The sequence below is a fragment of the Cupriavidus sp. FW305-27 genome (assembly GCF_058787995.1).
This window is the reverse complement of record NZ_JBYTAG010000007.1, coordinates 1-54,910: the sequence shown is the minus strand read 5'-3', so window position 1 is coordinate 54,910 and position 54,910 is coordinate 1. Positions and strand designations below refer to the sequence as shown.

At 66.2% G+C, this 54,910-nt stretch carries 56 protein-coding genes (1 of these 56 cut by a window edge); 18 read left to right on the top strand and 38 right to left on the bottom strand.

All coding sequences use genetic code 11. The annotated features are described in order from the left end of the window. From AC3WRI_RS04965 to AC3WRI_RS04945, 5 genes are all read left to right on the top strand, one after another. Positions 1 to 410, top strand: the 3' portion of a protein-coding gene (locus AC3WRI_RS04965; RefSeq protein WP_011614705.1) for a methionine ABC transporter permease. Its footprint begins 244 nt before the window's first position; only the last 410 of its 654 coding nucleotides appear in the window; its start codon lies off the left edge, out of view; its stop codon occupies positions 408 to 410. Positions 411 to 456: 46 nt separating this feature from the next. Further along, positions 457 to 1,254, top strand: coding sequence for a MetQ/NlpA family ABC transporter substrate-binding protein (locus tag AC3WRI_RS04960; protein WP_011614706.1), 798 nt, complete (start codon positions 457 to 459; stop codon positions 1,252 to 1,254). A gap of 218 nt (positions 1,255 to 1,472) precedes the next feature. Then, the gene (locus tag AC3WRI_RS04955; RefSeq protein ID WP_010812938.1) at positions 1,473 to 2,222 is read left to right on the top strand and encodes an electron transfer flavoprotein subunit beta/FixA family protein; all 750 of its coding nucleotides are present in this window, start codon (positions 1,473 to 1,475) and stop codon (positions 2,220 to 2,222) included. 18 nt (positions 2,223 to 2,240) lie between these two features. Next, the gene (locus tag AC3WRI_RS04950; protein ID WP_010812937.1) at positions 2,241 to 3,176 is read left to right on the top strand and encodes an electron transfer flavoprotein subunit alpha/FixB family protein; all 936 of its coding nucleotides are present in this window, start codon (positions 2,241 to 2,243) and stop codon (positions 3,174 to 3,176) included. A 98-nt stretch (positions 3,177 to 3,274) separates the two neighbouring features. After that, a complete protein-coding gene (locus tag AC3WRI_RS04945) occupies positions 3,275 to 5,059 on the top strand; it encodes an acyl-CoA dehydrogenase (protein ID WP_454750226.1) in 1,785 nt (594 codons plus the stop codon). 75 nt (positions 5,060 to 5,134) lie between these two features. On the opposite strand, the gene AC3WRI_RS04940 is transcribed toward AC3WRI_RS04945, so the two are convergent. Further along, complete coding sequence (locus AC3WRI_RS04940) at positions 5,135 to 6,439, bottom strand: D-amino acid dehydrogenase (protein ID WP_010812935.1); 1,305 nt, start codon at positions 6,437 to 6,439, stop codon at positions 5,135 to 5,137. A 108-nt stretch (positions 6,440 to 6,547) separates the two neighbouring features. Between AC3WRI_RS04940 and AC3WRI_RS04935 the strand changes: the two genes are divergently transcribed. Then, entirely contained in the window at positions 6,548 to 7,051 is a 504-nt protein-coding gene (locus tag AC3WRI_RS04935; RefSeq protein WP_010812934.1) for an Lrp/AsnC ligand binding domain-containing protein, read from the top strand. An 11-nt stretch (positions 7,052 to 7,062) separates the two neighbouring features. Continuing rightward, entirely contained in the window at positions 7,063 to 8,283 is a 1,221-nt protein-coding gene (locus tag AC3WRI_RS04930; RefSeq protein ID WP_371258345.1) for a PA0069 family radical SAM protein, read from the top strand. 296 nt (positions 8,284 to 8,579) lie between these two features. Here AC3WRI_RS04930 and AC3WRI_RS04925 read toward each other — a convergent pair whose 3' ends face one another. The 5 genes from AC3WRI_RS04925 to AC3WRI_RS04905 all read right to left on the bottom strand — a co-directional run bounded on the left by AC3WRI_RS04925 (position 8,580) and on the right by AC3WRI_RS04905 (position 12,275). Then, positions 8,580 to 9,488 (bottom strand): LysR family transcriptional regulator, encoded by a 909-nt coding sequence (locus tag AC3WRI_RS04925; protein ID WP_492292685.1) that lies wholly within the window; start codon positions 9,486 to 9,488, stop codon positions 8,580 to 8,582. A gap of 22 nt (positions 9,489 to 9,510) precedes the next feature. After that, complete coding sequence (locus tag AC3WRI_RS04920; RefSeq protein ID WP_010812931.1) at positions 9,511 to 10,002, bottom strand: TM2 domain-containing protein; 492 nt, start codon at positions 10,000 to 10,002, stop codon at positions 9,511 to 9,513. A gap of 136 nt (positions 10,003 to 10,138) precedes the next feature. Next, entirely contained in the window at positions 10,139 to 10,294 is a 156-nt protein-coding gene (locus AC3WRI_RS04915; RefSeq protein ID WP_010812930.1) for a hypothetical protein, read from the bottom strand. Between the two features lie 298 nt (positions 10,295 to 10,592). Continuing rightward, complete coding sequence (locus AC3WRI_RS04910; RefSeq protein WP_010812929.1) at positions 10,593 to 10,994, bottom strand: hypothetical protein; 402 nt, start codon at positions 10,992 to 10,994, stop codon at positions 10,593 to 10,595. Positions 10,995 to 11,147: 153 nt separating this feature from the next. Beyond that, a complete protein-coding gene (locus tag AC3WRI_RS04905) occupies positions 11,148 to 12,275 on the bottom strand; it encodes a PQQ-dependent sugar dehydrogenase (protein ID WP_439671422.1) in 1,128 nt (375 codons plus the stop codon). 152 nt (positions 12,276 to 12,427) lie between these two features. On the opposite strand from AC3WRI_RS04905, the gene rpsP reads away from it, so the two are divergent. From rpsP to AC3WRI_RS04880, 5 genes are all read left to right on the top strand, one after another. Then, the gene (rpsP, locus tag AC3WRI_RS04900; RefSeq protein ID WP_010812927.1) at positions 12,428 to 12,682 is read left to right on the top strand and encodes a 30S ribosomal protein S16; all 255 of its coding nucleotides are present in this window, start codon (positions 12,428 to 12,430) and stop codon (positions 12,680 to 12,682) included. A gap of 111 nt (positions 12,683 to 12,793) precedes the next feature. Next, positions 12,794 to 13,417, top strand: a complete 624-nt coding sequence (gene rimM, locus AC3WRI_RS04895; protein ID WP_051398514.1) for a ribosome maturation factor RimM — start codon at positions 12,794 to 12,796, stop codon at positions 13,415 to 13,417. Positions 13,418 to 13,459: 42 nt separating this feature from the next. Next, complete coding sequence (trmD, locus tag AC3WRI_RS04890) at positions 13,460 to 14,242, top strand: tRNA (guanosine(37)-N1)-methyltransferase TrmD (RefSeq protein ID WP_011614780.1); 783 nt, start codon at positions 13,460 to 13,462, stop codon at positions 14,240 to 14,242. A 74-nt stretch (positions 14,243 to 14,316) separates the two neighbouring features. After that, the gene (gene rplS, locus AC3WRI_RS04885; RefSeq protein WP_010812924.1) at positions 14,317 to 14,709 is read left to right on the top strand and encodes a 50S ribosomal protein L19; all 393 of its coding nucleotides are present in this window, start codon (positions 14,317 to 14,319) and stop codon (positions 14,707 to 14,709) included. Positions 14,710 to 14,862: 153 nt separating this feature from the next. Then, the gene (locus tag AC3WRI_RS04880; protein ID WP_010812923.1) at positions 14,863 to 15,543 is read left to right on the top strand and encodes a CoA pyrophosphatase; all 681 of its coding nucleotides are present in this window, start codon (positions 14,863 to 14,865) and stop codon (positions 15,541 to 15,543) included. Between the two features lie 12 nt (positions 15,544 to 15,555). Here the strand turns inward: AC3WRI_RS04880 and AC3WRI_RS04875 are convergent, their stop codons facing one another. Then, a complete protein-coding gene (locus AC3WRI_RS04875; protein ID WP_058696978.1) occupies positions 15,556 to 16,404 on the bottom strand; it encodes a sulfurtransferase in 849 nt (282 codons plus the stop codon). A gap of 207 nt (positions 16,405 to 16,611) precedes the next feature. Here AC3WRI_RS04875 and dnaE point away from each other — a divergent pair, with 207 nt between their 5' ends. Beyond that, a complete protein-coding gene (gene dnaE / locus AC3WRI_RS04870) occupies positions 16,612 to 20,124 on the top strand; it encodes a DNA polymerase III subunit alpha (protein ID WP_041687221.1) in 3,513 nt (1,170 codons plus the stop codon). 19 nt (positions 20,125 to 20,143) lie between these two features. On the opposite strand, the gene AC3WRI_RS04865 is transcribed toward dnaE, so the two are convergent. Together AC3WRI_RS04865 and AC3WRI_RS04860 are read right to left on the bottom strand one after the other, a co-directional pair. Next, entirely contained in the window at positions 20,144 to 21,217 is a 1,074-nt protein-coding gene (locus AC3WRI_RS04865) for a glycosyltransferase family 4 protein (RefSeq protein WP_011614782.1), read from the bottom strand. 36 nt (positions 21,218 to 21,253) lie between these two features. Beyond that, the gene (locus tag AC3WRI_RS04860; protein WP_037023915.1) at positions 21,254 to 22,033 is read right to left on the bottom strand and encodes a glycosyltransferase family 2 protein; all 780 of its coding nucleotides are present in this window, start codon (positions 22,031 to 22,033) and stop codon (positions 21,254 to 21,256) included. A 299-nt stretch (positions 22,034 to 22,332) separates the two neighbouring features. On the opposite strand from AC3WRI_RS04860, the gene AC3WRI_RS04855 reads away from it, so the two are divergent. Together AC3WRI_RS04855 and msbA are read left to right on the top strand one after the other, a co-directional pair. Beyond that, positions 22,333 to 23,106 (top strand): glycosyltransferase family 25 protein, encoded by a 774-nt coding sequence (locus tag AC3WRI_RS04855; RefSeq protein WP_010812918.1) that lies wholly within the window; start codon positions 22,333 to 22,335, stop codon positions 23,104 to 23,106. Between the two features lie 91 nt (positions 23,107 to 23,197). Continuing rightward, entirely contained in the window at positions 23,198 to 24,928 is a 1,731-nt protein-coding gene (gene msbA, locus AC3WRI_RS04850; protein ID WP_492292718.1) for a lipid A export permease/ATP-binding protein MsbA, read from the top strand. A gap of 58 nt (positions 24,929 to 24,986) precedes the next feature. Here msbA and waaC read toward each other — a convergent pair whose 3' ends face one another. Further along, positions 24,987 to 25,973, bottom strand: a complete 987-nt coding sequence (waaC, locus tag AC3WRI_RS04845; protein WP_010812916.1) for a lipopolysaccharide heptosyltransferase I — start codon at positions 25,971 to 25,973, stop codon at positions 24,987 to 24,989. Positions 25,974 to 26,153: 180 nt separating this feature from the next. On the opposite strand from waaC, the gene AC3WRI_RS04840 reads away from it, so the two are divergent. After that, complete coding sequence (locus AC3WRI_RS04840; protein WP_492292683.1) at positions 26,154 to 26,744, top strand: peroxidase-related enzyme; 591 nt, start codon at positions 26,154 to 26,156, stop codon at positions 26,742 to 26,744. Between the two features lie 12 nt (positions 26,745 to 26,756). Here the strand turns inward: AC3WRI_RS04840 and AC3WRI_RS04835 are convergent, their stop codons facing one another. Next, on the bottom strand, positions 26,757 to 27,269 hold the full coding sequence (locus AC3WRI_RS04835; protein WP_010812914.1) for a hypothetical protein: 513 nt from the start codon (positions 27,267 to 27,269) through the stop codon (positions 26,757 to 26,759). A 269-nt stretch (positions 27,270 to 27,538) separates the two neighbouring features. Here AC3WRI_RS04835 and AC3WRI_RS04830 point away from each other — a divergent pair, with 269 nt between their 5' ends. Beyond that, on the top strand, positions 27,539 to 27,853 hold the full coding sequence (locus AC3WRI_RS04830; protein WP_058696970.1) for a hypothetical protein: 315 nt from the start codon (positions 27,539 to 27,541) through the stop codon (positions 27,851 to 27,853). 191 nt (positions 27,854 to 28,044) lie between these two features. On the opposite strand, the gene AC3WRI_RS04825 is transcribed toward AC3WRI_RS04830, so the two are convergent. The 22 genes from AC3WRI_RS04825 to AC3WRI_RS04720 form a co-directional block, all read right to left on the bottom strand. Next, complete coding sequence (locus AC3WRI_RS04825; RefSeq protein ID WP_492292681.1) at positions 28,045 to 28,326, bottom strand: head-tail connector protein; 282 nt, start codon at positions 28,324 to 28,326, stop codon at positions 28,045 to 28,047. Beyond that, on the bottom strand, positions 28,323 to 28,646 hold the full coding sequence (locus tag AC3WRI_RS04820) for a phage head closure protein (protein WP_492292680.1): 324 nt from the start codon (positions 28,644 to 28,646) through the stop codon (positions 28,323 to 28,325). Before AC3WRI_RS04820 ends, AC3WRI_RS04825 begins: the two co-directional genes overlap by 4 nt. 142 nt (positions 28,647 to 28,788) lie before the next feature. Next, entirely contained in the window at positions 28,789 to 30,294 is a 1,506-nt protein-coding gene (locus tag AC3WRI_RS04815) for a terminase large subunit (protein ID WP_492292678.1), read from the bottom strand. Continuing rightward, entirely contained in the window at positions 30,291 to 30,752 is a 462-nt protein-coding gene (locus AC3WRI_RS04810) for a TerS protein (RefSeq protein WP_492292676.1), read from the bottom strand. Before AC3WRI_RS04810 ends, AC3WRI_RS04815 begins: the two co-directional genes overlap by 4 nt. 79 nt (positions 30,753 to 30,831) lie before the next feature. Next, the gene (locus tag AC3WRI_RS04805) at positions 30,832 to 31,206 is read right to left on the bottom strand and encodes an HNH endonuclease (RefSeq protein WP_492292674.1); all 375 of its coding nucleotides are present in this window, start codon (positions 31,204 to 31,206) and stop codon (positions 30,832 to 30,834) included. Beyond that, the gene (locus tag AC3WRI_RS04800; protein ID WP_492292672.1) at positions 31,145 to 32,374 is read right to left on the bottom strand and encodes a phage portal protein; all 1,230 of its coding nucleotides are present in this window, start codon (positions 32,372 to 32,374) and stop codon (positions 31,145 to 31,147) included. Before AC3WRI_RS04800 ends, AC3WRI_RS04805 begins: the two co-directional genes overlap by 62 nt. Next, positions 32,371 to 32,913, bottom strand: coding sequence for an HK97 family phage prohead protease (locus tag AC3WRI_RS04795; protein WP_492292670.1), 543 nt, complete (start codon positions 32,911 to 32,913; stop codon positions 32,371 to 32,373). The genes AC3WRI_RS04800 and AC3WRI_RS04795 overlap by 4 nt, the downstream gene beginning before the upstream one ends. Beyond that, the gene (locus AC3WRI_RS04790; protein ID WP_492292668.1) at positions 32,913 to 34,151 is read right to left on the bottom strand and encodes a phage major capsid protein; all 1,239 of its coding nucleotides are present in this window, start codon (positions 34,149 to 34,151) and stop codon (positions 32,913 to 32,915) included. Before AC3WRI_RS04790 ends, AC3WRI_RS04795 begins: the two co-directional genes overlap by 1 nt. Positions 34,152 to 35,109: 958 nt before the next feature. Continuing rightward, a complete protein-coding gene (locus tag AC3WRI_RS04785; protein ID WP_492292667.1) occupies positions 35,110 to 35,565 on the bottom strand; it encodes a hypothetical protein in 456 nt (151 codons plus the stop codon). 115 nt (positions 35,566 to 35,680) lie between these two features. Then, positions 35,681 to 36,157 carry a hypothetical protein gene (locus AC3WRI_RS04780; RefSeq protein ID WP_492292665.1) on the bottom strand — a complete coding sequence of 159 codons (477 nt, stop codon included), beginning with the start codon at positions 36,155 to 36,157 and terminating at the stop codon, positions 35,681 to 35,683. A gap of 276 nt (positions 36,158 to 36,433) precedes the next feature. Beyond that, a complete protein-coding gene (locus AC3WRI_RS04775) occupies positions 36,434 to 36,706 on the bottom strand; it encodes a helix-turn-helix domain-containing protein (protein ID WP_492292664.1) in 273 nt (90 codons plus the stop codon). Positions 36,707 to 36,717: 11 nt separating this feature from the next. Next, positions 36,718 to 36,909: a helix-turn-helix transcriptional regulator gene (locus tag AC3WRI_RS04770; RefSeq protein WP_492292663.1), complete on the bottom strand. Its 192-nt coding sequence runs from the start codon at positions 36,907 to 36,909 to the stop codon at positions 36,718 to 36,720. Between the two features lie 138 nt (positions 36,910 to 37,047). Further along, on the bottom strand, positions 37,048 to 37,662 hold the full coding sequence (locus AC3WRI_RS04765; protein WP_492292661.1) for a hypothetical protein: 615 nt from the start codon (positions 37,660 to 37,662) through the stop codon (positions 37,048 to 37,050). Positions 37,663 to 37,664: 2 nt separating this feature from the next. After that, positions 37,665 to 38,900 carry a tyrosine-type recombinase/integrase gene (locus tag AC3WRI_RS04760; RefSeq protein WP_492292660.1) on the bottom strand — a complete coding sequence of 412 codons (1,236 nt, stop codon included), beginning with the start codon at positions 38,898 to 38,900 and terminating at the stop codon, positions 37,665 to 37,667. 163 nt (positions 38,901 to 39,063) lie between these two features. Further along, positions 39,064 to 40,530: a ribonuclease G gene (rng, locus tag AC3WRI_RS04755; protein ID WP_010812912.1), complete on the bottom strand. Its 1,467-nt coding sequence runs from the start codon at positions 40,528 to 40,530 to the stop codon at positions 39,064 to 39,066. A gap of 87 nt (positions 40,531 to 40,617) precedes the next feature. Then, positions 40,618 to 41,232, bottom strand: coding sequence for a Maf family protein (locus AC3WRI_RS04750; RefSeq protein ID WP_010812911.1), 615 nt, complete (start codon positions 41,230 to 41,232; stop codon positions 40,618 to 40,620). 33 nt (positions 41,233 to 41,265) lie between these two features. Continuing rightward, on the bottom strand, positions 41,266 to 41,745 hold the full coding sequence (gene rlmH / locus AC3WRI_RS04745) for a 23S rRNA (pseudouridine(1915)-N(3))-methyltransferase RlmH (RefSeq protein ID WP_011614787.1): 480 nt from the start codon (positions 41,743 to 41,745) through the stop codon (positions 41,266 to 41,268). A 53-nt stretch (positions 41,746 to 41,798) separates the two neighbouring features. Next, the gene (gene rsfS / locus AC3WRI_RS04740; RefSeq protein ID WP_010812909.1) at positions 41,799 to 42,536 is read right to left on the bottom strand and encodes a ribosome silencing factor; all 738 of its coding nucleotides are present in this window, start codon (positions 42,534 to 42,536) and stop codon (positions 41,799 to 41,801) included. Between the two features lie 61 nt (positions 42,537 to 42,597). Beyond that, complete coding sequence (locus AC3WRI_RS04735; protein WP_010812908.1) at positions 42,598 to 43,332, bottom strand: nicotinate-nucleotide adenylyltransferase; 735 nt, start codon at positions 43,330 to 43,332, stop codon at positions 42,598 to 42,600. Positions 43,333 to 43,342: 10 nt separating this feature from the next. Beyond that, complete coding sequence (gene hemF / locus AC3WRI_RS04730; protein WP_011614789.1) at positions 43,343 to 44,254, bottom strand: oxygen-dependent coproporphyrinogen oxidase; 912 nt, start codon at positions 44,252 to 44,254, stop codon at positions 43,343 to 43,345. 179 nt (positions 44,255 to 44,433) lie between these two features. Continuing rightward, entirely contained in the window at positions 44,434 to 45,702 is a 1,269-nt protein-coding gene (gene purD / locus AC3WRI_RS04725) for a phosphoribosylamine--glycine ligase (protein WP_010812906.1), read from the bottom strand. An 84-nt stretch (positions 45,703 to 45,786) separates the two neighbouring features. Further along, complete coding sequence (locus AC3WRI_RS04720; protein WP_010812905.1) at positions 45,787 to 46,512, bottom strand: YebC/PmpR family DNA-binding transcriptional regulator; 726 nt, start codon at positions 46,510 to 46,512, stop codon at positions 45,787 to 45,789. A gap of 220 nt (positions 46,513 to 46,732) precedes the next feature. Here AC3WRI_RS04720 and AC3WRI_RS04715 point away from each other — a divergent pair, with 220 nt between their 5' ends. Further along, complete coding sequence (locus tag AC3WRI_RS04715; protein WP_492292658.1) at positions 46,733 to 48,259, top strand: helicase HerA-like C-terminal domain-containing protein; 1,527 nt, start codon at positions 46,733 to 46,735, stop codon at positions 48,257 to 48,259. Between the two features lie 52 nt (positions 48,260 to 48,311). Here the strand turns inward: AC3WRI_RS04715 and AC3WRI_RS04710 are convergent, their stop codons facing one another. The 5 genes from AC3WRI_RS04710 to AC3WRI_RS04690 all read right to left on the bottom strand — a co-directional run bounded on the left by AC3WRI_RS04710 (position 48,312) and on the right by AC3WRI_RS04690 (position 54,902). Next, positions 48,312 to 48,476, bottom strand: coding sequence for a DUF3149 domain-containing protein (locus tag AC3WRI_RS04710; protein WP_010812903.1), 165 nt, complete (start codon positions 48,474 to 48,476; stop codon positions 48,312 to 48,314). 127 nt (positions 48,477 to 48,603) lie between these two features. Then, positions 48,604 to 49,254: a uracil phosphoribosyltransferase gene (upp, locus tag AC3WRI_RS04705; RefSeq protein WP_010812902.1), complete on the bottom strand. Its 651-nt coding sequence runs from the start codon at positions 49,252 to 49,254 to the stop codon at positions 48,604 to 48,606. A 202-nt stretch (positions 49,255 to 49,456) separates the two neighbouring features. Further along, the gene (locus AC3WRI_RS04700; protein ID WP_011614790.1) at positions 49,457 to 50,857 is read right to left on the bottom strand and encodes an MFS transporter; all 1,401 of its coding nucleotides are present in this window, start codon (positions 50,855 to 50,857) and stop codon (positions 49,457 to 49,459) included. A gap of 623 nt (positions 50,858 to 51,480) precedes the next feature. After that, positions 51,481 to 54,354, bottom strand: coding sequence for a c-type cytochrome (locus AC3WRI_RS04695; protein ID WP_492292716.1), 2,874 nt, complete (start codon positions 54,352 to 54,354; stop codon positions 51,481 to 51,483). Positions 54,355 to 54,404: 50 nt separating this feature from the next. After that, positions 54,405 to 54,902, bottom strand: a complete 498-nt coding sequence (locus AC3WRI_RS04690) for a (2Fe-2S)-binding protein (protein ID WP_010812899.1) — start codon at positions 54,900 to 54,902, stop codon at positions 54,405 to 54,407. Positions 54,903 to 54,910 lie beyond the last annotated feature (8 nt).

The window sequence follows — 54,910 nt, the reverse complement described above, 5'->3', positions numbered from 1 at the left end:
TCGTCGGGTCGTCGATCGGCACCACCGCGGCGATCGTGCCGCTGACCATCGCGGCGATCCCGTTTATCGCGCGCCTGGTGGAAAGCGCGCTGCGCGAGGTCGACAAGGGCCTGGTCGAGGCCGCTCAGTCGATGGGCGCCACCACCCGCCAGATCGTGTGGAAGGTGCTGCTGCCCGAGGCCATGCCCGGCATCGTCGCCGGCCTGACCATCACCTTTGTCAGCCTGGTCGGCTATTCGGCCATGGCCGGCGCGATCGGCGGCGGCGGTCTGGGCGACCTGGGCATCCGCTACGGCTACCAGCGCTATATCACCGAGGTCATGGTGGCGGTGGTGGTGATCCTGATCGTGTTCGTGCAGGCCGTGCAGAGCTTCGGCGACTGGCTTGTCCGCCGTATCAGCCACCGCTAATCCGTCAACGCCAAGTCAATTATTTTCTGAAACAGGAACGCATATCATGCAACGTCGCAACCTGCTGCAATGGATTCTCGGCGCCGCGATCGGCGCAACGCTGGCAACGGGCGCCGTCGCCCAGGAAAAGCCGATCAAGATCGGCGTGACCGGCGGCCCGCACGCCCAGATCATGGAACAGGTGAAGAAGGTCGCCGCCAAGGACGGCCTGAACATCCACGTGGTCGAGTTCAGCGACTACATCCAGCCCAACGCCGCGCTGGCCGCCGGCGACCTGGACGCCAACAGCTACCAGCACCTGCCGTACCTGGAAGCCCAGATCAAGGACCGCGGCTACAAGTTCACGCATATCGCCTATACGGTGACGTTCCCGATGGGCGTGTACTCGAAGAAGATCAAGTCGCTCGACCAGCTCAAGCAGGGTGCGCGCGTGGGCGTGCCCAACGATCCCACCAACGGCGGGCGCGGCCTGTTGCTGCTGCAGAGCAAGGGCGTGATCAAGCTCAAGCCTAACGCCGGCCTGAAGGCCACGCCGCTGGACATCGTCGAGAACCCGAAGAAGATCCGCATCGTCGAGCTGGACGCCGCGCAGCTGCCGCGCTCGCTGGATGACCTGGATGCCGCCGCCATCAACGGCAACTACGCGGAATCGGCCGGCCTGTCGCCCGTCAAGGATGCCATCGCCATCGAAGGCCCGAAGGGTCCGTACGCCAACCTGATCGCGATCCGCGAGGCTGACAAGAGCAAGCCCTGGGTGGCCAAGCTGGTGAAGGCTTATCACTCGCCGGAAATCAAGCAATACGTCACATCGACCTTCAAGGACTCGGTCATTACCGCCTGGTAATCCGACGTCACTTTGAGGGTTTCATCCAATCAGACTATGCCCGCAAGCCCCGGTTTGCGGCACAATCGTCGGACGGCTGGGATCTGCCGGGCTATGCCCGGCATCATTTTGCCGATAAAATAGTACGATCGTTCGAAAAACAGGAGAGCCGCCAACCCGGTGGTTATAATGACGAGCGAACAAAATTTCTGACTATCAGCTATCAGTGGAGTGAGCGCATGAAAGTACTCGTCGCAGTCAAGCGGGTGGTGGATTACAACGTCAAAGTCCGCGTCAAGGCGGACGGCAGCGGCGTCGATCTGGCCAACGTGAAGATGAGCATGAACCCCTTCGACGAAATCGCCGTGGAAGAGGCCGTGCGCCTGAAGGAAGCCGGTGTTGTCACCGAAGTGATCGCCGTCTCGTGCGGTGTCACGCAGTGCCAGGAAACCCTGCGCACCGCGATGGCCATCGGTGCCGACCGGGGCATCCTGGTGGAATCGAACGAAGACCTGCAACCGCTGGCCGTGGCCAAGCTGCTGAAGGCGCTGATCGACAAGGAACAGCCGCAACTGGTGATCCTGGGCAAGCAGGCCATCGACGACGACTCCAACCAGACCGGCCAGATGGTGGCCGCGCTGGCTGGCCTGCCGCAAGCCACGTTCGCCTCCAAGGTGGTGGTTGCCGACGGCAAGGCCTCGGTGACGCGTGAAGTCGATGGCGGCCTGGAAACGCTGTCGCTCAAGCTGCCGGCCGTGGTGACGACCGACCTGCGCCTGAACGAGCCGCGCTACGTGACGCTGCCGAACATCATGAAGGCCAAGAAGAAGCAGCTCGATATCGTCAAGCCGGAAGACCTCGGCGTCGACGTCAAGCCGCGCCTGTCGACCCTGAAGGTGGTCGAGCCTGCCAAGCGCAGCGCGGGTGTGATGGTGCCGGACGTTGCGACGCTGGTGCAGAAGCTGAAGAACGAAGCCAAGGTTATCTGAGCGCGGGGGAGAAATAACATGACTGCACTCGTCATTGCTGAACACGACAATCAATCCATCAAGGCCGCCACGCTGAACACCGTGACTGCCGCTGCCCAGTGCGGCGGCGACGTGCACGTGCTGGTGGCTGGTGCCAACGCCAAGGCCGCGGCCGATGCGGCCGCCAAGATCGCCGGCGTGACCAAGGTCCTGCTGGCCGACGCCCCGTACTTCGGTGACGGCCTGGCCGAGAACGTGGCCGAGCAGGCGCTGGCCATCGCCAACGACTACTCGCATATCCTGGCTCCGGCCACCCCGTACGGCAAGAACATCCTGCCGCGCGTGGCTGCCAAGCTGGACGTGGCCCAGATCTCGGAAATCTCCAAGGTCGACGCCCCGGACACGTTCGAGCGCCCGATCTACGCCGGCAACGCCATCGCCACGGTCAAGTCGGAAGACAAGATCAAGGTCATCACCGTGCGCGGCACCGCCTTTGACGCCGCCGCCGCCGAAGGTGGCTCGGCTGCCGTCGAGACCCTGCCGGCCGTGGCCGACGCAGGCGTTTCGCAGTTTGTTTCGCGCGAAGTGGCCAAGAGCGACCGTCCGGAACTGACCGCCGCCAAGATCATCGTCTCGGGTGGCCGTGGCGTGGGTTCGGGCGAGAACTACACCAAGGTGCTGACGCCGCTGGCCGACAAGCTGGGCGCCGCGCTGGGTGCCTCGCGCGCCGCGGTGGACGCGGGCTTCGTGCCGAACGACTACCAGGTCGGCCAGACCGGCAAGATCGTCGCGCCGCAGCTGTATATCGCCGTCGGTATCTCCGGCGCGATCCAACACCTGGCCGGCATGAAGGACTCCAAGGTGATCGTTGCGATCAACAAGGATGCCGAAGCCCCGATCTTCTCCGTGGCCGACTACGGCCTGGTAGGCGACCTGAACACCGTGGTGCCGGAGCTGGTGGCAGCACTGGGCTGATGCCTTGCCGGCCGCCAGGCGGCCGGCACTGGTAGCAAGTACGAGCCGTTCCGGGGGTGACCCGCGAACGGCTTTTTCATACATGTTGGGAGACATTGATGACTTACCGTGCGCCGATCAAGGACATGCTGTTCGTCATGAACGAGCTGGCCGGGCTAGAGGCCGTGAGCAAACTGCCGGGCTTCGAGGAAGCCACGCCGGAAACGGCCGAGGCAGTGCTGGACGAGGCCGCCAAGTTCAACGAGCAGGTCGTCGCGCCGCTGAACCGCGCCGGCGACCTGGACCCGAGCAGCTGGAAGGACGGCGTGGTCACCACCACGCCCGGGTTTAAGGAGGCCTTCCGCCAGTTCGGCGAGGGCGGCTGGCAGGGCGTGCTGCATCCGCAGGAGTTTGGCGGCCAGGGCCTGCCCAAGCTGGTCGCCACCGCCTGCAACGAGATGCTGAACACCGCGAACCTGTCGTTCGCGCTGTGCCCGCTGCTGACCGATGGTGCCATCGAAGCGCTGCTGACGGCCGGCACGGATGAGCAGAAGGCCACCTTCCTGCCCAAGCTGATCTCGGGCGAGTGGACCGGCACCATGAACCTGACCGAGCCGCAGGCCGGCTCGGACCTGGCCGCAGTGCGCACCCGTGCCGAGCCGCAGGGCGACGGCACCTACAAGGTGTACGGCACCAAGATCTTCATCACCTACGGCGAGCACGACATGGCGAAGAACATCGTCCATCTCGTGCTGGCCCGCACGCCCACCGCGCCCGAGGGCGTCAAGGGCATCTCGCTGTTCATCGTGCCGAAGTTCATGGTCAACGCCGACGGCAGCACCGGTGAGCGCAACGACGTGCATTGCGTCTCGATCGAGCACAAGCTGGGCATCAAGGCGAGCCCCACGGCCGTGCTGCAGTTCGGCGACCATGGCGGCGCCATCGGCACGCTGGTCGGCGAAGAGAACCGTGGCCTCGAGTACATGTTCATCATGATGAACTCGGCACGCTTCTCGGTCGGCATGCAGGGCATCGCCGTATCCGAACGCGCCTACCAGCAGGCGGTGGCCTTTGCGCGCGAGCGCGTGCAGAGCCGCCCGGTCGATGGTTCGGCGCGCGAGGCGGTGACCATCATCCACCACCCTGACGTCAAGCGCATGCTGATGACCATGCGCGCGCTGACCGAAGGCGCGCGCGCCGTGGCCTACGTGGCCGCGGCCGCCAGCGACGCGGCGCACCAGCATCCCGACGAAGCGGTGCGCCAGCAGAACCAGGCCTTCTACGAGTTCCTGGTGCCGGTGGTGAAAGGCTGGAGCACCGAGCTGTCGATCGACGTCACCAGCCTGGGTGTGCAGGTGCACGGCGGCATGGGCTTTATCGAGGAGACCGGTGCGGCGCAGCACTACCGCGACGCGCGCATCCTGCCGATCTACGAAGGCACCACGGCAATCCAGGCCAACGACCTGATCGGCCGCAAGACCGTGCGCGACGGCGGCGCCGTGGCGCGTGCGATCTGCGCGCAGATCGCCGAGACCGAGGCTGCGCTGGGCAATCACAGCTGCGCCGGGTTCACCGCGGTACAGGCGCAACTGGCCAAGGGTCGCGCGGCGCTGGAAGACGTGGTGGCGTTTGTCGTGGCCAATGCCAAGTCCGACCCGAACGCCGTCTTTGCCGGCAGCGTGCCTTACCTGAAGCTGTGCGGCATCGTGTTCTCTGGCTGGCAGTTCGGCCGTGCGATGCTGGCCGCCGATGCGAAGCGGGCCGAGGATCCGGGCTTTTATGACGCCAAGATCGCCACCGCGCATTTCTTTGCGGAGCACATCCTGTCGCAGGCGTCGGCTTTGCGCGATGCCATCGTCAGTGGTGCGGCACCGGTGAATGCGATGACGGCCGAGCAGTTCTGAGTGGCCTGACAGTCGCCGGAAAGAAAAAGGGCGGCCCCGCGGGGCCGCCCTTTTTGCTTATCGAGGCAGCCTGCTTCAGGCAGTGGCCGGCCTGGGCGCCAGGTGATGGCGCGCCGGCTTCAGGTAGCGGCCCACCGACAGGTCGTCGGCGCGGATCGCCGGCGACGTGCCAGAGACCAGGTCCGAGAGCAGCTTGCCCGAGCCGCAGGCCATGGTCCAGCCGAGCGTGCCGTGGCCCGTGTTCAGCCACAGGCCGCGCACCTGGGTCGGGCCGACGATCGGCGTACCGTCCGGCGTCATCGGGCGCAGGCCGGTCCAGAAGGTGGCCTGGCTGACATCGCCGGCGCCCGGGAACAGGTCGGTGACCACGTGTTCGAGCGTGCGGCGCTTGGCCGGATCCAGGCTGCGGTCATAGCCGACGATCTGCGCCATGCCGCCCACCCGGATGCGGTCGTCGAAGCGGGTGATGGCAACCTTGTAGGTTTCGTCCAGCACGGTGGACTCCGGGCTGCGCGACGGATCGCTCAGCGGCACCGTGATCGAGAAGCCCTTGAGCGGATACACGGGCAGGTTGGACATGCCACGCAGGAACGGCTTGACCAGCTGCGTCGACCAGCTGCCCAGCGCCACCACCACCAGGTCGGCATCCATCGGCTGGCCGTCGACCACGGCGCCGGTGACGGCATCGCCCTGGGTCATCAGTCTGTCGATCGAGCGGTTGTACAGGAATTTCACGCCCAGCAGCTCGGCCATGCCCGCGAGCCGTTGCGTAAACAGCGCGCAGTCGCCGGTTTCATCGTTGGGGAGGCGCAGGCCGCCGGCCAGCTTGTGGCGGACGGCGGCCAGCGCCGGTTCGCTCGCGGCGAGTTCCTCGCGCGAAAGCAACTGGTAAGGCACGCCGGCTTCTTCCAGCACGGCGATGTCCTTGGCCGCGCCTTGCAGCTGCTCGTCGGTGCGGAACACCTGCAGCGTGCCTTGCTGGCGGCCTTCATAAGCGATGCCCGTCTCCGCGCGCAGCGCGCGGATGCAGTCGCGGCTGTATTCGGCCAGCCGTACCATGCGCTCCTTGTTGACGGCGTAGCGTTCGGCGCTGCAGTTCTGCAGCATCTGCCACATCCATTGCAGCTGGAACAGCGTGCCGTCCGGACGGATGCTGAGCGGGGCATGTTGCTGGAACATCCACTTGATCGCCTTCAGCGGTACGCCCGGCGCCGCCCACGGCGACGCATAGCCGGGCGAGATCTGCCCCGCGTTGGCAAAGCTGGTGCCGAGCGCGGGCCCGGCCTCGCGGTCGACGACGGTCACTTCGTGACCGGCCTTGGCCAGATACCACGCACTGGTGACGCCAATAACGCCGCTGCCTAGTACGAGAACGCGCATGTCCGGGGGCTCCAACTGCGGTGACAAGTTGATAAAGGATTTATCTCTATACTATTGAAACCAACCCAGTCATTGTTATCGAATTTCTCAGGAAAACAGGAAAAACTCATGAGAACGAGTCGCCAGCCCATGCGCACCCTCGACCGGCTCGACCGCAAGATCCTGACGGCGCTGCAGAGCGACGGCCGGATGTCGATGAAGGACCTGGCCGAGGCGGTCGGGCTGACCATCACGCCCTGCATCGAGCGCGTCAAGCGCCTGGAGCGCGATGGTGTCATCATGGGCTACTACGCACGGCTGAACCCGGCGCTGCTGGGCAGCGCGCTGCTGGTGTTCGTCGAGATCTCGCTGGGCAACAAGTCGGGCAATATGTTCGAGCAGTTCCGGCGCGAGGTGTTGCGTATCCCGGAAGTGCTGGAATGTCACCTGGTATCGGGCGATTTCGACTACCTGATCAAGGCGCGCATCCGCGAGATCGGTGAATACCGCCGGCTGCTGGGCGACATCCTGCTGCAGCTGCCCGGCGCAGCGCAGTCGAAGAGCTATGTGGTGATGGAAGAGATCAAGGAGACGCTGGCGATTTCCGTCGAGGAGAAGAGCCAGGCAGTGTGACCAAGGCCAGCATGGAGCGCCCCCCGCCGAAACCCAAGCCTGTCGGCAGCCGCCCGACGCGGCCCGATGCCGACCCCGACGCACTCGCGCCGCAGGCAGGCCCGCGGCCGCCCGTGGCGCGCAAGGGCCGAGGCGCCGTGAGCAACCTGCAGGGGCGTTTCGAGCGCGACCTGCGTGAAGCGTTCGACGATGGCTGGAGCAGTGCACCAGAAGAGGCGCCGCGTACCACCGAAGCCGCACCGTCGCCGGAGGCAGCCCCGCTGCCGCCGCTGCGCACGGAAGTCCATATCGAGCGCGCCCGTTCGGTCCTGACGCGCAATGCATCGCCCGACATCCCGTTCGATGTCTCGCTCAACCCCTACCGCGGTTGCGAGCACGGCTGCATCTACTGCTTCGCCCGGCCGACGCACGCCTACCTGGACTTGTCGCCAGGGCTGGACTTTGAAACGCAGCTTTATGCCAAAGCCAACGCCGCCGAGCGGTTGCGCGAGGCGCTGGCACGGCCGTCTTACCGCTGCGAGACCATCGCGCTGGGCGTCAACACCGACGCCTACCAGCCGATCGAGCGCGAACAGCGCATCACGCGCGGCGTGCTGGAGGTGCTGAACGAGTGCGACCACCCGGTGGCGCTGATTACCAAGTCGTCTCTGATCGAGCGCGATATCGACCTGCTCGCGCCGATGGCGGCGAAGCGGCTGGCGGTGGCGGCGGTCACCATCACCACGCTGGATGCTGGCATCGCGCGCACGCTGGAGCCGCGCGCGGCCACGCCGTCACGCCGGCTGCGCACCATCCGCACGCTGACCGACGCCGGCATCCCGGTGGGTGTGAGCATCGCCCCGGTGATCCCGTTCATCACCGAACCCGACCTGGAGCGTGTATTGGAAGCGGCGCACGAAGCGGGCGCCGTCTATGCAAACTACATCGTGCTGCGGCTGCCCTGGGAAGTGCGGCCTCTGTTCGAGGAATGGCTGCTGGCGCATTTTCCCGAGCGCGCGGAACGGGTGATGAACCGCGTGCGCGACATGCGCGAGGGCAAAGCCTACGATGCCAGCTTTGCCTCGCGCATGCGCGGTACGGGCGTGTGGGCGGACTTGCTGCGCCAGCGTTTCTACAAGGCCGCCGAACGGCTAGGGTTTCGTTACAACCGGTTCGAGCTGGATACGTCGCGTTTCCGCCCGCCAGTCAGGGGGCCCCGCGGCAAGGACGATCCGCAGGGTTCGCTGTTCTGAGTCTTCCGGGCGCGTTCGGTGGCCTGCTGGTCGCCGATCATGCTGCTGGCGAGTTCCAGCGCGGCCTTCGCGCTCGATGGCGGCAGTCCCGAGGACAGCGCCAGCCTGACAGCGATCGCCGCCAGGCGTCCTTCCTCATAGGTTGGCATGTCGATGCTTGCTCCTTTGCGCCAGGGTGTGGCCCCGCCGCGCGTGACGCCGCCGGAATCGGTCGGCTCTAACAGTATGGGCGAATTGGCGGAAAGGAGAGCCGCCGTTTGCGCCGGCCTTGATCGTGCGCAAGCGCGCAGTGCGCTCTAGGTATCGGGCCGGTCCCAATAGGGCGGGTTGCCGAAGCGCTCGGCGAAGAAATCCACGAAGGCGCGTGTCTTGGGCGGTACCAGGTGCCGGCTGGGAAACACTGCCCAGATCGACACTGCCGGCACCACCGGGTATTCGTCCAGTACTGTCACGAGCGCGCCGCTGCGCAACAGCGGGCCCACATCCCAGGTCGACTTGAGCGAGATGCCGACGCCGGCCACCACCGCATCACGCAGCACTTCGCCGTTATCCACGCGCAGGTTGCCGCGCACGTGCACCACGGTCTCGCCCAGCGGCGTATTGAAGCGCCACGCCGACTGGTCGGCCAGCACCAGGCAGTTGTGCTGGCGCAGGTCGTCCGGGTGGCGCGGCACGCCGTGGCGCTGCAGGTAGGCGGGTGAGGCGCAGATCACGCGGTGGCTGGGTGCGAGCGCGCGTGCCACCAGCGTGGAATCGGGCAGCACGCCCATGCGCAGCGCCACGTCGATGCTGGCATCGACCAGTCCGATCACCTGGTCGGTCAGGCGCAGGTCAAGCGCGATATCGGGGTAGGCGGCAAGGAATTCGGGCAGCGCCGGCGAGACATGCTGGCGCCCGAAGGACGCCGGCGCGGTCACGCGCAACTGCCCGCGCGGGCGCTCGGCGCTGGTGCCGACCGATGCGCTGGCAAGAGCCGCGGTGGCAAGCAACTGCTCCGCATGTGGCAGGAAGCGCTCGCCGTCGGCGGTGAGTGCCAGCCGCCGGGTGGTGCGATGCAGCAGGCGGCTGCCCAGCGACTGTTCCAGCCGGCCCAGGCGGGCGCTGGCGCTGGAGGTGGACAAGCCCAGGCCGCGCGCGGCGGCCGACAGATTGCCCAGCGCCGCGGCGCGGACGAAGACGGCGATGTCGAGCAGGTCGAAATGCACGGCGCCAATGTCGCCGCGGCAGCTATTGCGACAACGCGCGGGCGGCCTCGACCTGCGATTCGAAGAAGGTCTGGAAACTGAATGCCAGCCCGGCCATCAGCAGGCCGGTGCCGATCAGCAGCGACAGGATCACCAGGATCACTACCGGCCAGCCGGAGCGTGTAGGCTTGCCGAGTTGGTTGAAGCGCGCGTCCCATTTGTCGTCCGGGCGCAGCCCGTAGACGATGGCCGCCAGGAAGGCGCTGATGACAGAGGCTCCGCCGGCGACGGCGAAGGTCCAGTTCAGCGCCGGGCTGCCCGCGCCGGTCGCCATCGAGGCCACGCCGATCGCGCCTGCCAGCAGCGCCAGCAGGTGCACCCAGCCATACGGATCGCGCAGGCCGCCCAGGTAGAAGCGATGCGCGCCCAGGCTGCCGCACAGGAACGCCAGCGCCACCGTCAGCAGCTTCGATTTGCCGCGGGCGGGCGGCGAGGCGAGCGTCGAGGAATGGCGGGCTGGCGTGGCTGCAGGCATGGTCGGATTTCCGGCGGTTGCGGGCCGGCAATGCACCGGCACAGGAACGGCGGCACATGGGTACCGGCCGGCCCACATTGTACGCCGGCAGTCAGCGCAAGAAAGGGAAGTGCGTCAGAAGACGCGCAGGACGGCGCTAATGCCAGCCTGACTGCAGGCCGTCCAGGAAGGCCACCGCGTGCTCGCTGATATGTGTTTCGCCGTAGAGGACCAGGGTCAGGATGCCCATGAACAGGATCGACAGCGATAACTGGCCGGCATGTTCGGCCAGGTCGCTAAGAAGGGATGGCATGATAAACCTCACAGAATTATTGTTATTGTCTTTCTGGAGGCTGCGCCCGTGCCGTCTTGATCGGGTCCGGCAGGAGGTGTCGGGCAGAGGCAGGTCAGTTCGATTGCCGTCTGCACTGGACGGCACGCTGTGAGCCCCGGACAGCGCCGGGCGGCAGCCTGTGCGTGGCACCCGGAAAGCGGGGCACACACTTAAATAGAGACAGGGAGAGCGGGGGCGGAGTTCCGCGAACAGCCGAAAGACCGTTGGGCCGTGCGGCAATGGGCGGGGTTGCGCCGACAGCCGTCAGCAGCGACCGTTATCGGCCATTGTCGCGGCCACGTGCCTGCCAGCCGGGGCCGACGTTGCCTGGCCGGGAGTCGTTGCGGGCTTCATTGGGGTTGTCGCGTTCCTGGCCGCGGCCGCGGTTGTCGTCGCGGGCACCAGCCAGCGCGGCGCGGCGCCCGCTCAGGCGGTCGTCGGCACGGGCACGTGCTTCCATGCGGTCGATCTGGGCTTGCACGTGCTCGCGGCTCTCGGCGCGCACGCTGGCCATCTGCCAGCCGTCGCGGGGCTGCGGCTGCATCCGTGCGGACCGGCTATCGGGCCGTACTTGTTGCCAGAACGCGACCTGGGCATGGCTGGTGGCAACCGCGCCGACCAGGCCCGAGGCCACCAGGATGCCAGCCACCAGGTCGCGCAGGAGAGAGCGGGTGAGCATGCGGATTCCCAGGTTCCTGACGCACTGTGTTGCTGTTGGAAGATGGGTTCATGGTACGCATGGGCCATCGGGGCGCCTATGCCAATCCCGTTACCGGTGTAACGGATTGTTTCGGCCACCAAGACCCCCGTTCCGTGGGGTTTTCAGCGGGATTCAGGGTCGGTAGCGGATGCGGTAAATGGCCCCGGCAAGGTCGTCGCTGACCAGCAGCGAACCGTCCGGCGCAACCAGGACATCGACCGGGCGGCCCCACGGCCTGCCGCCGCGCAGCCAGCCCTGCGCGAACACCTCCTGGCGCACCGCCTTGCCGGCATCGTCCAGCGCCACGCGGACCACGCGGTAGCCGGACGGCTCGCTGCGGTCCCAGCTGCCGTGCTCGGCAATGAAGACGTTGTGGCGGTAGGCCGCCGGGAATTGCGTGCCGGTGTAGAAGCGCATGCCCAGGGCCGCGACGTGCGCACCCAGGCGGGCCACCGGTGGCACGAACTCGGCGCAGGGGCGCTGGCTGCCGTATTCGGGATCGGCAACCGTGCCGGCATGGCAGTAAGGGTAGCCGAAATGCTGGCCGGCAGCGGTGGCGCGGTTGAGCTCGTCGTCGGGAACGTCGTCGCCCATGCGGTCGCGCCCGTTGTCGGTGAACCACAGCTCGCGCGTGGCCGGGTGCCAGTCGAAGCCGACGGTGTTGCGCACGCCGCGTGCCACCACCTGCAGGTCGCTGCCGTCGGGCTTCATCTTCATGATGTTGGCGTAGCGGTTCTCGTCCGGCGCGCAGATATTGCATGGCGCGCCGACCGGCACGTAGAGGTAGCCGTCGGGGCCGAAGGCGATGAATTTCCAGCCGTGATGCCCGTCCGTCGGGAAGCGGTCGCTCACCACCGCTGGTGCCGGCGGCTGGTCGAGGCTGGCCTCGATATGGTCGATCCGCACGATCTTCGACACCGAGGATGCGTACAGGCTGCCGTCGTGCAACGCCACGCCGACCGGCATGCGCAGCCCGGTGGCGACCGTGCGCACGCGCGGCCGGGCCCCCAGCGCGTCGGTCACCGCGTAGACCTTGCCTTCGCTGCGCGAGCCGACGAAGAGCGTGCCCGACGGCGACATCGCCATGGCGCGTGCACCCGGCACGTCCTGCGTCAGCACCTCGATGCGGAAACCAGGCGGCAGCCGGACCTGGTCCAGCGGCAGGGCGGCCGGCGCGGACCCGGTGCTTGCCAGCAGTACAATGGCGAGCAGGGAAGCAGGCCGTAAGGTGCGAGCCATGAAGTGCAGAACGGGGCGCATGTCGGGCCTCCTGTCGCGGTTTTTGCCACGATGCCTGCGCGGCAGGCGCGCGTCAATCACCTAAGTGTTTGTTTGGCCTCGGTAATTGGGCTATACTCTTGCGTTTCGTGTTCGAACGTCCTCGAACACCCCGTTTTCTGAGGAATCATTCCATGGTCGTTATCCGTCTGGCTCGCGGCGGCAGCAAGAAGCGCCCGTTCTTCAACATCGTCGCCACCGACTCGCGCAACCGTCGCGATGGTCGTTTCATTGAGCGCGTTGGTTTCTACAACCCGCTGGCTACGGAAGGTGAAGAAGGCCTGCGCCTGGCGCAAGACCGCCTGGCCTACTGGCAAGGTGTTGGCGCTCAGCTGTCGCCGACCGTTGCCCGCCTGGTCAAGCAAGGCGCCGCCAAGGCTGCTGCCTGATAGTCGCCTGCAGCGCGCCCCGTCGAGCCGTTTTTGCGGCCGGCCGGGCGCGTTCTTATTGCACACGTGACTGAACGAAAGCAGGGCGCCGCCCGGCCGCTGAACCGACCGCTGGTTCAGCCCCAGGGCGAGCCGCAAAAGGCTTGCAAACTGCCCGCGGCGCTCCTGTATGCCGACCCCCTGCCGGAAGACCTGGTGGAGGTCGGCTATATTGGCGCTGCCTACGGCATCCGCGGCTGGATCAAGGTCTTGCCGCATGCCGATGATGCTTCGGCCCTGCTGCATGCCCGCCGCTGGTGGCTGCTGGCACCGCCGCAGGCGGGGCTGGTGGCGGCCGATGCGTCGCGTGCCCAGCCCGTCTGCGTGAAGATCGCGCAGTCGCGCGAGCACAGCGGCACCGTCGTGGCGCAAGCGTCCGGCGTGGCCGACCGCAATCTTGCGGAAGCGCTCAAGGGCCGTCGCGTGTGGATCCGGCGTGCGGATTTTCCCGCGCCGGAAGAAGATGAGTTCTACTGGGTCGACCTGATCGGCTGCACCGTCAGCAACGAGCAAGGCGAGTTGCTGGGCGAGGTGTCCGGGCTGATCGACAACGGTGCCCACCAGATCCTGCAGGTGGCCTGCGTGCTCCCTGACGGCAAGGCCGGTGAACGGCTGATCCCGTTTGTCGATGCGTTCCTGCGCTCGGTCGATACCGCGGGCAAGCGCATCGTGGTCGACTGGGGGCTCGATTACTGAACCCGTGCCTTCGCGGTGCGGGGTTCGGAAGGGAGAGAGCGGATGCAGTTCGATGTGATCACGCTGTTTCCCGACATGTTTCGCGCGCTGACCGACTGGGGTATCACCAGCCGGGCGGCAAAGCAGCAGCGCTATGGCTTGCGTACCTGGAATCCGCGTGATTTCACGGTCGACAACTACCGCACCATCGACGATCGTCCTTACGGCGGCGGCCCCGGCATGGTGATGCTGGCCAAGCCGCTGGATGACGCGATCGATGCCGCGGTGGCGGCTCAGGCGCAGGCCGGCGTGCCAGAGCCGCATGTGGTGCTGATGTCGCCGCAGGGCAAGACGCTGTCGCATGCCAAGGTGATGGAACTGGCCGAACGGCCGGGCCTGGTCTTGCTGTGCGGCCGGTATGAGGCCATCGACCAGCGGCTGATCGACCGCCGCGTGGACGAGGAAATCAGCCTCGGCGACTTTGTGCTGTCGGGCGGCGAACTGCCGGCGATGGCGCTGATCGACGCCGTGGTGCGGCATCTGCCGGGCGTGCTGGGCGATGCGCAGTCGGCCGTGCAGGACAGCTTTGTCAACGGCCTGCTGGATTGTCCGCACTACACGCGGCCGGAAGAATATGAAGGCGTGCGGGTGCCCGAGATCCTGCTCGGGGGCCATCACGCCGAGATCGAGAAATGGCGGCGCCAGCAGGCGCTGGCCAATACCGCGAGCAAGCGCCCCGATCTGATCGAGGCCGCTCGCAAACAAGGTTTGCTGACCCGGGCCGACGAGAAGTTCTTGTCGGAATGGGCGGCGAAGGAAGGGCGGGGGGAGACCCCCGCCAGGTAAAACCCCATCCTCTGCCGGGGCCCGGGCAATGCCTGGGGCATACAACGCCGGCACGATGGCTACGGAGAAAAACGATGAACATCATCGAGCAGATCGAGAAGGAAGAGATCGCGCGTCTGACCGCGAACAAGACCATCCCCGCATTCGCGCCTGGCGACACCGTGGTTGTCAGCGTGAACGTGGTGGAAGGTAACCGCAAGCGCGTGCAGGCCTACGAAGGCGTCGTGATTGCCAAGCGCAACCGCGGCCTGAATTCGTCCTTCATCGTGCGCAAGATCTCGTCGGGTGAAGGCGTGGAACGTACGTTCCAGCTGTACTCGCCGCTGATCGCTGCCATCGAAGTGAAGCGTCGCGGCGACGTGCGTCGCGCGAAGCTGTACTACCTGCGCCAGCGTTCGGGCAAGTCCGCACGTATCAAGGAAAAGCTGGTGTCGAAGGCTGCTGTCGCTGCCAAGGCTGCGCAGTAAGCTGGGCATGCCGGCCGGGGCAGCCCGGCCAGCGTTTCCTCAGGAAGGGCACCCCAGGGTGCCCTTTTTGCATTGGCGCGGCGCAACGGTGGAAGCGGCAGGCGCTTTTTGCTGCAGCGCCAGAATGCGCGCTTCTGTCATACTTGCGATGTTATGCGTCCTGCCTTCGATCCCGAATCCCTCCCCGTCATCGACACCGACCTGCGCAACGGCGCCCTGAGCGCGCCGCGGCTTGAGGTGGACTTTATCCGGCACCGCTTCCGGGTGCCGCCGGCCTGGGCGCCGGAGCTGACCGATGAATCGCGCGTCTATGACCGCAGCCGCGGACTGCGCGACGCCGCCGTGCTGGTGCCGCTGGTGGAGCGCCATGACGGCCTGACGGTGCTGCTGACGCAGCGCAATGCCAACCTGAGCGCGCATGCCGGGCAGATCAGCTTCCCGGGCGGGCGGCAGGAGTCATGGGATGTCAACCGTATCGACACCGCGCTGCGCGAGACGGAAGAAGAGGTGGGGCTGGCGCGCGACTATGTCGAAGTGCTGGGTGCGCTGCCGGACTACATTACCGGCACCGGTTTCCACGTGAGCCCCGTGGTAGGGCTGGTGCGCGACGGTTTCACGCTGCGCCCGGATGCCTCGGAGGTCGCCGATGTCTTCGAGGTGCCGCTCGCGTTTCTGATGGACCCATCCCACCACGAACGGCGGCTGTTCCGCTGGGTCGACGGCGAGCGGGTGTTCTACGCCATGCCCTATCCGCGCGAGACTGGCGGCCACCGCTTTATCTGGGGCGCCACCGCGGGCATGCTGCGCAATCTTTACCACCTGCTGGCCGCCTGAGCCGCCGGCTTCTTACGCTGCGGCCTGGTCCTTGCTGCCGATGCAGTGGGGGCAGCTCTTGCCGACCACGTAGTGCGGGCTTTGCTGCTCCTGCGGCGTGACCACCGCGCGGCAGGCAAAGCACTGCTTGGGGCCGGCCGGCTCCAGGTTGGGGTTCAGCGCGGTGCGGTAGTCAAAGACGAAGCAGTCGCCGCGATAATGGCTGCCGCCGACTTCCTCGAAGTACTTCAGGATGCCGCCCTCGAGCTGGTACACGCGCTCGACGCCGACTTCCTGCATATGGATCGCCGCCTTCTCGCAGCGGATGCCGCCGGTGCAGAACGACACCACGGTCTTGCCTTCCAGCTCCGCCTTGTGGGCCGCCACCGCCTCGGGAAATTCGCTGAACTTGGCGATGTCATATTCCACGGCGTCTTCGAACGTGCCAACCGCGACTTCGAAATCATTGCGCGTGTCCAGCATCACCACCGGGCGGCCTTCGTCGTCGTGCCCCTGGTCCAGCCAGCGCTTCAGTTCGGTCGGACGCACTGACGGCGCGCGGCCTTCCTCGGGGCGGATCAGCGGCATCTTCATGGTGATGATTTCCTTCTTGGCGCGCACCAGCATGCGCTTGAAGGGCTGGTTTTCCGACAGGCTTTCCTTGGGCGCGATATCGGCAAAGCGCGCATCGGCGTGCAGCCAGTCCATGAAACCGTCGATGGCTGCGCGCGGCCCGGCCAGGAACATATTGATGCCTTCGGGCGCGAGCAGGATCGTGCCCTTCAGGCCGGCCGCTTCGCAGCGCTCGCGCATGGCCGGGCGCAGGGTCTCGATGTCGTCCAGCGAGACGAATTTGTAAGCGGAAATATTGACGATCTGCATGGGAGACTGCGCCTGCGCGGCCGCGTCCCGAAGGGCGCCGACGGCTTGCGATAACTGCCTGATTGGAAAGGTGAAATTATAACGCGTGCGGGCGCCGCCGCCGCGCATTCCCAAGCACTCCGATCAGCTATGCCGGGCCCTCGCGCCAGGCCGCCCGCACGCAATATCGGAGGCATGCCAGCGGCCCGAGCCGGTACAATGTCGCCCATGTCCGCACCCCGCTTCGTACACCTCCGCCTGCATTCCGAATACTCCATCGTGGACGGCATCGTCCGCCTGGAAGACGCCGTCAAGGCCGCTGCCGCCGACGGCATGGGCGCGCTCGCCCTGACGGATCTCGCCAACGCCTTCGGGCTGATCCGTTACTACAAGGAGGCGCGCGGCAAGGGCGTGAAGCCGGTGGTCGGTGCCGACGTCTGGCTCACCAACGCCGAAGACCGCGACAAGCCGTCGCGCCTGCTGCTGCTGGTGCAGGACCGCCGCGGCTACCTGAACCTGTGCATGCTGTTGTCGCGTGCGTGGCTGGGCAACCAGCACCGCGGCCGCGCCGAGATCGATCCGGCCTGGTTCCTGGAACCCGGCGAAGACGACCTGCCGCTCGCGACCGGCCTGATCGCCCTGTCGGGCGCAATGGGTGGCGATATCGGCATGGCGCTGGCCAACGGCAATGCCGACGGTGCGCGCCGCGCGGCACAGCATTGGTCCACGGTATTCGCGCAGCGCTTCTACATCGAACTGCAGCGCGCCGGCAATGCCGGCACCGATGCCTACGTGCAGCAGGCCGTGCAACTGGCGGCGGAACTGCAACTGCCGGTGGTGGCCACGCATCCGGTGCAGTTCATGACGCCGGACGACTACACCGCGCACGAGGCGCGCGTGTGCATCGCCGAGGGCGAGCTGCTGGCCAATCCGCGCCGCACGCGGCGCTTTACCACCGACCAGTACTTCAAGACCCAGGACGAGATGTGCGCGCTATTCGCCGACATCCCCTCGGCACTGGAGAACGCGGTCGAGATCGCGCGCCGCTGCAACCTGACGCTGGAACTGGGCAAGCCGCGCCTGCCGCTGTTCCCGACGCCCGACGGCATGTCGCTGGACGACTACCTGGTCTACATGGCCAAGGACGGGCTGGAGAAGCGCCTGGCGGTGCTGTTCCCCGACGAGGCGGTGCGCGAATCCAAGCGCCCGGAATACTACGCACGGCTGGAATTCGAGACCGGCACCATCATCAAGATGGGCTTCCCCGGCTACTTCCTGATCGTGGCGGACTTTATCAACTGGGCCAAGAACAACGGCGTGCCGGTGGGACCGGGCCGCGGTTCGGGCGCCGGTTCGCTGGTCGCGTATGCGCTCGGCATTACCGACCTGGATCCGCTCAAGTACGCGCTGCTGTTCGAGCGTTTCCTGAACCCGGAACGGGTCTCGATGCCCGACTTCGACATCGACTTCTGCCAGCACGGCCGCGATCGCGTGATCACGTACGTGAAAGAGAAGTACGGCAAGGACGCGGTATCGCAGATCGCCACCTTCGGCACCATGGCGGCAAAGGCCGCGGTGCGCGACGTGGGCCGGGTGCTCGATCTCGGCTACGGCTTTGTCGACGGCATCGCCAAGCTGATCCCGTTCAAGCCGGGCAAGCTGGTCACCATCGAGGAAGCCAAGAAGGAAGAGCCGCTGCTGACCGAGCGCGAGAGCAACGAGGAAGAAGTGCGCCAGCTGCTGGAGCTGGCACAGCGCGTCGAAGGCATGACCCGCAACGTCGGCATGCATGCCGGCGGCGTGCTGATCGCGCCCGGCCGGCTGACCGACTTCTGCCCGCTGTACACGCAGGGCGCGCAGAACGACGGCATGAGCGGCGTGGTCAGCCAGTACGACAAGGACGACGTCGAGGCCGCCGGCCTGGTCAAGTTCGACTTTTTGGGCCTGACCACGCTGACCATCCTGGACTGGGCCGAGCGCTATATCCGCCGTCTCGACCCCAGCAAGGCTGACTGGAACTGCAGCCATATCCCGCTCGACGACGGTCCCGCCTTCGATATCCTCAAGACCGCCAACACGGTCGCCGTGTTCCAGCTGGAAAGCCGCGGCATGCAGGGCATGCTGAAGGACGCCAAGCCTGACCGCTTCGAGGACATCATCGCGCTGGTGGCACTGTACCGCCCGGGCCCGATGGACCTGATCCCCAGCTTCTGCGCGCGCAAGCACGGCCGCGAGAAGGTGGAGTACCCGGATCCGCGCGTCGAACCCGTCCTGAAAGAGACCTACGGCATCATGGTCTACCAGGAGCAGGTGATGCAGATGGCGCAGATCATCGGCGGCTACTCGCTCGGCGGCGCCGACCTGCTGCGCCGCGCCATGGGCAAGAAGAAGCCCGAGGAGATGGCCCAGCATCGCGTCATGTTCCGCGAAGGCGCCGACAAGAACGGCCTCTCCGCGCAGCAGGCCGACGATATCTTCGACCTGATGGAGAAGTTCGCGGGCTACGGCTTCAACAAGTCGCACGCGGCCGCGTATGCGCTGCTGGCGTACTACACCGCCTGGCTCAAGGCCCACCATCCGGCCGAATTCATGGCAGCCAACATGTCGCTCGCCATGGACGACACCGACAAGGTCAAGATCCTCTACGAGGACTGCAAGCTCAACAAGCTCGCGGTGCTGCCGCCGGACGTCAACGCCAGCGAATACCGCTTCGCGCCGACCGACCCCAAGACCATCCGCTACGGCCTTGGCGGCATCAAGGGCAGCGGCCAGGGCGCGATCGAAGATATCCTGCGCGCACGCGAGGAGCGCCCGTTCACCGATCTGTTCGACTTCTGCGAACGCGTCGACCGCCGCCAGGTCAATCGCCGCACCATCGAGGCGCTGATCCGCGCCGGCGCCTTCGACAGCCTGAACGACAACCGCGCCCAGCTGCTGGCCTCGGTGCCGATCGCGATGGAGGCCGCCGAGCAGAAGGCCGAGTCCGCCAACCAGGTGTCGCTGTTCGACCTGATGGGCGATGCCGGCGATGCGCACCGCCCCGAGCTGCTCGACGAGCCGCGCTGGAGTCCCAAGCGCACGCTGCAGGAAGAGAAGCAGGCGCTCGGCTACTACTTCTCAGGCCACCTGTTCGATGCCTACCGCGACGAGGTGCGCCGCTTCAACAAGGGCACGCTGGCCGCGCTGGAAAAGGAAGTGCAGGGCAACGGCGGCGGCTTCGGCCGCGACGTGCGCGGCAAGACCATCGCCGGCGTGATCAGCGGCGTCCGCACGCAGATGACGCAGCGCGGCAAGATGGTGATCGTCACGCTCGACGACGGCACCGGGCTGGTCGAGATGACGGTGTTCAACGAGCTGTTCGACGCCAACCGGCACATGTTCCGCGAGGACGAGCTGCTGATCGCCACGGGGAACGCGCGGCACGATACGTTTACCGGTGGGGTGAGGTTTACGGCGGAATCGGTGATGGACCTGGTGGCCGCACGCGTCAAGTTTGCCAGCGCCGTGCGGTTGTCGATGAATGGCAATTCCTCGACCGGGATGCTGCGCGAACTGCTGATGCCGCACCTGGCCCGCGCCAGCGGTGGACAGGGTTTGCCGGTGCGCATCCACTACCAGTCGGGGGCGGCTTCGTGCGAGGCCATGCTCGGAGCGGACTGGAAGGTGGTGCCCTCCGACGAGGCGCTGACCGCGTTGCGGCTGGCACTGTCGCCGGACAGCGTCAGCACCCTCTACGAATAAGCCGACGGCAGCGGCGGTCTCAGGCCGCCTGCCGGGCGGCGCGCGCGCTGGCCGCCAGTGCTAGCAGCGCGTCGACGTGGGCCTCGATGCCCGGATCGTAGTTGAGCATCGCCATCGGATTCGCCAGCCGGCCCTGGCCGCTGCGTGCCGCGTCGACCGCGGCGTGAATCGCGCGGTCGAGCGTCTCGGCGCGATCGCGTGCGAAGGCATGCACCGCCTGCGGCCGGATCACCTCCAGGCAGGCAATATTGTCGGCAAAGACCAGCGGTGTGCCGCACAGCACCGATTCCACGCCGACCAGTCCGAACGGTTCATAGCCCGACGCCAGGATGGTGAAGTCCGCGGCGCGGTAGAGCGCGTCGATGCGGCTGCTGTAGCCCAGTTCCCGTACCCGCGGGATGGTGCGCCCGACCGGACGGCCGGCCACGGCAAGCGTGATCGGCAGGTCCGATTTGGAGAAATAGTCGGCAAGCAGGTCGAAACCCTTGCGGGCATGGCCCGAAGACGGGAACAGGAATACGACCTCATCGTCACCGAAACCGAACTCACGGCGCAACGCGGCGCGCGCGTCGGCGTCGACCGGCGTGAAGCGCTGCGTGTCGACCGGCGGGTAGATCAGTTCCACGCGGTCCGGCGGCATCCCGTACAGCTCGATCACCTCGCGGCGCATCAGCGCCGAATGTGCCACCACGCGGTGCGCGCCAGCATACTGCGCACTCTCCAGGTCGATCTGCCACTGGTCGGAGCGGCGCGCTGTCGTGCCGCGCGCGCCGAGATAGCCGCGATGGGTGCCGCCGCAGATGGCGATATCGGAGCCGCGCACGCGGTTGCAGCCGATCAGCACTTCGTCCGCGGGACGGCGCGCTTGCAGCCGCCACGAGAAGTAGCGGTCGCGCAGCTTGCCGGGCAGCCACGACACCACGATCCGGTGCGGGACAATGCCGGCCGACTCTGCCACGCCGGCGTCGAAGCGGCGCGCGTAGACCGACACCTCGGTGCCGGCGCGGCCTGCCATGGCCCGGCTGATGTCGAGCGCATAGCGTTCCAGGCCGCCGCCAGCGCCGAAGCGATTGCAGGAGATGCCAACTTTCATCGATGCATGGAATAAAGGGGAGGGGCGGCCGGCGCCTCAACGGGTGACCTCAGGGGCGGCTGCCTTGAGATCGGTGTCGGCCTGCAACTGCGCCAGCTTGGCGTACTTGTAGTAGCTTGCCTGCGCATTCATCAGCGCCACGCCGAAGCCTGCGCTGCCGTCCAGGAAGCCGCGCTTGAGCAGGTAGGTCCGGATGAAGGCCCACAGGCCGTGGCCCGCGGCGGACGCCACCGAACTACGCTTGCCCCGCGCGTAGGCCTGCTGCGCGCCTGCGCTGGAGTAGCTGTCGATCTTGCGCAGCACGTCCGACAATGTGCGGTAGCTGTAATGGATCAGCGGCTCGCGCAGATGGGTGACCGGGTCGTCCACTTTCAGGTGTTCGTGGACCAGGTCATCCGTGAAGCGGCCGCGGCCCTTGCGGAAGACGCGGGTCACATAGTCCGGGTACCAGCCGGCGTGGCGCACGAAGGTGCCGCAGAACGCTGACAGGCGCGGCAGCGCAAGCGCGTGGGCGTCGGACCGCTTCAGATGGCCCAGGATCTCGTCGCGCAGGGCGGGCGTGACACGTTCGTCGGCGTCGAGACTCAGGATCCAGTCGCCCGTGGCGGCGTCAACCGCGCGGTTCTTCTGCGGGCCGAAGCCAGGCCAGTCGTCGGTCTGGATGACGGTGGCGCCGGCGGCACGCGCAATCGCCACAGTGTCATCCGTGCTGGCCCAATCCACTATAATCGCCTCTTCGCACCAGGACACGCTTTCGAGGCATGGCCCGATATTGTGAGCTTCATTCCTGGTAATGATGACGGCCGAGACTCTCATGGAACATAGGGGAGGCACGCAGGTCGGACAAGACCGACGGGCCGCCGGAGTCGCCCACGGCGCCAGGCGCTGGATCGAGACCGCGTATTCTACCGCACTGGCGCATGGCGCCCTCCGCGGACCCTGATGCCATCGAGTCGGCTAGCGGGCCGCTCCCTGAAACTCAAATTGATGATACGAGCACAATTGTTCCGTTCCGCCGGGATGGAAGAAGTCTTCCTTCTGCCTGCGCGTGCAGCATTGGTCTCTCTGTTGCCGGCTGCAATCCGGGCAAGACTGGACACACTGGTGCTGGCCGCATGATCGGCGCCTACGTCATCAATCTCGACTCCGCGCGGGAACGCCGGGAGCGCATTTCCGGCCAGCTGGCGGGCCTTGGCATCCCGTTCCAGGTGTTCCGGGCCGTGGATGGCCGCGTGCTGGCGGAGCAGGAAGTGGCCAGCAAGTACGATGCCGCGGCCGCCGCCGCGCGCTACCGGCCAATGAGCCGGGGCGAGGTCGGGTGCGGGTTGAGCCACCTCGGTGTATACCGCAAGATGCTCGACGACGGCGCCGCCTTTGCGCTGGTGCTGGAGGACGATGCTTCGCCGGGCCCCGACCTGGCAACCGTGCTGGCCGACCTGGAGTCGCGCCTGGATCCGGACCGGGCCGAGGTAGTGCTGCTGTCCCATGTCGACAAGTACACCCGCTGGGGTGCCCGCAGGCTCGGCGGTGAACGACGCCTGGTCAGGCGCTACGGCGAATGGTGGCGCGCGCACGGCTACGTGGTGACGCGTGCCGCAGCGCGACGCCTGTTGGCGGGCTTGCAGCCGATGTGGTGCGCGGCCGACTACTGGTCGGCCTTCGAAAAGCAGGGCCTGGTGTCGGTCAGTGCGGTGGTGCCATATTGCATCGGCCTGACCGAGCTGGCCGAGACCTCGTCGCTCGAAACGCATCGCGCCGACCTGGACGCCACCGACAAGGCTCAGCGCAGCATCGGCTATTATCTGCGCCGCTACGTCTATCAGCGCTTCCTGTTCCAGCTCATCGTCAGGCCCTTCCTTCGGGTAGCCCGGCAGAAGCGGCCGGGCTAGCGCCGGGCCGGCACGCCGCCTCCACACACAAGAAATATCAGTGACCACATCCAAACCGCCCATTTCGCCAGGTGCCGCCGTGCCGTCCAGCATGGCCAGCCGGCTCTGGTCTTACCTGCGCCCCGAGTTACGCATCTTCATCGGCGCTATCCTCGCCATGGCCGTGGTTGCGGGCAGCGAAGGGGTGATCCCCAAGGTTGTCAATGACCTGCTCGACAAGGGCTTCGGCGGCGACTACGCCGGCACGCTGTGGCATGTCCCCGCCATCCTGACCGGCGTGGCCCTGATCCGCGGCGTGGCGCAGTTTGCCTCGGGCTACCTGCTGAACCTGATCTCGAACCGCGTGCTGCTGAAGATGCGCCTGCAGATGTTCGAGCGCCTGCTGCAGGCGCCGGCCTCGTTCTTCCACCGCAACACGGCGGCTTCGCTGATCAACGCCGTGATCTTCGAGGTCAACCAGGTGCTGCAGATCCTGACCAGCGTCTTTATCACGCTGGTGCGGGACTCGCTGACGGTTGTCGCGCTGCTGATCTACCTGTTCTATACCAACTGGCGCCTGACGCTGATCGTGGCGGTGATCCTGCCGGTGATCGGCTACCTGATGTCGAAGATCAACCGCCGGCTGCGCAAGCTCAACCGCGATCACCAGGCTTTTACCAACAACGCTGCCTATGTCGTGGAAGAGGCCGTGGGCGGCTACAAGGTGGTCAAGCTGCACGGCGGCGAGGCCTACGAGATGGGCCGCTTCCGCACCGTGGCCGAGCGGCTCAAGAACTACTCGATGCGCATGGCGGTTGCCGGCGGGTTGAACCAGCCGGTCACGGCCTTCCTGGCCGCGCTGGCGCTGTCGGTGATCATCACCATTGCGATGGTGCAGGCGCAGGCTAACCAGACCACGGTGGGCGGTTTTACCGGCTTTGTGATGGCGATGCTGCTGCTGATCTCGCCGCTCAAGCACCTGACCGACATCAACCAGCCGCTGACACGCGGCATCACCGCAGCCGAGATGATCTTCCGGCTGATCGATGAGCCGATCGAGCCGCAGGACGGTGGCAAGATGCTGGGTCGTGCCCGTGGCGAGCTGGCCTTCGAGCAAGTCGGCTTCCGCTACGGTGAAGCATCGCGCGCCGCGCTGGAGGGCATTGACCTGCGCGTCAGCCCGGGCGAAGTGGTGGCGCTGGTGGGCCCGTCGGGAAGCGGCAAGACCACGCTGGTCAACCTGGTGCCGCGCTTCTTCGACCCGACTGGCGGGCGCATCCAGCTGGATGGCACGCCGCTGACCGAGTTGTCGCTGAAGGACCTGCGCAACCAGATTGCCTTCGTCAGCCAGGACGTGGTGCTGTTCAACGACACCGTCGCCGCCAATGTGGCATATGGCGCGCAATCCGACCGCGAGATCGACATGGCCCGCGTTGAGCGCGCGCTGGCGGCCGCTTACCTGACGGAAACGGTCAAGGGGCTGCCGGAGGGCCTGAACACCAATATTGGCGACAACGGCATGAAGTTGTCCGGCGGTCAGCGCCAGCGGCTGGCGATTGCCCGGGCGCTGTATAAGAACGCGCCGATCCTGATCCTGGACGAGGCGACTTCGGCACTGGATTCGGAGTCCGAACGCCAGGTCCAGGCGGCGCTGGAGGAACTGATGAAGGGCCGGACCACGCTGGTGATTGCGCACCGGTTGTCCACCATCGAGAATGCTGACCGCATCGCGGTGCTGGACCACGGGCGCGTGGCGGAGCAGGGCACGCACGCGCAGTTGCTTGCGGCCAACGGCCTGTACGCCGGGCTGCACCGGATCCAGTTCGCGACGCAGCAAGGGTAACGGACCTGCCAACGACAAAGGCCGGCGCTTGCGCCGGCCTTTGTCGTTTCCTTCGTGCTCAGTTTGGCGAGGTGACGGGCGGCTGCACGCCCAGCACTTCATCGATGGCAGCCAGCACCTGATCCCGCCGCGGCACCACGCCGCCGCCGCCCAGCGAGACCGCGCGGCCCGGCGCATCGACGCCGTACAGGTGGCGCGACGTGGTCGTGAACAGGATCACGGTCGGGCGGCGCAGCGCATCGGCGATATGCACGAAGCCGGTGTCCATGCCAACCACCAGCGATGCCTTGCCTACCATCTGCGCCACACCGGTGATGCTCAGGCGTGGCATCACTTCGGCGTTGGGCACGCTGGCGGCGATGGTTTCGGCTTCCTTGCGCTCCGCGTCGTTGCCCCAGGGCACCAGCACGCGCAGCCCGCGCGCCGAGATCGCGCTGCCCACGCTGATCCAGTCGGCGACCGGCCACTTCTTTTCCTCGCTCGAGGTGGCATGGAACAGCATCGCGTACGGACCCTTGGCGGCCGGCGCCGGCGTGTCTGCTGGCATCTCCAGGCCGTAGTCCATGTCCCTGGTCAGCTCATAGCCCAGGGCGCGGCTGACGGCGCGGCGCATCCGCTGCCGCGCGCAATCTTCTTCGACAAATGGCTGGAACACATGGTTGTAGGCGAAGCGAGCGCCGCTCTCGCCCAACTCTGCCACGGGGTAGCCATAGCGATTGCGCGTGCGTGCCAGGAACGTCACGATGGCGCTCTTGTAGACGCCGTGGACGTCCAGCACCGCATCGTACTTCTCGCGACGCAGTTCACGCAGCGCGCTGAAGATCGCACGCAAGCCAGCCCAATTGCGCGATTTCTTGAAGCCGCGCAGCGGCGCGGAAATCACACGCTCGATATTCGGATTCCAGCGCGGCACGTCGGCGCAATATGAGTCGGCGATCCAGTCGATCTTGACGCCGGGAAAGGCCCGCTGCAGGTCCGCGACCAGCGGCTGGGTGAACACCATGTCGCCGAGAGAGGTCAGCTTGACGATGAGAATACGTTTCATCAGGAACAGTATGGTGGGCAGTGTGCCTGCCTGGTTCGGAAGGTGCGTAGTATGCCTTATGCAGGGGACATGTGTCCGTGCGATGCATGGGCGACATGGCGCCCGCCACACCCATGCCGATCCGTTAGTATCTGCATCAGAAGCTCACGATCGATGACGCCTATCCAACAGGAGACCACCATGTCCGACCCGGCATTCGCCATCAGCCGCTACCCCGTTCCCGCGCTGACCGACCTCCCCGACGACATCCGCGCCCGCATCCTGGAAGTCCAGGAAAAAGCCGGCTTCGTCCCCAACGTCTTCCTGGCGCTTGCGCACCGTCCCGACGAGTTCCGCGCGTTCTTCGCCTACCACGACGCGCTCATGCTCAAGGAGGGCGGCCTGACCAAGGGCGAGCGCGAGATGATCGTGGTGGCGACTTCCGGTGCCAACCAGTGCCTGTACTGCGTGGTGGCGCATGGCGCGATCCTGCGCATCTATGAGAAGAAGCCACTGGTGGCGGACCAGGTGGCGGTGAACTACCTGAAGGCGGATATTCCGCAGCGCCAGCGCGCGATGCTCGACTTCGCGGTGAAGGTGTGCAAGGCGTCGCATGAAGTGGGCGATGCCGACTTTGCTGCGCTGCGCGAGCACGGTTTTTCCGAGGAGGATGCCTGGGATATTGCCGCGATCACGGCGTTCTTCGGCTTGTCGAACCGGATGGCCAACACCGTCAGCATGCGCCCGAACGACGAGTTCTACCTGATGGGCCGGGTGCCGAAAGCGAAGTAATGCCGCAGCGGCTCAGCGCACCTCGGCGCAGGCACCGCTCTTTGGGTCGAACAGCACCGGCCACGCCTGCTCGTAGATGCCGGGCGTGCAGTGCTTCTCGCAGCGGTTATGGGCCAGCGTCACGCGGCGCGGATCCTGCCACACCAGCAGCTTGCACTGGCTGCCGTCGATGGCCTGCAGTTCGATGTGCGGGGTCGCGCGGACCTGGCGGAACTCGGCCAGGTTGAATTCGCAACTGCCGCGCCGCGATACCCATAGCTTCCACTTGAGCGCACGCACCTCGTTGGCCTTGACGTCCATCAGCGCGTCTTCGCGGAAGCCGTCTTCCTCGGTGCGCTTGCAGGCGGCGGCAATGTTGATGGTCTTGTTCGCGATCGGGGTGGCGCGCTCCTTGGGCGCGGCGGCGATTGCTTCGCCCTTCGCCTCGGGCGGCGGTGCGGGGGCGCGCTTGACAATCGGCAATGGCGCGCACGCCACCGACAACAGAAGGGCCAGCAGACAGGTCCCATGGTTCGTGGCGTTCATGCCGGACTCCTTGCTTGCCGACCGGGCCGCGCCCCGCATCGGGGCGGCAAGCCGGGCGCGGCATCCGTGCGGATGCCGCTGACTACCTTGGCTTAGTTATAGCGGATGGCAAACGGAATTGGAGTAGGACCATCACCGAGTCCGTAAGGAGACGGACGCTAGCGGACACGCGCAGGCGCTGCAGCGCAGTTACGTTCGTAAACAGCTTGATACACAGATGCGGAACGCGGCGTGCTAGCCTTTCTCAACCATCGCTCGCCGCCGCCAAAATGAAGCCCCGCGCCCTTGTTGCCCTCATCGTATTGCCCGTGCTCCTTGGCACCCTCTCCGCCGCCGCCCATGCCGATGACGACTGGGACGACGATGATGATCACCGCTACGCGCGCCGGCACAAGGGCGGCGACTACAAGGAAGAGTTCTGGGTCGGCAACTGCAAGATCAAGCGCAAGTGGAAAGACAACGGCGAGTACAAGGAAGAGCGCAAGTGCAAGGACCGGCCGGTCGTGTACCAGCCGCCGCCGGCTGTGTATTACCAGCCCGAACCTGCCTTCGTGGTGAGTCCGCAAGTTGTGATCCGGCCCTAGTCCGGCCAGAATGCAGAAAGGCCCGCCAGTGAGCGGGCCTTTCCATGCCTGCGCCGGCATCTTCACATCAGGATGATGTCGTATTGCTACCATGAATTTCCGGGAGCCGCGCCAGTAAAGCGATTCCGGGTTGTTTCTGCCCGGAATCTCCCCGTAGCTACCCATCTAGCTACCCAAGCGAGCGGCGGCGCTCAAACCGACATCACGCGGTACGGATTCAGCAGGCGCTCATAGGTCGGATTCTTGAAATACTGGCTAATCCCACCTTGCCCGCCGGCTTCCCGGTTCTCGTACAGGTCGCCAATTTGCAGGAGGATCGCGGCACGGACAGGCGCCCACAGCGGATCAATCACGGCAACACCCAAGTAGTCCGCCGCCGCGGCCTCCGCGGCCTCGATCATGAGTTGAATGGCGGCGTCCTCGTCATTGTGGTCAACGCGCAGATGGGCTTTGGCTTCGGCGAGGGCAATCAAGATGTGGCTCCGGTGGTGGTGCAAACTAGGTCGACAAAAGAGCGGTCGGCATTCGGTAGCACCGCCTCGATGTCGTAGATGGTTTCGCCGGACAGCACCCGCATGCCGGCGTCAATGCCGGCCCGTCGTCGGATGCGAATGCTCGTCTTCACGATGGACGTGGGCGCATCAGATTTGATGCTTTCCAGGCCACTCAGGTGCCGAATGGCGGCCCAGGCGTCGTACACCGTCGCCCAGCTCTCGATAGGCCCCCCTAGTTCGTCCTGGCCTTCCTCCCGCCGCTCGATGCGTACTCGATCTCTCAGTGTTCCGGCTTGCATGTCATGTCCTTAAAAAGGATGCCGGCCACGCGCTTGAAAGGACAAGCGCCGCCGGCTGTCGGGGTTTTCTCATGACGTGGCACTCACCGACTAATCCACGTCCGCCTCCATCCGGTTTCCCGGCCCCTGGCGGCAAGGGGTCCTACACAAACGTGAAGCCGGCGTCGTCGTACACGCTTGGCCCGGTGTCGCCCACCTGGGCGGCCACGCCGAAAGCCATCGCCGCTGCGACCATGCCGTCAATCCGGCCAGTAGCGCGGCCCTTGTCCAGCTTGCGGGAGCCTGCCGGGTCTTTCGTCACCACGGCGTTTGCTGCGCACATGGTCAGCACCGGATTCATGCCGTGGGAAACACGCGCGTTCAGCAGCTCGGCCTCCAGTGCGTCGATTGCGGGAGACATGTCCTTGTATCCCTGCCCCCATGGCACCAACGGCAAGTCCACGCCGATGCGGTCCAGCTCCTTCATAAGCAGGTCAATGCGCCAGCGGTCGTAGCCGACCGCTCGCAGGTCCAGATCCTGTACCAGCTCGGCAATGTCGGCGGCCACGTGCTCATAGTCCACCGTCGCGCCTGGCGTGGTGCGCAAGAAGCCTTGTGATTCCCACACGTCATAGGCCACACGATCACGGTGGGCGCGGTCGTGTAGCCCCTGCTTGGGCGTCCAGAAGTACGGAACAACCTGCCACACATCGTCCACCTGCCCAATCAGCACCAGCGCAGTAAGGTCGGTGCGCGCGGAGAGATCCAGGCCGCCATACACGGGGCCATCAAAGGGGACTGGTGACGCCCCGCACGCCTTCCACACGTCAGGGGAGATGAGTGGGCTGTCCGTCGAAACCCGCTGGTTCAGCAGCAGATTGCGCGCCGTGTTCTCCATGCTCGGCATCCGCTGCGCCTGCTTCATCTGCTCGGACAGGTCATCCAGGCTGCGGAACATGCCCAAGGCTGGATTGGCGGCACGCCATGCGGCCTCGTCCATCAGGTCGCAGTCTGCCGGCGCCGCGTAGACATGGGAAATCATGCGCGGGTCTTGGCTGGTCTCGGCATCGTCCAGCCACACGGAAAGCAGATCCGCATCGGTCGCGGCTTGGGTGGAGATGACCAGCAGCAGCGGATCGGCGTGCGCCCCCTGGCTGGTCAGAATTGCGTCCACGAAGTCACTACGCGGCCCGCGCACCTGGCCTACCTCGTCCAGAATCGCGAGCACTGGCGATAGGCCGTGCGCGGTTTTGCCGTCAGCGGCCAGCGCCCGATATTCGGTATTCATGGGCAGGCCCAGCAGCCGCTTGCCCGATGGGATGATGCGCACCAACCGGGACAGCTTCGCCGAGAGCTGGACCATCTTGGCCGCCAGGTTGAACACCAGGGCGGCTTGGTCGCGGCTCATCGCCCCGGACACAATCTGACTGTTCAGCTTTGCCTCCGGCCCCACCAGGTGCGCCAGCAGCAGGCCGGCAATCAGGCCGGTCTTGCCGTTCTTGCGTGCGATCGACAGATAGGCGCGGCGCGTGCCGGCCGGGTTGTCGTAGACCTCCCGAATAAATCGCTTCTGGAAGTCAGCCAGCACCAGCGGCTGGCCGGCGTGCGCACCGTCCGGCGTCACGCAGTACCGCTCGATGAAGGCAATGATCTTCTCGCCGCGGGTCATTTCACCATCCGCAGCGTAGGAATCAGGTCGTCAGCGTCCGGCGCGGCCTGGCGCTCATTCTCCAGCGCCTTGGACGCGTCTTCCGATCTGCCCACCGTCGCCTGGGCGTGTACGTGAAGCATCCGCGACAGCGCCACCGCGCGCCGGCTCAGCGTCTCGATCAGCTTGTGCTTCGGGTTCAGCAGAATGCCGTCCAGCAGATCACCCTCAACGTCAATCTCCGCTTGCAGGCGCTCCACGTCAGCCTGGCAGCGGGCGAGGTTCGCTGCGTGGGTCAGATCCACATCCGTCCACGTGTCGCGGGCGCGGGCACTTACCACGGCGTCCCAGAACGGGCGCGCATTGGCTGGCAGGTGGACGTACGCAGGCGGCTCCAGCGGCCCCAAGGCAGCGGCTTTGGCCGCGGCGACAGCAGCGGCGGCAGAGTCCGAGCGTTTGCGCCGAGGGGTGGATTTCATAATGCGGAATATTTGCGGTTAGCGATTATTCGAGAGGGAACGGTCGGTCTGGGGCGCTCGGTTGCTGGTGATTTTTCGCTCACTTCCCGTGCCACGGATGCGCCGGGTCGAGCGGCATCCCATCCGCCCCGCAGCCCATGCCCACGCGCGCGCCGTGGTCACGCGCAGTCTTGCGGCTGTGGCATGAGTGACACAGCCCAACCAAGTTGTCGCGGTCGTTGTTGCCGGGGTTGCCGTCATGGTGGTCAACGTCAGTAGCAGGCTCCACCAAGCCACGCGCAGAGCAGTCCCGACACAGCGGCTCATCAGCCAGCACAGACGCGCGCAGGCGCTGCCATGCTGCGCCGTTGAGGGGTAGGGTGCGCCGTGGGTCAGCATCGCGCCCGCTCCGCTTAGCCTTGCTGCCCAGGGTCTTGATTCGGGGTTCCAGGGTCTTGATTCTGGGCTGGAGCATTTGCAGCTTGGGTCGCTTGGCGGGCATCATCAATTCCATCAATGGTGGGCAGGTTCTCCAGGCGGCGCGCTTCACTGCGCAGCAGCCAGCCGCTATCAATGCCCTGCTTGTAGAAGGCGGCACGGTTGGAGGCATCGCCACGCAGCAGCCCTTCTACGTTGTGCTCCGCGTAGTAGGTGCGGCGACCGGCTTCGGTCAGCAGTTGCTTGCTGATTGCCTGCTCCCACGCCAGCAGGTGCCGGCGAAGGGTCATGGTCACGAACTGGCGGGCCAGCTCAACGCTGTTGCTGTAGTTGCCATGGCGCAGATCACCGACGATGGTCGGCGGCACGCGGAACAGGCGGCAAACTTCCTCCACGCTGAACTGGCGGGCCGCAATCCATTCGGCATCTTCCAGCGTCATGCTCACGGTCTGATACTCAACGCCCTCTTCCAGCAGGGCAGTCTTGCCGCTATTGGCGCCGCCCGAATATTGGCTGTCCCAGGATGCTTTGAGCGCCGTGCGCTGCTCCGGCTTGAGCTTCTGCGGAAACTTCAGGATTCCCGACAGGCGTGCGCCATTGGAGAACGTCGCCGTCCCGTGCTCGCGTTCGGAGATGGCCAGGCCGACCACCTCTTTTGCCGCGGCGATGGGAGACACGCCCAACAGGTATTCTTCTCCGGCCCGATGGCGAAGGTGGAAAACCTCGTCTTGCAAGTAGCGATGAACAACGCCTTTGCGGTCGGTGTACTCGTAACCGATGGCATTGCCCACGCGCAGCACGCTAACGCGATCGGGATGGAGCGGCCACAGCTCACGCACCTGGCCGTCCCAGCCACGCACGATGCGGGCATAGGCGTTGCCACGCAGCAGCACGCTGGCTTGCATCAGTTCGCGGAACTCCAGGGCGGTTTGCTCCGGGTTCGGGATGTCGTGAAGCACCTTGTACAGCGGGTGATCCTTCGCCTTGTCGCGGTCGTCGTCGCCAGTGCGCTGATACAGGATCAGCGGCAGGCTGGCGGTTGTTTCCGAGATGGCAGCCACGCACGCATAGACGGCGCTCACGCCTTGCGCCGATGCGACATTGACCGGGCCAGTGCGCAGCGCGGCGTAGTTTTCCCAATAGGAATCACCGTTCGCTCGCCTCTCAAATCCCAAGCGGCTCATTACGCGGTGGAACATGCTCATCTGACGCTCTCCAGCCACAGGCGCGCAGCGCGCAATGCCGGATCACCCTGGCCGGCGCGGCAGCGTTTGGCAACGGTCGTATCCGTGTACGCAGGGTCATGCGTCAGCGTGACTTCCACCAGGTCAACTTTCAGCAGCTCGCGCACCAGCTTGCCGCCGCGTTCCTCCCAACGGTCTCCGCCGTCAGCTACGCGGAATCCGAACGAGCAGCCGGCAATGTCGCCGCGCTCGACCAGCACGCCCACGTCACGCCCATAGGACGTGTCAGGCAAGTCCACCTCGAAGGCCAGGCCGGTATCGTCCTCGCGCAAGCGCAGCGTGCCCGCTTGGGTGGTGCCAAGCAGGCTCAGGTCGCTGTGATGGTAGAGCGCCCGGATATTCAAACCCCGGCGCAACGATTCAGCAAAGGCGCCGGGGCGGATCACTTCCACGAATCCGCCCAGGTCAACCGATTCGCTGTTGAACACGGCGGCGTGACCGCCCACCTTGCCGGGTGAGACGGCCCGCAGGCCACCGTGAGAGCGGATTTCGATTTCCATTACAGCGCCACGTCCTCGGCCACAACGAAGGCTTCAGGATGGCGCACAGCAATGTCCACGGTGGACATGGCGCGCACCAGCACATTGCCCTTGCTGTAGGCGGTTTCCGCGAACGGATTGACCAGCAGGTCGATTTCGCTCCAGATGCCCAGCATCACTTGCGACCAGTCGCCCAGGATCACGCGGCCGGTGTTCGGCGTGCCGGTCTTCTCCGGGGTCTGGTTGGTCGAGTACAGCGGCAGGTCTGCCATGCGGCCACCTTCGAGCAGGTAGCCCGGAATGCCGGCAGCCTTCAGTGTGGATGCAAGCTTGGTCTTCACCTTGGGCGAGGTCAGCCAGTTCGCTGCGGTGGCGTTCGCCAGCTCGATCTTTTCCAGCATCTCCAGCACGTTGTCCCAGCTCAGCGTGGCGAGGTTGGCCGTTTGAATGCCGGTGGTGGACAGCACGCCCTTGGGCTGGTTGCTGCCGCCGCCCAGGATCAGCGCGGAGTCGATGGCTTGCGCCAGCATGGCCGACAGGTCGGAGCGCACCAGTTGCTCGATGTCGGGGGAGGACTGTTGCAGGAGCTGGCGGCTCATCTCAGTCATGCCGCCCGCATGCTTGGGCGACATGCTCACGCTGTCGAAGGTCATATCGGACGGCGTGAGCGCGGCATTCTCCGCAACCCAGCCCACCGTGGTCCCGGTGCCATGCTTCGGAATCGACAGGTTGCCGCTCAGGCCCGACAGCACGCGCACACCCAGGCGGCGGGCCAGCAGCGCATTGCGGAACGGCTCGATGTACTGGTCGGCGCGGTGATCGGTCGGGACAATCTCCGGTGCGCCGGTGGTGGTGCTCACGCGCTGCTCCAGGGCGCGCATGGGCACGAACACGCCTTGTGCCTTGCGGCCAGTGCGGCGTTCCGTCTCGGCGTGGTATTCGGCAGCAGCGCCGGTCAGGGAGTGGCCGTCCATACGGGCGCGCAGCACTTCCACCAGGCTAACGCGACGCTCCACGTCCGCGAGGTTCTCGCCGCCGCCGTTCACGCGCTGGCCGGTCGTGCGGCGCTCCAGATCCTCGATGTACTGGGCGCGCTGCTCTTCGGCCTCCAGTTCGGTGATCTCGCCCTTGATGGAGTCGAACTTGATTTGCTCTTCGGCGGTCAGGCTGCGCTTCTCGGCCTCGACCTTGGCGAGCAGGGCGCGCATTTCCGTTACCTTGGCCGCCTTGGCTTCGCGGATTTCGTGGAGTCGTTTCATTGGGGTCATTCCTCACGTGGTGAATGACCTACCCATATACGCGCCTCCAAACCCGATTTGTAGAGGGTTTTTTTTGTTAAAACGTAGCGAGACAACCGGGGATTTGATTATTTTGTAACAGTTGTCAGGACGCAACGAAATCGGGATTCCGGTGTAGGCGGCGGTGACGCTAGGTGACGGAGCGCAACGCCTGATACCCACGTACCGGATTCGCCGGCGCATCTCCTACGCCGGCGCACCGCGTGCGTCGGTTCAGAGGTCTGTCCCTCTGGACGCGGGGAACTTGTCCCTGGGGACAGCGCCGGGACAGCCCCCCATAGACCATGCTTGGAGCATTGCTTGGAGCAAGGCCCTGGCACTGCTTGCCTTGCGCTGGAAAGGGTGCCGTTTTCGGAACTGTTCCGTTTTTCACCCTTTCCCGTTGGCCCAAAGGGTGCAATCCGAAGCATAAAGGGCGCAGTTTTTGCGCCCTTTCCGAAGTTATCCACAGAGGCACTGAACGTCCTTCAGTGCCTGTCGTCAGGTTCAGTGCCTTTTTTCGGGGTCGCTCGCAAAACCCACATGAAAAAGGCCCGCCGAAGCGAGCCTTGAGGGGTCGGCGGTGAATCTCCGACTTTGCTTGTGGCATACATGGCGGCCGTCCGGAACTACCAAGCATCCTTACGCCTATGGTGCGCATCACCACTGCGCTTCCTGATCCCTCTCGCCCATTGTATGCGAGAAGGGCACGATGTGAGAGTTCCCCAAACCCGGCGCAGCTTTGAGGGCCACGCCGGGGGTAGATACTAGATAGTTAGGTGCCGGCATGTATCAATTACAGGGGTGCCGTGCTGGTGGACCCTTTCCTCTGCCATGCCATTTCCCGCAAACCCTTTACCAGCTTGGCTTTCCGGGTTCCCCCGGTAGGTATAGGTCTAGGTATAGGTTTAGGTAAAGGTAAAGGCAAAGGCAAAGGTCGCTATTCCTTGAAGCCGTTGATGGAGTCGAGGACCGAGTAGTGCGCGTCACCAAGCTCCTTCTGGCGCTTGTCCTTCGTGACGGTGCGAGTGCGGCCCAGCACTACCTTCCCGGCGAAATTGCTCATGGAGATGCGGTCATTGCGCCCAGGCCGCCCAAACAGGCGGATATAGTCCCGGATGAAGTCTGAGTGCTTTGCCGGCGCGAAGCGCCCATTGCGGCCTGGCTTGCCGATCAGCTTGACGTTGTAGTACTTGCAGACCTCTTCCTCGAAGTGCTCACCAGGCTCCAGGATCTTGAACCGCAGCACCAGCTTCTCGCTGCGCCCGAACATGAGCGCGGTTGAGTAGCCGAGAAAGGACAGCTCCCACTCTTGGTCAGGGACGATGGTCGGCAGATCCACCGACACCTCTGGCGGCATCACTGCGCGCAGCTGCGCGACGTTGCTCATGGTCATGCCCCCAGGAAGCGCCAGAAGGCGGTAGCAGCGCGACGCAGGGCCGCGCGGCGGCGGTTGTAGTACCGGCTTGCAACGAAGCCGCCCAGGGCGCTGTGACGAACGTGAGGGCCGATCATTGCTCATCCTCCGCCGTTTCCTCAACCTCTACACGTTGGGCTTGCCAGAGAGCCATTTCCCTCTTGCCATCGCGGACCGCGTTTCCAAAGATCGCGCCGTCATCGTGGATGCTGAACTGCAGGCCGCCCTTTGCGGCGGTTAGGATGATCTTTTCCAGCTCGGACATGAAGCCGACCATCAGCGCACGGCGCGCAACTTCATCGCTCGTTTCCTGCCCGAGGTATTCCCATCCGCTAATTTGGTGCGATGTGAAGTTGAGCGAGTGGTGCCCGCCTTCCTCAAGGATCCGGCGAACGGCGATGACAGCCAGGCCGGCTCCTAGCTTGCAGCCGTTGGCGTAAATCGCGGTGCTGTCGTCAGCGCCTCGCTTGGCTTGGCGCACAGCCTCTCGCGCGTAGACGCCAATGGTGGCCATACGGCGGGATGTTTCGAGGGATTGCGTTTGCTCGGGGCGAGCGAGGGAATTAGGCATTGCGGCCTCCCAATTGAGCGGTTTCGATTCCCGCTCCCCGACGCCAATCGGGGTGGGCGGGCGCAAGGCAAGGTTGGCGTACCGGCAATTGGGCACCGGCGAGCCCGAAGGCTCCCCTGCCAAGGCCCGCCCATAGTGGTGGCGCGCAAAGGCACTGACGAAAAAATACCGCCTGGCGGCGGTTTTCCGCCCAATTGTTCGGGACGCCAATCCCGTCAGCCGTTGTTTCGACTGAGCCTTGAGGATAGCACAGTCGCGCTGGCTTACAAGCCCCCATCATGCGGCACCTCCGGCGTAGCGATAGCGCAGCACGCGGGCGGCCTTGCCGAAGCGGGTCGGCACCGTCTCCCACTGGCCGGTGATGGGGTAGCCATCGGCGCGCAGCACGGCAATGGTGCTGTTCAGCGCATGGTCGCCGTGGCGCTCCGCATCAAAGCGGTTCAGGCTGATGCCGGCGCGTAGCAAACCCAGGATGCGATTGCGCTTGGTGGTGCTATGATTCGAGTGAGCTTGATCGCCGCCTTCATGGGCGGCTTTTTTTTCGTCCATGGCCCGTCCCCTTAGGCTTGGGCGCGGCGCTCGCGCCAGGCGGCCAGGTCGGCTTCGCGGAACACAGTCACGCGAGCGGAGAGGCGCAGGGGCGTCGGTGCGTTGGGGTCTTGCGAGCACCAGCGCCAGAGCGTGCTGACGCCGATGCCGAGGAATTCCGCTGCTTGACGGGGGCGAAGGGAACGGCTTTGAGTGGCTTCCACGATGACTCCTAGAAAGGGCCGCGAGACGCTGTTTAGTCTCGCCGTGGACGCATATTCACAAATTGCCGTCGAATTGGAAAAACCGTTTTTCCGGGTAAGCTCGCTTATCGGGAAACCGCTATTTCCCGATAAGCGTGTTTATTGGGAAATGGGGTCGTCGGCGGACATCGGATCAAAAGCGCCGCGACCATCACGGTAAATCTCCAGCGCCTCGGAAAGTCTCTCCTGTCGGCGTTCAGCATGGCGTGCGGTGAATTTTTGCCAGTCTTCGTTGGGAGCCCAATCCTCGGGGTACTCGCCGCAGAGCATCTTTCCGAGGTCCGCCGACAAGGCTACATTCACGATCTTCCGAATGCCGCTCTCGGACATGTCGTATCGGGTCACCAATGCGCTCATGGCGTCGCGGCGAACCTTCTCCATCTTCTGTTTGATCTCGATCGGCTCAATGCCAATTTCGTCGGCAATCTCATCGGTGAAGGACAGCACGATCTCGCTATTGCGATAAACCTTTCCCAGGCCGCTCTTTAGCTGCTTACGAGCGGCCCAACTCAGAGTGGCATTCGACTTCCCGCGCCTGCTGCCTCGCTTCGTCTCCCCGGTGAAAACCTTGGAGATCCAGTAGCGGGCCGGGGCCGGCATCGACTCGTCACTTCGGAGCAAAGCGACGAGGTCATCCACTTCCCCCTCCATTTCGTAGACAAGGAGCGCCTCGGCCCAAGGGAGAAGTTCTTCGGTCAATTTGGTGTGGTCCATGCTCATGCTGCTCCCTTGTGTAGTGGGGTGACATTCCAACGCCTGCCGGCCTGGCAGTTCACCAGGAACGAGGCCCAAAGCTCTAGCGCAGCGCGCCGCTCGGGGTAATAGCTGTGAACATCGTAGACGCCTTCCACGCCGGCCAGCTTGTGGTTCAGGCACATTTCCGAGATGTCGCGCGGCACGCCCAGGGCACGCATGTGCGACTTCATGGTGCTGCGCAGGTCGTGCGGCGTGAAGCGGCGCACTTCGGGAGTGTGCGTCTCCAGCCAGAAATCGATTGCCTCCCGGATGCAATCCTTGCTGATGTGATTGTCGCCGCCGCCCGCCTTCACGCGGCGCTCGGCGCGCGCCGGCAGCACGTACGCAGAGCCATTCGCCAGCACGTACAGCTCGCGGAACCAGTCCACCACCACGGGCGCCAGCGGAATGTCCATCTCGGGGCCGGTCTTGCTCTTGGGGATGCGCCAGTTGGCGCCGGTCAGGTCCACATCGTGCCAGCAGGCCGTGTAAAGCTCGGAGATGCGCACGCCGGTCGCGGCCAGGACGCGCACCGCAAGCAGGTTCTCTTTGCTCATCTCGGCATTGAGCACAATTTGCAGCTCGACCTCGCTGAGCATCAGCCGCTTGCGCACCTCGGGGCGCGGCCCCAGCAGCGCGGATAGCTCGACGCCCAGGCAGGGATTGACGTTGATGATCTTCTTGCCAGCAGCGTGGCGGAATATGGCCTTCTGGACGATCAGCAGGGTATTGGCCTCGACCCATCCCAGCTTGTGCCGCTCGATCATTGCCACCACGTCAGCCGCTTCCACGTCGCGCACCAGCAGCGTGCCCATGCCGGCCTCGACGCGCTTTAGGTTGCGCTCGTAGCCGCGGCGGGTGTTTTCGGCCAGGCCGGGCAGCACCAGGTCACGGTAGTCCTTTGCCAGCTCGCGCACGGTCCAATCCCGGCGCGCCTTGACCTTCCGCCGCTCGGTGGCGGGGTTCACCCCCTGCTGTACCTCCAGGCGGCGCTTGGCGGCCTCTTTACGGGCCGCAGTGAGGCTCAGCTCAGGGTAGCGCCCCAGGGTCAACTCATGGCGCCGGCCAGCATGGCGGAAGCGCAGCACCCACGCCGCCAGGCCATTTGGCGAGAGCGTGAACGTTAGGCCGTCGCCGTCCGCCTTCGCCAGCGGCGCCCCGGCGCGCATCCACTTGCGCAACTGGACATCGCTGAGAATGTGAATTTTTCTTGGCATCGGAGGCTCATTACTCCTGTCTGTAGCTACCCACCTAGCTACCCATGTAGCTACCCATTCTAGACGGGATTGTGTGAGACGCTAGGATACCAAAAAAGACTAAAGCCTTGAATTACAAGGCTTTATTGGGTGATGGGTGAGACGTTCCGAGACCGCTAGAGAGTCACATTAGGATGATGTCGTACTGTTCCTGGTGGAACGTCGATTCCACCTGCAGCGAAATCGGCTTGCCGATGAAGTCGCCAAGCATCGCCAGATGCTGGCTTTCTTCTTCCAGGAACAGGTCGATCACTTCCTGCGAGGCCAGGATGCGGAATTCGCGCGGGTTGAACTGGCGCGATTCGCGCATGATCTCGCGCAGGATGTCGTAGCAGGCCGTACGCGGCGTCTTGACCTGGCCCTTGCCGTGGCAGACCGGGCATTGCTCGCACAGCACATGCGCCAGCGACTCGCGCGTGCGCTTGCGCGTCATCTCGACCAGGCCCAGTTGCGAGAAGCTGTTGACCGTGATGCGGGTGCGGTCGCGTGCGAGCGCTCGCTTCAGCTCGGACAGCACCGCGTCGCGGTGCTCGGCGTTCTCCATATCGATGAAGTCGATGATGATGATGCCGCCGAGGTTGCGCAGGCGCAACTGCCGCGCGATGGTGTGGGCCGCCTCCAGGTTGGTCTTGAAGATGGTGTCGTCGAAGTTGCGCGCGCCCACGTAGCCGCCGGTGTTGACGTCGATGGTCGTCATCGCCTCGGTCTGGTCGATCATCAGGTAGCCGCCCGACTTCAGGTCCACCCGGCGCGACAGCGCCTTCTCGATCTCGGCGTCGATATTGAACAGGTCGAAGATCGGGCGCTCGCCGGTGTAGTGCGACAGCCGCGGCAGCACCGCCGGGGTGTATTCCTTGGCGAACTCCAGCAGCATCTGGTAGTTCTCGCGCGAGTCGATCTGGATCACGCCGGTGGCGTCGTTGATAAAGTCGCGCAGCACGCGCTGGGCCAGGTTCAGGTCCTGGTAAAGCAGGTTGGGTGCGGGCAGGGTGGTGGCGTTCTGGCGGATCGCGCCCCAGATCTTGCGCAGGTAGGCGATATCGTTGCCGAGTTCTTCGTCGGTCGCTTCCTCGGCGATGGTGCGCACGATAAAGCCGCCGCGCTCGTCGTCGGGCACCAGGCCCTGCACGCGGCTGCGCAGCGCCTCGCGGTCCACTTCGCCCTCGATGCGCTGCGAGATGCCGATATGCGGGTCCTGCGGCAGGTACACCAGGGTGCGCCCGGCGATGCTCACCTGGGTGGACAGCCGCGCGCCCTTGGTGCCGATCGGGTCCTTGATCACCTGCACCATCAGCGCCTGGCCTTCGAACAGGGTCTTCTCGATGGCCAGCTGCGGGGTGGAATTGTTGCGGTCAGCGTCGCGCGGATGCCAGATGTCGGCCACGTGCAGGAAGGCGGCCCGCTCCAGGCCGATGTCGATAAAGGCCGATTGCATGCCGGGCAGCACGCGCACCACCTTGCCCAGGTAGATATTGCCGACCAGCCCGCGCGTGAGCGTGCGTTCGACATGCAGTTCCTGCACGGCGGCCTGCTGCACGATGGCGACGCGGGTCTCTTGGGGCGTGATGTTGACGAGGATGTCTTCAGTCATAGCGGGTGAAACGCGTCGCCGGTGGCCCGGCTGTATAGGGTGGCCCGGCGCGGGGGCCGGGTCTTGTCTGGGCACGGAGGGCGCTGCTCAGAACTGCAGGCGGGCCTGGCGAAGTAACGCCGCCGTCTCAAACAAGGGCAAGCCCATGATACCTGAATAGCTGCCACTGATCCGCTCGACGAACTCGGCCGCCCGGCCCTGGATGCCGTAGGCACCGGCCTTGCCGAGCGGCTCGCCGCTGGCGACGTAGCGTTCGATCTCGGCGGGCTGCATCGGGCGGAAGGTGACTTCTGAGATCGACAGCGCATGCCGCATGCCCGTGGTCGACACGATCGTCACAGCGGTCAGGACGCGGTGGGTGCTGCCCGAGAGCGCGCCCAGCATGGCCGCGGCATCGGCGCCGTCGGCGGGTTTGCCCAGGATGCGGCCGCCCAGGCAGACCGTGGTGTCGGAGGTCAGCACCGGCGCATCGGGCAGCGCGCGGCGTTCGCGACGGCGCAGCGCAGCTTCGGCCTTCAGCGCGCAGACGCGCTGGACGTAGTCGTCGGGGGTCTCGCCGGGCTGGACGGCCTCGAGCGCTTCGGCATCCTCGTCGTCATCGGCCAGCAGCAGTTCGTAGCGCACGCCGAGCTGGGTCAGCAGCTCGCGGCGGCGCGGGCTCTGCGAGGCGAGGTAAAGATAGTCGTGCAGGGTGTCGGGCATCGCGGCGGAGGGGCCTTCCGGCGACAGCCGGGATCAGGCCCGATGATAGGGGTGGTTCTGTGTGACGGACCAGGCGCGGTACAGCTGCTCGGCCAGCAGCACGCGCACCATGCCGTGCGGCAGGGTCAGGCTGGACAGCCGGATCAGGGTGCTGGCGCGGGCTTTCAGGGCGGGGTCGAGCCCGTCGGCGCCGCCGATCAGGAAGGCCACGTCGCCGCCCTCGCGCTGCCAGTCGGTCAGCTGCGCGGCCAGTTGCACGGTGGTGAAGTCGCGTCCGCGCTCATCCAGCGCGACGATGCGGCATTGCTTCGACAGCGAGCCCAGCACCGCCTCGATGCGCGCGGCTTCGCGCTGCATCACGGTGGCGGCGTTGTTGCTGGACGAGCGGGTTTCGGGCTTGACCTCGCGCAGTTCGATGCGCAGCTCGGGCGGCATGCGCTTGGCGTACTCGCTGAAGCCGGTTTCGATCCAGCCGGGCATCTTGTGGCCGACGGCCACGATCACCAGTTGCATGGGGCAGGGGATGGGTCATGCTGCGCGGCCGCCGGGCGGCCGCGCGCCGGGACTCAGGCCGAGCGGGTGGTGCGCTTGCGCGCGGCCGGCTTGGCTGCTGCGCTCTTGCTGGCAGCGGTCTTGCTCGGGGCCTTCTTGGCCGCGGTCTTGGTTGCAGTCTTGCGCGCGGTGGTGCCGGCAGCGGTCTTGCGCGGCGCCGCGGCGCGGGTGCCGGCGGTCTTGGTCGCTGCCGTCTTGGTGGCGGTCTTGCGGGCCGGCTTGCGGATGGTGGCGATGGCGTCCGCGTCGGTGTCCTCATGGCCCATCGGCGGCGACGGCTCCTTCATGCCTTCGGGCAGGCGGGCCAGCGCGGGGCGCAGGTTGCTGGCGCGGCGCACGGTGCGCACCGGGGCCTCGTCCTCGTCCTCGTCCATCGGCTCGCTGGCCTTGGCCAGGCCGCGGCCGCCGGCGGCCAGCTTCATGCGCACCGGCTTGTCGCCCCAGATCTCTTCCAGGTTGTAGTACAGGCGCAACTGCGGCTGCAGGATGTGGACCACGGCGTCGCCGCAGTCGACCAGCACCCATTCGCCGGTTTCCAGGCCCTCGACCGCCACGATATGGCCGCCGGCTCCCTTCACCGTATCCCGCACCGACGCTGCCAGCGCCTTGGTCTGGCGGTTGGATGTCCCGCTGGCAATCACCACCCGGTCGAACAGTTCAGTCAGGTGGCTGGTGTCGTACACCTTGATGTCCTGCGCTTTGACATCCTCGAGGCCGTCGACGATGGCGCGTTGCAGTTTACGAATATCCATGGTGTCTTCTTGTTCAGCTGAGATCGGTTGGGGGTGGGCGCCGGGACTGGTGCAACCCCGGTCATGCCCTGGCCGGGGCGTCGCGGTACAGCCCGTGGTTGGCAATGTAGTGTGCCACGCCGGGCGGCAGTTGGTCATCTGCCGGCTGGCCGGCTGCCAGCCGCTGGCGCAGGTGGGTGGAAGACAGGTCGACGGCGAGCGTCTGGTCGATCCACATCCGGCCGGAGGGCGTGCATTGTATCAGGTGCGTGTCAGCCTGGCGTTCGGCCAGTGCCGCCAGCACCGGACCCTCCAGTGCCGCCAGCTCAAAGCGCGGCCGCGTGGCGGTGCACAGATGCACGTGTTCGAACAGTGCCTGCCAGCCGTGCCAGGTGTGCAGGCGCAGCAGCTGGTCGGCGCCCATCAGCCAGCACAGCGAGGCTTCGGGGCCGTATTCGGCGCGCAGCTGGCGTACCGTGTCGATGGTGTAGCTGGGGCCGGCGCGGTCCACTTCCATGCGGCTCACGCGGACTCTGGCGCCGCTGTCGCCAAGCGCCGCGGCGGCCAGTTCGGTCATGGCCAGGCGGTCGGCGGCAGGGGTCACGTCGTCGCCTTTTTGCCACGACTGGCCGGTGGGTATCCACACCAGCTCATCCAGCCCAAGGTGTTCGATGCACAGCCGCGCCAGTGCCAGGTGGCCGACGTGGGGAGGATCAAATGTGCCGCCCAGGATACCCAGGCGATAGGGGCGGGCGGACGGTTGCGGCGGTTCTCCCGCGTCGGCGGCGGGCTTGCGGTGTTGCGCTGGATTGGCCATAGGTCAGGCGTCAGGCCCAGTCGCGCGCTGGCAGGAAATCGGTGTACAGCGCCGCTTCGGGGCTGTCCGGTTCCGGTTGCCAGTCATAGCGCCAGGTCACCAGCGGCGGCATCGACATCAGGATGGATTCGGCGCGTCCGCCCGACTGCAGGCCGAACAGCGTGCCGCGGTCGAACACGAGGTTGAATTCGACGTAGCGCCCGCGCCGGTAGGCCTGGAAGCCGCGCTCGCGCTCGCCGTAGGGCGTGTCCTTGCGCGCCTGCAGGATCGGCAGGTAGGCGTCCAGGAAGGCGTCGCCGACCGACTGCATCATGGCGAAGCTGCGCTCGAAGCCCAGCGCGGAGAAGTCATCGAAGAAGATCCCGCCCACGCCGCGCGCCTCGTTGCGGTGGCGCAGGAAGAAATACTCGTCGCACCACTGCTTGAAGCGCGGGTACAGGTCGTCGCCGTAGGGCGCCAGCGCCTGCTGGCAGGTGCGGTGGAAGTGCGCGCAGTCGCCGGCGTCGCCGTAGTAGGGCGTCAGGTCCATGCCGCCGCCGAACCACCATACCGGCTCGGCCCCCGGCTTGAGCGCCAGGAAGCAGCGCACGTTCATATGGACCGTGGGCACATAGGGATTGCGCGGGTGGAACACCAGCGACACGCCCATGGCCTCGAAGCTGCGCCCGGCCAGCTCCGGCCGGTTGGCGGTGGCCGACGGCGGCAGGGTGTCGCCGCTCACGTGCGAGAAGCCCACGCCGGCGCGCTCCATCACCGCGCCGCCTTCCAGGATGCGGGTGCGGCCGCTGCCGCGCAGGCGTTCGGTGGGCGGTTTCTCCCAGGCGTCGGTCAGGAACGGCTGGCCGTCGATGGCACCGATGGCATCGGTGATGCGGTCTTGCAGACCGAGCAGATAGGCACGGACTGCCTGGGAATCGATCATGGTTGGCGGAAAGCGGATGGACCGGGCTGAGGGCAGCCCGGCAGCCTTGGCGGCTGCCGGGCGCGTCACAGCGTTGTCACGATTGTACCGGCTGAGGCGGCCGGCGGGTCGCGCAGGTCCAAAGCTGGCCGGCAAGGCGGATCAGCCATGCCGGCCGGAACGGCGTTTGCCGGGAAGGATCAGCGCTTGATGGCGCGGTAGCCGATGTCGGTCCGGTACTGCATGCCGTCGAAGCGGATCTGCTCGACCGCGGCATAGGCGGCGCGCTGCGCTGCCTTGACGGTGTCGGCCAGGCCCACCACGCACAGCACGCGCCCGCCCGAGGTCAGCAGGGTGCCGTCCTTGAGGGTGGTGCCGGCGTGGAAGGTCACGCTGTCGTCGGTCTCGGCCGGGATGCCGGTGATGGCATCGCCCTTGCGCGGGCTGTCGGGATAGCCGTAGGCCGCCATCACCACGCCCAGCGCGGTGCGGCGGTCCCAGTCCAGCTCGATGCTGTCGAGCTTGCCGTTGACGGCGTGCTCCATCACATCGACCAGGTCGGTCTTCAGGCGCGCCAGGATCGGCTGGGTTTCGGGGTCGCCCATGCGGCAGTTGAATTCCAGCGTCTTCAGGTTGCCGTCCTTGTCGATCATCAGGCCGGCGTACAGGAAGCCCGTGTACGGGATGCCGTCCTTTTCCATGCCGCGCACGGTCGGCAGGATGATCTCGCGCAGCGCGCGCGCATGCAGCGCGGGCGTGACTACCGGGGCGGGGGAATACGCGCCCATGCCGCCGGTGTTGGGGCCGGCGTCGGCATCCAGCAGGCGCTTGTGGTCCTGGCTGGTGGCCAGCGCCAGCACGTTCTTGCCGTCGACCAGCACGATAAAGCTGGCTTCCTCGCCGTCCAGGAACTCTTCGATCACCACGCGCGCGCCGGCGTCGCCGAGCTTGTTGTCGGCCAGCATCATGTCGACCGCGGTATGCGCTTCTTCCAGCGACATCGCCACCACCACGCCCTTGCCCGCGGCCAGGCCGTCGGCCTTGATCACGATCGGAGCGCCCTGGGCGTCGATGTAGGCGTGCGCCTGGGTGGCGTCGGAGAAGGTCTGGTAAGCGGCGGTCGGGATGCCGTGGCGCTCCATGAACGCCTTGGCGAAGTCCTTGGACGATTCCAGCTGCGCGGCAGCCTGGGTCGGCCCGAAGATGCGCAGGCCCTTGGCGCGGAAGATATCGACAATGCCGGCGGCCAGCGGGGCCTCGGGGCCAACCACGGTGAAGGCCACGCCCTCGCGCTCGGCAAAGGCGGCGATGACCTCGGGGTCGGTCAGCGGAACATTCTGCAGGCGCTTGTCGAGCGCGGTCCCGCCGTTGCCCGGCGCCACGTACACCACCTGCACCTTGGGGGACTGGGCCAATTTCCAGGCCAGCGCGTGTTCACGTCCACCCGAGCCGACAACCAATACTTTCATGATCACTGCCAGAAAAGAAACACATACTAAAAGGCGGCGGCCTGGGCTGTGTCCGGGGCGCCGCCGATGGGGGCTTGTTGCAGCTTAGTCTTCGATCACCGCGTTGGTGAAGACTTCCTGCACGTCGTCCAGGTTTTCCAGGGCGTCGAGCAGTTTCTGCATCTTGGCCGCGTCGTCGCCGGCAAAGCTGACTTCGTTCTGCGGCTTCATCACCACGTCGGCCACCTCCGCCTTGAAGCCGGCGGCTTCCAGTGCGGCCTTGACCGCCGAGAAATCGTTGGGCGGGCAGGTGACTTCGATCGAACCGTCGTCGTTGGTGACGACGTCGTCGGCGCCGGCTTCGAGCGCGGCTTCCATCAGCTTGTCTTCCGGCGTGCCGGGGGCATACAGGAACTGGCCGCAGTGGGTGAACATGAACGCCACCGAACCTTCGGTGCCCATGTTGCCGCCGTGCTTGGAGAACGCATGGCGCACTTCGGCCACGGTGCGGGTGCGGTTGTCGGTCAGGCAGTCGACGATGATGGCCGCGCCGGCCAGGCCGTAGCCTTCGTAGCGGATTTCTTCGTAGTTGGCGCCTTCCATGCCGCCCACGCCGCGCTGGATCGCGCGCTGGATGTTGTCCTTGGGCATGTTCGCGTCCATGGCCTTGTCGATCGACAGGCGCAGGCGCGGGTTGGAGTCGACATCGCCGCCGCCGAGCTTGGCGGCAACGGTGATTTCCTTGATCAGGCGGGTCCAGATCTTGCCGCGCTTGGCGTCAGCGGCGGCCTTCTTGTGTTTGATATTGGCCCATTTCGAGTGACCGGCCATGATTCTCTCCGAAGCGGAATGCGGTGATCTGCGGTGATGTTGTGCGGGGTTGCCATGCGCGCCGTGGCCGGGGTGGCAAAGCCCTCGGACAGCGCGCGCCAGGTGACGGATATGCCTGGCGGCTGGCTATAATCAGCCCAGGATTTTATCACGCGGGCCTGCCCGCGCCGCTGCCGTGGCGAGTCCCGCGGTGCCAGACCTCAAAACCCCAGGGAACATCATGGCCGACCCCATCCTCATCGCCAAGAACGCCGAACATGAACTGATGCTGCTGCCGCAGATGGGCAACCGGCACGGGCTGATCACCGGCGCCACCGGCACCGGCAAGACCGTCACGCTGCAGACCCTGGCGCAGGGCTTCTCGCGACTGGGCGTGCCGGTCTTCATGGCGGACGTCAAAGGTGACTTGACCGGCATTTCGCAGGCTGGCCAGCCGTCCGACAAGCTCAAGCAGCGCCTGGCCGACCTGAACCTGCCGGAGCCGACATGGGGCGCGTGCCCGACCACGCTGTGGGACGTGTTCGGCGAGAAGGGCCACCCGGTGCGCGCCACGGTCTCGCACATGGGCCCGCTGCTGCTGTCGCGCATGCTGGAGTTGAACGACACCCAGCAGGGGGTGCTGAACCTGGTGTTCCGCATTGCCGACGCCAATGGCCTGCTGCTGCTCGATGCCAAGGACCTGCGCGCCATGCTGCAGTACGTCGGCGACAACGCCGGCCAGTTCACCACCGAGTACGGCAATATCTCGGCCGCCTCGATCGGCGCCATCCAGCGCGGGCTGATCGCGCTGGAATCGCAGGGTGGGGATGTCTTCTTCGGTGAGCCGATGCTGAACCTGGAAGACTTCATCCAGACCGAGAAGGGCCAGGGCGTGGTCAATATCCTGGCCGCCGACAAGCTGATGAACGCGCCGCGGCTGTACGCGACCTTCTTGCTGTGGATGCTGTCCGAGCTGTTCGAGAAGCTGCCCGAGGCCGGCGACCTGGACAAGCCCAAGCTGGTGTTCTTCTTCGACGAGGCCCACCTGCTGTTCAACGATGCGCCCAAGGCGCTGCTCGACAAGATCGAGCAGGTGGTGCGGCTGGTGCGTTCCAAGGGCGTGGGCGTGTACTTCGTCACGCAGAACCCGATCGACATCCCCGACACCGTGCTGGGCCAACTGGGCAACCGCGTGCAGCATGCGCTGCGCGCCTTTACCCCGCGTGACCAGAAGGCGGTCAAGGTGGCGGCCACCACCATGCGCGCCAACCCCAAGCTGGACCTGGAAACCGCGATCGGCGAACTGGGCGTGGGCGAGGCCCTGGTGTCGTTCCTGGATGCCAAGGGCACGCCCTGCGTGACCGAGCGCGCCTGGGTGCTGGCACCGGGCAGCCGCATCGGCCCGGCGACGGAGGAAGAGCGCAAGCAGCTGATCGCCGGTTCGCTGGTGGCGGGCACCTACGAGAAGACCGTGGACCGCGAATCCGCCTATGAAAAGCTGCGCGGCAGCGTGGCGACGGTCGGCAATGGCAACGGCAAGGGCGCCGGAGGCGCGCCGGCGGGGCAGCCAGCGGGCGAGCAGGACAGCGGCTGGCTCGGCACGGCCGGCGACATCTTCGGCACGCTGACCAAGGGCACCGGCAAGACCGGCCGCGGCGATTCGATCCTGGAGTCGATGGCCAAGTCGGCCGCGCGCACGGTGGGCTCGCAGGTCGGGCGCGAGCTGATCCGCGGCGTGCTGGGGAGCCTGCTGGGCAAGAAGAAGTAAAGACCCGGACTGACGCAATGACGGAAAGGGCCGCACGATGCGGCCCTTTCCCTTAGCGACGCTGCGCTTGTTGCTGCGCCTTGGCCGCTGCCGCATCCTCGCGCATCTTGCGCGCGAACATCCGCGCAAAGAACCACCCCATGCCGATGATGAAGACGATCACGCCCAGGCTCATCAGGCCGGTGCTGGTACTGAACAGGATCTTGAAGGCTTCCATGCTTGGCTCCCTTTGCTTTGGCGATGGCCGCCGGCGAGGTCTCGCCGGCGCCTGCCGCCAGTGTAGGGAGCCCTGTGGCGCGGACTATTGAGGCCGGTCAAGCGCAAGCCAGCCCGCCGCGCGCCACTCAGTTCTTGGTGCCGAACAGGCGGTCGCCCGCATCGCCCAGGCCCGGCACGATGTAGGCGTGCTCGTCGAGATGGCTGTCGAGCGAGGCCACGAACAGCTGCACGTTCGGATGCGCCTTCTGGAACACTTCCACGCCCTCGGGCGCCGCCACCAGCGCAACGAAGGTGATGGCCTCGTCCTTCACGCCGCGCCGCTTGAGCACATCCACGGCATGCGCAGCCGAATAGCCCGTGGCGACCATCGGGTCGCACAGGATGAAGCTGCGGTCCTCCACGTCGGGCAGCCGCACCAGGTATTCCACCGGGCGGTGCTGCTCGTCGCGGTACACGCCGATATGGCCGATGCGCGCCGACGGGATCAGCTCGACCAGGCCGTCGCTCATGCCCACGCCCGCGCGCAGCACTGGCACGATGGTCAGCTTCTTGCCGGCGATCACCGGCGCGTCCAGCTCCACCAGCGGCGTCTCGATGCGGCGCGTGGTCAGCGGCAGGTTGCGGGTGATCTCATAGCCCATCAGCAGCGTGATCTCGCGCAGCAGTTCGCGGAAGGTGCGCGTCGACGTTTCCTTGTCGCGCATGTGCGAGAGCTTGTGCTGGATCAGCGGGTGGTCGAGGATGAACAGGTTGGGAAAGCGCGGGTCTTGTTTCATGGCTGGCGGCGAGGGCTCGGCGGGATAGGGGCAAGCAGGTGAAGCGGGCGGCGAGATCGGGTCGACCAGCGCGCCGCGCCGTTGCAGCCGGATTGTAATGGAAGCGGGCCGCCCTGCCCGTGGCTTCGCTTCCGGGACCCGCCCACGCCAGCGCCGCCGGCGGGCTCCCTGAACCGCCGGGAGCGTCCGGCGGCGCCTTGCGCTAGTCAAGCGCGCGGTTCTTCGACTCGATATCCACCATGTAGATGGCGATCGCTGCCACGGCAAGAAATGACGAAAGCAGCGCCAGGGCGAGGGTGAACTGGCTGGCCATGATCGGTGCAATGATGGACGGCGCGAACAGGCCGCCAAAGCGCGCCATCGCACCCGCAGTGCCCATCCCGCTGGCCCGCAGGTCAGTCGGGTACACCTCGGGCGTGAAGGCGTAGAGGGCGCCCCAGGTACCGAGCAGCGAGAAGCTCATCAGCAGGGTCGAGCCGACGATAAGCGCGGTGGACGTACCCAGGCTGTAGAGCATGCAGCCTGCCGCGCTGAGCAGCAGGAAGCCGATCAGGGTCGGCTTGCGGCCCCAGCGCTCGACGCCGTGCGCGGCCAGCGCGAACCCGGGGAGCTGCACCAGCGCGAGCACGATCAGGAAGACCTGGCCGCGCATGAAGCCAAAGCCCTGGCCCGCCAGCTTGACCGGCAGATAGACGAAGACGCCGTAGTAGGCGATCGAGATAAGCGCCCAGGCGGCAAGCAGGCAGATGGTGCGGCGCCGGCAGCCGCGCGCGAACAGCGCAAAGACCGACTTGCGCTCCATAGGCTGCGGCTCCAGGTTGCCGATTTCAACGGACACGCGATTGGCGGTGGCGACACGCTGCAGCACCGCGCGCGCCTCGGCCGAGCGACCCGATTTATTCAGGTAGAGCGGAGACTCGGGAACAAAGAAGCGGAACACCACGCCGACCAGGGCCGGGATGCCCGTGACGAGGAAGATCAGCCGCCAGGCATCATTGCCTCGCGACACGGCGATCAGCGCAAGAATGGCGAGCAGGATCGTGCCGACGGCCCAGAACGACTCCAGCAGGACCAGCCAGCGACCGCGCCGGTCCGAGGGCAGGAACTCGGCCATCATGGTGTAGTCGACGGGCAGCGTGCCGCCGACGCCGATGCCGGTCAGGAAGCGCAGCAACAGCAGCCACTGGAAGTCCGGTGCGAAAGCGGAAGCGACACCGCAGATGGCGTCGATGACCACCGCCATCATCAGCACGGGCCGGCGGCCGATCCTGTCAGCCAGCCGGCCGAACACGAAAGCGCCGATCAGCATGCCGACAAAGAACATCGTCCCGGTCTGCAGCGCGGTCGGTACGGGAATGCCAAAGGTCGCCGCAATCGACGGCGCGGTGAAGCCGATCGACAGCACCTGCATCGCGTCAGCCAGCCAGACCAGGCCGAAGATGACGAAGAGCCGATACTGGAACCGGCCGACGCCGGCCGCGCGGATGCCTTGCTCGATCGTGATGGTTTGAGGCGACGCTCCCCGCGCGCTGGGCTGTGGGGACGCGCCTAGCGTGACTTCCGGGATGGTCGTTGTTGCCATGGATGAAATTGATGACGACATGTTGTCTACCTGTCTTTATAGGCTGGTTCTTGAACTCGGACGCACACGTATCGAAGCAGGGCCAGACGGTACTGACTAATGCGTGATGATCACACCGGGCAATCGCACCGAATTGCAACGAAACGTGGTGAGTACTCCAATTGGCGAGGCTAGAACTGACCCGGTAGCACGCTCGCAACACCTGCTTGGTTCTGATACGACATAGTCACTCCTTGTTGTCTACCCTTGGTTGGTCCAGGCCCGGCCTCCCGGTCGGCGCTGCGGGGGACTATGCAAGCCCCGGGCCAGCGCTTCCGGTGATGTAAAGGGCCAATCTTTTAGTTTTGTTGTCTCGTCTGCCGCTTGCGGCGCGCCGTCCTTGTGCGGGGCGGCACCGCTGCGAGCCACGCGGCACTCATGTAGTGCGCACTACATGACCGTTCAGCGTAAGCTACATGAAACTGGCGGGCAAGGCCGAATTGCGTTTTCCCTCCTCGGGGTTTTCCCGCGCGTGGCGCGCATGGCGCCGGCGCGGGAATGCACGTTCCCTGCCCGGTGGCGAAGCGCCTTGCCAGGCACGGCGTAGGTGCGGTCAGCGTGGATGCGGCAGGCGCGGCGAGCCGGCCCCGCCGGGTCTGCTAGTCCTAGTGGGCAGGCATCGCGCGCAGGCGCGCGACGGTGTTCTCCAGGTCCTGCCATGCGGGTTTGTCGGGCGCAAAGCGCGCGCGCAGGTACTGCGTCAGTTGCGCGATCTGCTGGTCGTCGAGCGTGTCGGCATAGGCCGGCATCGCCCCCAGTTCGCTGTTGGGCGGTGCCGGCATGCCTTGCAGCAGCACCTGGATCACGTTGTCCGGCAGCTTGCTGTGCAGGTTCGTATTGAGCGCCAGCGAAGGCTTGACGCCGAACTGGGCGATGCCCTGGTCCGACTGGTGGCAGACCGCGCATGCGCTCTGGTACAGGCGTTCGCCGGGACCGCCCAGGGTGCGCGCGGCCTGCGCGCTGCGCTGCTCGAGCTGCGCTGCCTGTGCGGCCAGTACGGCAGGCGAGGGCGCTGGCGTGCCGAACGAGGCCACGTAGTGCGCAATCGCGCGCACGTCGGACTCAGGCAGTTGCGCCAGTTCCTCGACCACCGGTGCCATCGGTCCGGCCGCGGCGCCATGGTGCGGCGCATAGCCGCCGCGCAGGTAGGTGAACAGCGCAGCTTCGGTCCAGGGCAGCGGTGCTTGCGACAGCGCGGTCAGCGGCGGCGCTTCCCAGCCTTCGGCGCTGCCGCCGGTCAGGTACTGGCGGCCGCCCTTTTCGCCGCCGAGCGCGTTGCGCGGCGAATGGCAGGCGCTGCAGTGGCCCAGCCCTTCGGCCAGGTACGCGCCGCGATTCCATTGCGCGGAGCGCGACGGGTCCGGTGTAAAGCGCTCGTTGCGATGGAACAGCAGGTTCCAGCCGGCCAGCAGCGGGCGCAGGTTGAAGGGGAACGACAGCTGCGTCTGCGGGACTTCGGCTTTCACCGGCTCTGCCGACATCAGGTACCCATACAGCGCCTGCATGTCGCCGTCGCTGATCTTCGCGAATGCGGTGTACGGGAACGCGGGATACAGGCGGCGCCCGTCGCGGTGGATGCCCTCGCGCATGGCGCGCTCGAACGCGGCGAAGGACCAGTTGCCGATGCCGGTCTGCACATCCGGGGTGATGTTGGTGCTGTAGACCGTGCCGAAGGGCGTCTCCAGCGGCAGGCCGCCGGCGTTCTTCGCGCCGCCCGGCGCGGTATGGCAAACCGCACAGTCTCCCGCGGCGGCCACCAGCCGGCCGCGTTCGAGCGTGGCGGCGGAGTAGAAGCCGGCCTCGGGCGGCGCCACCGGTGCGATCGGCGCGCGCCAGGGCATCAGCGTGGCGCACACGCCGGCAGCGGCTGCGGCGGCTGCGGCGATCCAGCCGCGCTTGCTGCGCTGGTTGCCGGGCCTGGCCTCGGCCAGCGCCAGCCGGATGCGGTCGGCGCTGAAGGGCGGCGCGCGCAGGCGCACGCCGGTGGCATCGTAGATGGCATTGGCCACGGCCGCGGCGGCGGGCATGGTGCCGGTCGGGCTGGCAGCCAGCGCGTCATGCGGGGCGAGCGTGCCGGCCAGGCGGACTTCCGGCAGGGCGCTGCCCGGCACGGCCGGCAGCGCCTGGCTGGCAGATGGCGCCTCGGCCGGCCAGGTGTCGAAGGCGGGCGTGGCCGACGTCAGCTGCAGGGCAGCATCGGCCACGGCCAGCTCCAGCGAGAGCGCGGACGGCGCGGCTTGCGCGCGCGGCAGCGATTCACTGTCATGCCCCACCGTCACGCGCGTGACCGCCAGCTCGCCGGTGGTGCCGTCGACCTCGACCTCGGCCACCCATGCCGACCAGGTCTGCCCGGCTTCGTGATCGATGGTGTGGGCATAGGCAAAGCCGCGGCCGCGCTGTACGTTGCCTGCCGCTGTGTTGGCGCGGGGCGCGGCCGGCGTCCAGGCGGCGCGCTCGGCCACTTGCCGTACCAGTGCCGTGCCGCGCGCATCGTCGAGATGCGCCAGCCGCAGTGCGACCGGATCGGTGCCGGAGGCGGCGGCAAGCTCGTCGAGATGGGATTCCCGGGCGAACACCTGGGCCCGGGCGGCCGCCAGTGGCGCGGCATCGAACGCCGCGGCGTTGCCTGTCGCAACCAGGTCGACATGCGGGATGCGATAGGGCGGCATGGTGGTGTCGCCTGCATGGTCGGCATCGATGCCGTCCGCCACGGGCGATGCCGTATGCGTCAGCCACAGCGCCAGCGGTACGGCCGGGGCGGCGGTGCCAGCCAGCGTTGCGGCGTAGGCTTCGATGGCAGTGCCGGCCAGCGCGGTGTCGACGCGCACATCGAGCGCGGCATCGGCAAGGCCTACATCGGCGGCACACAGCCGACGCATCACGGGCAGTCCGGCGGCGTGGGCCAGCAGCGCCGCGTCGGCGGCGGCGTGCGGCGCGAGCAGCGCCGGGTCCGCGCGGTCATCGGGCGATTGCCAGCAGGCCAGCACCACCTGTTGCGGCGCGATGCCCAGCAGCGCGGCAAGCTCGGCGCGCAGCGCGCCAGGGCGCGTGCTCGGCAGCCACACGGTCAGCTTGCCGTCGCGCCAGTCGGCGACGGCTGTGCAATACGCCTCGCCGCGGGTGCCGGCCAGCGGCCACTGGTAGTGCTGCGCGTGGCGCGCGTCGGCGCCGGCCAGCACCGCATCGGCATTGCCGCGCCGGGCCAGCGCGTGGCGCGTTACCGGCGCGTCGTCGGCGCGGGGCGGGGCGGACCATCGTGCCTGCAGCGCCTGGATTGCGTTGGCGGCCTGTGCGCCGGAAGCCGCCGCCACGCCGGCAAAGTTGTTGCGGATGACGACCGCGCGCACGCCCGGCAGCGCCAGCGCGGCCTCGTGCTGCGCGCCCAGCAGGCGTGCCGCCAGCGGCTTGCCGTCGATCCAGCGCAGGCCAGGCGGTGTCAGCACCCGGGCAACCAGGCAGTCGGCGGCGGGCGGCGGCATGCTGCCCGCGACCGCGGTCGCAGGGGTGGCCTGGGGCACGAGTCCTTCGTTCACGATGCCGACCCCCCGGCCGTCTGCCGTTGCAGCATCGCGGCACGTTGCACCGCGCGCACGATTTCCACATGGGTGCCGCAGCGGCACAGGTTGAAGCGCAGCGCCTCGCGGATCTGGGCCTCATCGGGATCGGGATTCTGCGCGAGCAGCGCCTTGGCGGTCATGATCATGCCATTCAGGCAATAGCCGCATTGCGCGGCCTGCTCATCGATAAACGCTTGCTGCACCGGGTCGGGCTGCGCATCGGTGCCCAGTCCTTCCAGCGTGGTGACGGCGTGCCCGACCACGGCCCTGACCGGCAGCACGCAGGCGCGCGCCGGCATGCCGTCCACCAGCACCGTGCAGGCGCCGCACTGGCCCAGGCCGCAGCCGTACTTGGGCCCGTTGCAGCACAGGTCGTTGCGCAGGATGTAGAGCAGCGGCGTGTCAGGGGCCACGCTCAGCGTATGCTCGGCGTGATTGACTTGCAGCGTCAGGGGGCGGGGCGTGTTCATCGGGGGGC

Bases quoted from the DNA above. Each gene is read 5' to 3' on its own strand.
- AC3WRI_RS04950 (WP_010812937.1), top strand. From the start codon at position 2,241: ATGACTGCACTCGTCATTGCTGAACACGACAATCAATCCATCAAGGCC.
- msbA (WP_492292718.1), top strand. From the start codon at position 23,198: ATGGCCAGCCGGCTCTGGTCTTACCTGCGCCCCGAGTTACGCATCTTC.
- AC3WRI_RS04735 (WP_010812908.1), bottom strand. From the start codon at position 43,332: ATGGCCAATCCAGCGCAACACCGCAAGCCCGCCGCCGACGCGGGAGAA.
- AC3WRI_RS04805 (WP_492292674.1), bottom strand. From the start codon at position 31,206: ATGCTCCAGCCCAGAATCAAGACCCTGGAACCCCGAATCAAGACCCTG.
- purD (WP_010812906.1), bottom strand. From the start codon at position 45,702: ATGAAAGTATTGGTTGTCGGCTCGGGTGGACGTGAACACGCGCTGGCC.
- AC3WRI_RS04830 (WP_058696970.1), top strand. From the start codon at position 27,539: ATGAAGCCCCGCGCCCTTGTTGCCCTCATCGTATTGCCCGTGCTCCTT.
- AC3WRI_RS04765 (WP_492292661.1), bottom strand. From the start codon at position 37,662: ATGGACCACACCAAATTGACCGAAGAACTTCTCCCTTGGGCCGAGGCG.
- AC3WRI_RS04695 (WP_492292716.1), bottom strand. From the start codon at position 54,354: ATGCCGCCGCCCGCCGCCGACTGCCTGGTTGCCCGGGTGCTGACACCG.
- AC3WRI_RS04810 (WP_492292676.1), bottom strand. From the start codon at position 30,752: ATGAAATCCACCCCTCGGCGCAAACGCTCGGACTCTGCCGCCGCTGCT.
- rplS (WP_010812924.1), top strand. From the start codon at position 14,317: ATGAACATCATCGAGCAGATCGAGAAGGAAGAGATCGCGCGTCTGACC.
- AC3WRI_RS04690 (WP_010812899.1), bottom strand. From the start codon at position 54,902: ATGAACACGCCCCGCCCCCTGACGCTGCAAGTCAATCACGCCGAGCAT.
- AC3WRI_RS04710 (WP_010812903.1), bottom strand. From the start codon at position 48,476: ATGGAAGCCTTCAAGATCCTGTTCAGTACCAGCACCGGCCTGATGAGC.
- AC3WRI_RS04880 (WP_010812923.1), top strand. From the start codon at position 14,863: ATGCGTCCTGCCTTCGATCCCGAATCCCTCCCCGTCATCGACACCGAC.
- AC3WRI_RS04760 (WP_492292660.1), bottom strand. From the start codon at position 38,900: ATGCCAAGAAAAATTCACATTCTCAGCGATGTCCAGTTGCGCAAGTGG.
- AC3WRI_RS04775 (WP_492292664.1), bottom strand. From the start codon at position 36,706: ATGGACGAAAAAAAAGCCGCCCATGAAGGCGGCGATCAAGCTCACTCG.
- AC3WRI_RS04875 (WP_058696978.1), bottom strand. From the start codon at position 16,404: ATGCAGATCGTCAATATTTCCGCTTACAAATTCGTCTCGCTGGACGAC.
- rsfS (WP_010812909.1), bottom strand. From the start codon at position 42,536: ATGGATATTCGTAAACTGCAACGCGCCATCGTCGACGGCCTCGAGGAT.
- AC3WRI_RS04750 (WP_010812911.1), bottom strand. From the start codon at position 41,232: ATGCCCGACACCCTGCACGACTATCTTTACCTCGCCTCGCAGAGCCCG.
- AC3WRI_RS04720 (WP_010812905.1), bottom strand. From the start codon at position 46,512: ATGGCCGGTCACTCGAAATGGGCCAATATCAAACACAAGAAGGCCGCC.
- rng (WP_010812912.1), bottom strand. From the start codon at position 40,530: ATGACTGAAGACATCCTCGTCAACATCACGCCCCAAGAGACCCGCGTC.
- AC3WRI_RS04795 (WP_492292670.1), bottom strand. From the start codon at position 32,913: ATGGAAATCGAAATCCGCTCTCACGGTGGCCTGCGGGCCGTCTCACCC.
- AC3WRI_RS04700 (WP_011614790.1), bottom strand. From the start codon at position 50,857: ATGTCGTCATCAATTTCATCCATGGCAACAACGACCATCCCGGAAGTC.
- waaC (WP_010812916.1), bottom strand. From the start codon at position 25,973: ATGAAACGTATTCTCATCGTCAAGCTGACCTCTCTCGGCGACATGGTG.
- AC3WRI_RS04920 (WP_010812931.1), bottom strand. From the start codon at position 10,002: ATGCCTGCAGCCACGCCAGCCCGCCATTCCTCGACGCTCGCCTCGCCG.
- AC3WRI_RS04865 (WP_011614782.1), bottom strand. From the start codon at position 21,217: ATGAAAGTTGGCATCTCCTGCAATCGCTTCGGCGCTGGCGGCGGCCTG.
- AC3WRI_RS04930 (WP_371258345.1), top strand. From the start codon at position 7,063: ATGGAGCGCCCCCCGCCGAAACCCAAGCCTGTCGGCAGCCGCCCGACG.
- AC3WRI_RS04905 (WP_439671422.1), bottom strand. From the start codon at position 12,275: ATGCGCCCCGTTCTGCACTTCATGGCTCGCACCTTACGGCCTGCTTCC.
- AC3WRI_RS04715 (WP_492292658.1), top strand. From the start codon at position 46,733: ATGGCCGACCCCATCCTCATCGCCAAGAACGCCGAACATGAACTGATG.
- AC3WRI_RS04800 (WP_492292672.1), bottom strand. From the start codon at position 32,374: ATGAGCATGTTCCACCGCGTAATGAGCCGCTTGGGATTTGAGAGGCGA.
- hemF (WP_011614789.1), bottom strand. From the start codon at position 44,254: ATGATCGATTCCCAGGCAGTCCGTGCCTATCTGCTCGGTCTGCAAGAC.
- AC3WRI_RS04860 (WP_037023915.1), bottom strand. From the start codon at position 22,033: ATGAGAGTCTCGGCCGTCATCATTACCAGGAATGAAGCTCACAATATC.
- AC3WRI_RS04785 (WP_492292667.1), bottom strand. From the start codon at position 35,565: ATGACCATGAGCAACGTCGCGCAGCTGCGCGCAGTGATGCCGCCAGAG.
- AC3WRI_RS04840 (WP_492292683.1), top strand. From the start codon at position 26,154: ATGTCCGACCCGGCATTCGCCATCAGCCGCTACCCCGTTCCCGCGCTG.
- AC3WRI_RS04915 (WP_010812930.1), bottom strand. From the start codon at position 10,294: ATGCCATCCCTTCTTAGCGACCTGGCCGAACATGCCGGCCAGTTATCG.
- rlmH (WP_011614787.1), bottom strand. From the start codon at position 41,745: ATGCAACTGGTGATCGTGGCCGTCGGCCACAAGATGCCCGGCTGGATC.
- AC3WRI_RS04815 (WP_492292678.1), bottom strand. From the start codon at position 30,294: ATGACCCGCGGCGAGAAGATCATTGCCTTCATCGAGCGGTACTGCGTG.
- rpsP (WP_010812927.1), top strand. From the start codon at position 12,428: ATGGTCGTTATCCGTCTGGCTCGCGGCGGCAGCAAGAAGCGCCCGTTC.
- AC3WRI_RS04945 (WP_454750226.1), top strand. From the start codon at position 3,275: ATGACTTACCGTGCGCCGATCAAGGACATGCTGTTCGTCATGAACGAG.
- AC3WRI_RS04790 (WP_492292668.1), bottom strand. From the start codon at position 34,151: ATGAAACGACTCCACGAAATCCGCGAAGCCAAGGCGGCCAAGGTAACG.
- AC3WRI_RS04820 (WP_492292680.1), bottom strand. From the start codon at position 28,646: ATGCAAGCCGGAACACTGAGAGATCGAGTACGCATCGAGCGGCGGGAG.
- AC3WRI_RS04960 (WP_011614706.1), top strand. From the start codon at position 457: ATGCAACGTCGCAACCTGCTGCAATGGATTCTCGGCGCCGCGATCGGC.
- AC3WRI_RS04835 (WP_010812914.1), bottom strand. From the start codon at position 27,269: ATGAACGCCACGAACCATGGGACCTGTCTGCTGGCCCTTCTGTTGTCG.
- AC3WRI_RS04855 (WP_010812918.1), top strand. From the start codon at position 22,333: ATGATCGGCGCCTACGTCATCAATCTCGACTCCGCGCGGGAACGCCGG.
- upp (WP_010812902.1), bottom strand. From the start codon at position 49,254: ATGAAACAAGACCCGCGCTTTCCCAACCTGTTCATCCTCGACCACCCG.
- trmD (WP_011614780.1), top strand. From the start codon at position 13,460: ATGCAGTTCGATGTGATCACGCTGTTTCCCGACATGTTTCGCGCGCTG.
- dnaE (WP_041687221.1), top strand. From the start codon at position 16,612: ATGTCCGCACCCCGCTTCGTACACCTCCGCCTGCATTCCGAATACTCC.
- AC3WRI_RS04935 (WP_010812934.1), top strand. From the start codon at position 6,548: ATGAGAACGAGTCGCCAGCCCATGCGCACCCTCGACCGGCTCGACCGC.
- AC3WRI_RS04940 (WP_010812935.1), bottom strand. From the start codon at position 6,439: ATGCGCGTTCTCGTACTAGGCAGCGGCGTTATTGGCGTCACCAGTGCG.
- AC3WRI_RS04780 (WP_492292665.1), bottom strand. From the start codon at position 36,157: ATGCCTAATTCCCTCGCTCGCCCCGAGCAAACGCAATCCCTCGAAACA.
- AC3WRI_RS04955 (WP_010812938.1), top strand. From the start codon at position 1,473: ATGAAAGTACTCGTCGCAGTCAAGCGGGTGGTGGATTACAACGTCAAA.
- AC3WRI_RS04910 (WP_010812929.1), bottom strand. From the start codon at position 10,994: ATGCTCACCCGCTCTCTCCTGCGCGACCTGGTGGCTGGCATCCTGGTG.